Annotated in this window: 58 protein-coding genes, 1 tRNA gene and 1 pseudogene (2 of these 60 only partly in view); 25 read left to right on the top strand and 35 right to left on the bottom strand. The window is 65.1% G+C overall.

Annotated features, from left to right (window positions below):
- From EP379_RS11460 to EP379_RS11475, 4 genes are all read right to left on the bottom strand, one after another.
- Positions 1-140, bottom strand: partial view of a type IV pilus assembly protein FimV gene (locus EP379_RS11460; protein WP_172600458.1) — the start only. The gene continues 1,204 nt to the left of window position 1, outside the view; only the first 140 of its 1,344 coding nucleotides appear in the window; its start codon is at positions 138-140; its stop codon lies off the left edge, out of view.
- Positions 141-144: 4 nt separating this feature from the next.
- Entirely contained in the window at positions 145-1,401 is a 1,257-nt protein-coding gene (locus tag EP379_RS11465) for a glutamate-5-semialdehyde dehydrogenase (RefSeq protein ID WP_127477935.1), read from the bottom strand.
- 120 nt (positions 1,402-1,521) lie between these two features.
- Complete coding sequence (gene holA / locus EP379_RS11470; protein ID WP_127477936.1) at positions 1,522-2,535, bottom strand: DNA polymerase III subunit delta; 1,014 nt, start codon at positions 2,533-2,535, stop codon at positions 1,522-1,524.
- Positions 2,536-2,594: 59 nt separating this feature from the next.
- Positions 2,595-3,185 (bottom strand): TetR/AcrR family transcriptional regulator, encoded by a 591-nt coding sequence (locus EP379_RS11475; RefSeq protein ID WP_127477937.1) that lies wholly within the window; start codon positions 3,183-3,185, stop codon positions 2,595-2,597.
- Positions 3,186-3,281: 96 nt separating this feature from the next.
- Between EP379_RS11475 and EP379_RS11480 the strand changes: the two genes are divergently transcribed.
- The 11 genes from EP379_RS11480 (at position 3,282) to EP379_RS11530 (ending at position 10,714) form a co-directional block, all read left to right on the top strand.
- Positions 3,282-3,854, top strand: a complete 573-nt coding sequence (locus tag EP379_RS11480; protein ID WP_127477938.1) for a carboxymuconolactone decarboxylase family protein — start codon at positions 3,282-3,284, stop codon at positions 3,852-3,854.
- Between the two features lie 158 nt (positions 3,855-4,012).
- Entirely contained in the window at positions 4,013-4,579 is a 567-nt protein-coding gene (locus tag EP379_RS11485; protein ID WP_127477939.1) for a peroxiredoxin family protein, read from the top strand.
- Complete coding sequence (locus EP379_RS11490) at positions 4,572-4,997, top strand: hypothetical protein (protein WP_127477940.1); 426 nt, start codon at positions 4,572-4,574, stop codon at positions 4,995-4,997. The genes EP379_RS11485 and EP379_RS11490 overlap by 8 nt, the downstream gene beginning before the upstream one ends.
- Before the next feature lie 14 nt (positions 4,998-5,011).
- Entirely contained in the window at positions 5,012-5,380 is a 369-nt protein-coding gene (locus EP379_RS11495; RefSeq protein WP_127477941.1) for a hypothetical protein, read from the top strand.
- A gap of 224 nt (positions 5,381-5,604) precedes the next feature.
- Positions 5,605-6,630, top strand: coding sequence for an IS110 family RNA-guided transposase (locus tag EP379_RS11500; RefSeq protein WP_127476133.1), 1,026 nt, complete (start codon positions 5,605-5,607; stop codon positions 6,628-6,630).
- Positions 6,631-6,915: 285 nt separating this feature from the next.
- Positions 6,916-7,500 carry a cytochrome b/b6 domain-containing protein gene (locus EP379_RS11505; RefSeq protein ID WP_127477942.1) on the top strand — a complete coding sequence of 195 codons (585 nt, stop codon included), beginning with the start codon at positions 6,916-6,918 and terminating at the stop codon, positions 7,498-7,500.
- A 3-nt stretch (positions 7,501-7,503) separates the two neighbouring features.
- A complete protein-coding gene (locus EP379_RS11510) occupies positions 7,504-7,881 on the top strand; it encodes a DUF1924 domain-containing protein (RefSeq protein ID WP_127477943.1) in 378 nt (125 codons plus the stop codon).
- 14 nt (positions 7,882-7,895) lie between these two features.
- A complete protein-coding gene (locus EP379_RS11515; RefSeq protein ID WP_127477944.1) occupies positions 7,896-8,429 on the top strand; it encodes a diheme cytochrome c in 534 nt (177 codons plus the stop codon).
- Positions 8,417-8,722 carry a PepSY domain-containing protein gene (locus EP379_RS11520; protein WP_127477945.1) on the top strand — a complete coding sequence of 102 codons (306 nt, stop codon included), beginning with the start codon at positions 8,417-8,419 and terminating at the stop codon, positions 8,720-8,722. The genes EP379_RS11515 and EP379_RS11520 overlap by 13 nt, the downstream gene beginning before the upstream one ends.
- A 1-nt stretch (position 8,723) precedes the next feature.
- Complete coding sequence (locus EP379_RS11525) at positions 8,724-9,389, top strand: response regulator transcription factor (RefSeq protein ID WP_127477946.1); 666 nt, start codon at positions 8,724-8,726, stop codon at positions 9,387-9,389.
- Positions 9,389-10,714 carry a sensor histidine kinase gene (locus EP379_RS11530; RefSeq protein WP_127477947.1) on the top strand — a complete coding sequence of 442 codons (1,326 nt, stop codon included), beginning with the start codon at positions 9,389-9,391 and terminating at the stop codon, positions 10,712-10,714. Before EP379_RS11525 ends, EP379_RS11530 begins: the two co-directional genes overlap by 1 nt.
- 26 nt (positions 10,715-10,740) lie before the next feature.
- Here EP379_RS11530 and EP379_RS11535 read toward each other — a convergent pair whose 3' ends face one another.
- From EP379_RS11535 to gnd, 12 genes and pseudogenes are all read right to left on the bottom strand, one after another.
- On the bottom strand, positions 10,741-11,163 hold the full coding sequence (locus EP379_RS11535) for a ferritin-like domain-containing protein (RefSeq protein WP_127477948.1): 423 nt from the start codon (positions 11,161-11,163) through the stop codon (positions 10,741-10,743).
- Between the two features lie 235 nt (positions 11,164-11,398).
- Positions 11,399-11,482 (bottom strand): annotated as a pseudogene (locus EP379_RS16705) (cold-shock protein); the annotation flags it as partial.
- A gap of 76 nt (positions 11,483-11,558) precedes the next feature.
- Positions 11,559-12,869: a DUF58 domain-containing protein gene (locus EP379_RS11545; protein WP_127477949.1), complete on the bottom strand. Its 1,311-nt coding sequence runs from the start codon at positions 12,867-12,869 to the stop codon at positions 11,559-11,561.
- On the bottom strand, positions 12,866-13,849 hold the full coding sequence (locus tag EP379_RS11550; protein WP_127478910.1) for an AAA family ATPase: 984 nt from the start codon (positions 13,847-13,849) through the stop codon (positions 12,866-12,868). The genes EP379_RS11545 and EP379_RS11550 overlap by 4 nt, the downstream gene beginning before the upstream one ends.
- Positions 13,850-14,002: 153 nt before the next feature.
- The gene (locus EP379_RS11555; protein WP_127477950.1) at positions 14,003-15,163 is read right to left on the bottom strand and encodes a DUF4350 domain-containing protein; all 1,161 of its coding nucleotides are present in this window, start codon (positions 15,161-15,163) and stop codon (positions 14,003-14,005) included.
- Positions 15,156-16,607 (bottom strand): DUF4129 domain-containing protein, encoded by a 1,452-nt coding sequence (locus tag EP379_RS11560; protein ID WP_127477951.1) that lies wholly within the window; start codon positions 16,605-16,607, stop codon positions 15,156-15,158. Before EP379_RS11560 ends, EP379_RS11555 begins: the two co-directional genes overlap by 8 nt.
- Entirely contained in the window at positions 16,597-17,580 is a 984-nt protein-coding gene (locus EP379_RS11565; RefSeq protein WP_127477952.1) for a stage II sporulation protein M, read from the bottom strand. Before EP379_RS11565 ends, EP379_RS11560 begins: the two co-directional genes overlap by 11 nt.
- On the bottom strand, positions 17,577-18,251 hold the full coding sequence (locus tag EP379_RS11570; protein ID WP_127477953.1) for an RDD family protein: 675 nt from the start codon (positions 18,249-18,251) through the stop codon (positions 17,577-17,579). Before EP379_RS11570 ends, EP379_RS11565 begins: the two co-directional genes overlap by 4 nt.
- A 16-nt stretch (positions 18,252-18,267) precedes the next feature.
- On the bottom strand, positions 18,268-18,789 hold the full coding sequence (locus tag EP379_RS11575) for a DUF805 domain-containing protein (protein WP_127477954.1): 522 nt from the start codon (positions 18,787-18,789) through the stop codon (positions 18,268-18,270).
- A 390-nt stretch (positions 18,790-19,179) separates the two neighbouring features.
- A complete protein-coding gene (pgi, locus tag EP379_RS11580) occupies positions 19,180-20,823 on the bottom strand; it encodes a glucose-6-phosphate isomerase (RefSeq protein ID WP_127477955.1) in 1,644 nt (547 codons plus the stop codon).
- 14 nt (positions 20,824-20,837) lie between these two features.
- On the bottom strand, positions 20,838-22,331 hold the full coding sequence (gene zwf / locus EP379_RS11585; RefSeq protein WP_127477956.1) for a glucose-6-phosphate dehydrogenase: 1,494 nt from the start codon (positions 22,329-22,331) through the stop codon (positions 20,838-20,840).
- 62 nt (positions 22,332-22,393) lie between these two features.
- Positions 22,394-23,458 carry a phosphogluconate dehydrogenase (NAD(+)-dependent, decarboxylating) gene (gene gnd, locus EP379_RS11590; protein ID WP_127477957.1) on the bottom strand — a complete coding sequence of 355 codons (1,065 nt, stop codon included), beginning with the start codon at positions 23,456-23,458 and terminating at the stop codon, positions 22,394-22,396.
- Positions 23,459-23,469: 11 nt separating this feature from the next.
- On the opposite strand from gnd, the gene glgA reads away from it, so the two are divergent.
- Both glgA and ppc read left to right on the top strand, forming a co-directional pair.
- Positions 23,470-24,915 (top strand): glycogen synthase GlgA, encoded by a 1,446-nt coding sequence (gene glgA / locus EP379_RS11595; protein WP_127477958.1) that lies wholly within the window; start codon positions 23,470-23,472, stop codon positions 24,913-24,915.
- A 170-nt stretch (positions 24,916-25,085) separates the two neighbouring features.
- Positions 25,086-27,878 carry a phosphoenolpyruvate carboxylase gene (gene ppc, locus EP379_RS11600; protein ID WP_127477959.1) on the top strand — a complete coding sequence of 931 codons (2,793 nt, stop codon included), beginning with the start codon at positions 25,086-25,088 and terminating at the stop codon, positions 27,876-27,878.
- Positions 27,879-27,958: 80 nt separating this feature from the next.
- Here the strand turns inward: ppc and panD are convergent, their stop codons facing one another.
- The 6 genes from panD to pcnB all read right to left on the bottom strand — a co-directional run bounded on the left by panD (position 27,959) and on the right by pcnB (position 32,845).
- Positions 27,959-28,339: an aspartate 1-decarboxylase gene (panD, locus tag EP379_RS11605; protein WP_127477960.1), complete on the bottom strand. Its 381-nt coding sequence runs from the start codon at positions 28,337-28,339 to the stop codon at positions 27,959-27,961.
- A gap of 99 nt (positions 28,340-28,438) precedes the next feature.
- Positions 28,439-29,290, bottom strand: a complete 852-nt coding sequence (gene panC / locus EP379_RS11610) for a pantoate--beta-alanine ligase (protein WP_127477961.1) — start codon at positions 29,288-29,290, stop codon at positions 28,439-28,441.
- Between the two features lie 180 nt (positions 29,291-29,470).
- The gene (gene panB, locus EP379_RS11615; protein ID WP_127477962.1) at positions 29,471-30,268 is read right to left on the bottom strand and encodes a 3-methyl-2-oxobutanoate hydroxymethyltransferase; all 798 of its coding nucleotides are present in this window, start codon (positions 30,266-30,268) and stop codon (positions 29,471-29,473) included.
- A 5-nt stretch (positions 30,269-30,273) separates the two neighbouring features.
- Complete coding sequence (locus EP379_RS11620; protein WP_127477963.1) at positions 30,274-30,957, bottom strand: deoxynucleoside kinase; 684 nt, start codon at positions 30,955-30,957, stop codon at positions 30,274-30,276.
- A 4-nt stretch (positions 30,958-30,961) separates the two neighbouring features.
- Positions 30,962-31,477 (bottom strand): 2-amino-4-hydroxy-6-hydroxymethyldihydropteridine diphosphokinase, encoded by a 516-nt coding sequence (folK, locus tag EP379_RS11625; protein ID WP_127477964.1) that lies wholly within the window; start codon positions 31,475-31,477, stop codon positions 30,962-30,964.
- A 3-nt stretch (positions 31,478-31,480) separates the two neighbouring features.
- Entirely contained in the window at positions 31,481-32,845 is a 1,365-nt protein-coding gene (gene pcnB / locus EP379_RS11630) for a polynucleotide adenylyltransferase PcnB (RefSeq protein WP_232023900.1), read from the bottom strand.
- Positions 32,846-32,916: 71 nt separating this feature from the next.
- Between pcnB and EP379_RS11635 the strand changes: the two genes are divergently transcribed.
- Positions 32,917-32,992, top strand: a tRNA-Glu gene (locus tag EP379_RS11635).
- Positions 32,993-33,051: 59 nt separating this feature from the next.
- On the opposite strand, the gene EP379_RS11640 is transcribed toward EP379_RS11635, so the two are convergent.
- From EP379_RS11640 to EP379_RS11655, 4 genes are read right to left on the bottom strand one after another with little or no spacing between them, the layout of a single operon-like run.
- A complete protein-coding gene (locus EP379_RS11640; protein ID WP_127477966.1) occupies positions 33,052-33,978 on the bottom strand; it encodes a hypothetical protein in 927 nt (308 codons plus the stop codon).
- Between the two features lie 5 nt (positions 33,979-33,983).
- Complete coding sequence (locus tag EP379_RS11645) at positions 33,984-34,787, bottom strand: OmpA/MotB family protein (protein ID WP_127477967.1); 804 nt, start codon at positions 34,785-34,787, stop codon at positions 33,984-33,986.
- Positions 34,788-34,799: 12 nt separating this feature from the next.
- A complete protein-coding gene (locus tag EP379_RS11650; protein ID WP_127477968.1) occupies positions 34,800-35,570 on the bottom strand; it encodes a motility protein A in 771 nt (256 codons plus the stop codon).
- Between the two features lie 38 nt (positions 35,571-35,608).
- Complete coding sequence (locus tag EP379_RS11655) at positions 35,609-36,868, bottom strand: MFS transporter (RefSeq protein WP_232023901.1); 1,260 nt, start codon at positions 36,866-36,868, stop codon at positions 35,609-35,611.
- 116 nt (positions 36,869-36,984) lie between these two features.
- Between EP379_RS11655 and EP379_RS11660 the strand changes: the two genes are divergently transcribed.
- Positions 36,985-38,217, top strand: coding sequence for an adenylate/guanylate cyclase domain-containing protein (locus EP379_RS11660; protein ID WP_127477969.1), 1,233 nt, complete (start codon positions 36,985-36,987; stop codon positions 38,215-38,217).
- A 352-nt stretch (positions 38,218-38,569) separates the two neighbouring features.
- Here the strand turns inward: EP379_RS11660 and EP379_RS11665 are convergent, their stop codons facing one another.
- The 6 genes from EP379_RS11665 to EP379_RS11690 all read right to left on the bottom strand — a co-directional run bounded on the left by EP379_RS11665 (position 38,570) and on the right by EP379_RS11690 (position 45,140).
- Positions 38,570-39,019, bottom strand: a complete 450-nt coding sequence (locus EP379_RS11665) for a hydrogenase maturation protease (RefSeq protein WP_127477970.1) — start codon at positions 39,017-39,019, stop codon at positions 38,570-38,572.
- 93 nt (positions 39,020-39,112) lie between these two features.
- A complete protein-coding gene (locus EP379_RS11670) occupies positions 39,113-40,411 on the bottom strand; it encodes a Ni/Fe hydrogenase subunit alpha (RefSeq protein WP_127477971.1) in 1,299 nt (432 codons plus the stop codon).
- Positions 40,404-41,183, bottom strand: a complete 780-nt coding sequence (locus tag EP379_RS11675; protein WP_127477972.1) for an NADH-quinone oxidoreductase subunit B family protein — start codon at positions 41,181-41,183, stop codon at positions 40,404-40,406. The genes EP379_RS11670 and EP379_RS11675 overlap by 8 nt, the downstream gene beginning before the upstream one ends.
- A gap of 2 nt (positions 41,184-41,185) precedes the next feature.
- Entirely contained in the window at positions 41,186-42,037 is an 852-nt protein-coding gene (locus tag EP379_RS11680) for an FAD/NAD(P)-binding protein (protein WP_232023902.1), read from the bottom strand.
- A gap of 14 nt (positions 42,038-42,051) precedes the next feature.
- On the bottom strand, positions 42,052-44,010 hold the full coding sequence (locus EP379_RS11685; RefSeq protein ID WP_127477973.1) for a methyl-accepting chemotaxis protein: 1,959 nt from the start codon (positions 44,008-44,010) through the stop codon (positions 42,052-42,054).
- Positions 44,011-44,054: 44 nt separating this feature from the next.
- Positions 44,055-45,140 (bottom strand): 4Fe-4S dicluster domain-containing protein, encoded by a 1,086-nt coding sequence (locus tag EP379_RS11690; RefSeq protein ID WP_127477974.1) that lies wholly within the window; start codon positions 45,138-45,140, stop codon positions 44,055-44,057.
- Positions 45,141-45,303: 163 nt separating this feature from the next.
- Here EP379_RS11690 and EP379_RS11695 point away from each other — a divergent pair, with 163 nt between their 5' ends.
- The 9 genes from EP379_RS11695 (at position 45,304) to EP379_RS11735 (ending at position 53,578) form a co-directional block, all read left to right on the top strand.
- Positions 45,304-45,645, top strand: a complete 342-nt coding sequence (locus EP379_RS11695) for a hypothetical protein (RefSeq protein WP_127477975.1) — start codon at positions 45,304-45,306, stop codon at positions 45,643-45,645.
- Complete coding sequence (locus EP379_RS11700) at positions 45,638-46,405, top strand: hypothetical protein (RefSeq protein ID WP_127477976.1); 768 nt, start codon at positions 45,638-45,640, stop codon at positions 46,403-46,405. The genes EP379_RS11695 and EP379_RS11700 overlap by 8 nt, the downstream gene beginning before the upstream one ends.
- A complete protein-coding gene (locus tag EP379_RS11705; RefSeq protein WP_127477977.1) occupies positions 46,402-48,234 on the top strand; it encodes a V-type ATPase 116kDa subunit family protein in 1,833 nt (610 codons plus the stop codon). Before EP379_RS11700 ends, EP379_RS11705 begins: the two co-directional genes overlap by 4 nt.
- Before the next feature lie 156 nt (positions 48,235-48,390).
- On the top strand, positions 48,391-48,744 hold the full coding sequence (locus EP379_RS11710) for an ATP synthase subunit C (protein WP_127477978.1): 354 nt from the start codon (positions 48,391-48,393) through the stop codon (positions 48,742-48,744).
- A gap of 30 nt (positions 48,745-48,774) precedes the next feature.
- On the top strand, positions 48,775-49,068 hold the full coding sequence (locus EP379_RS11715) for a V-type ATP synthase subunit F (RefSeq protein WP_127477979.1): 294 nt from the start codon (positions 48,775-48,777) through the stop codon (positions 49,066-49,068).
- Positions 49,065-49,721, top strand: a complete 657-nt coding sequence (locus EP379_RS11720; protein WP_127477980.1) for a hypothetical protein — start codon at positions 49,065-49,067, stop codon at positions 49,719-49,721. The genes EP379_RS11715 and EP379_RS11720 overlap by 4 nt, the downstream gene beginning before the upstream one ends.
- Entirely contained in the window at positions 49,718-51,466 is a 1,749-nt protein-coding gene (locus EP379_RS11725) for a V-type ATP synthase subunit A (protein ID WP_127477981.1), read from the top strand. The genes EP379_RS11720 and EP379_RS11725 overlap by 4 nt, the downstream gene beginning before the upstream one ends.
- A gap of 122 nt (positions 51,467-51,588) precedes the next feature.
- Entirely contained in the window at positions 51,589-52,977 is a 1,389-nt protein-coding gene (locus EP379_RS11730) for a V-type ATP synthase subunit B (RefSeq protein ID WP_127477982.1), read from the top strand.
- The gene (locus EP379_RS11735; protein ID WP_127477983.1) at positions 52,970-53,578 is read left to right on the top strand and encodes a V-type ATP synthase subunit D; all 609 of its coding nucleotides are present in this window, start codon (positions 52,970-52,972) and stop codon (positions 53,576-53,578) included. The genes EP379_RS11730 and EP379_RS11735 overlap by 8 nt, the downstream gene beginning before the upstream one ends.
- Before the next feature lie 290 nt (positions 53,579-53,868).
- On the opposite strand, the gene EP379_RS11740 is transcribed toward EP379_RS11735, so the two are convergent.
- Together EP379_RS11740 and EP379_RS11745 are read right to left on the bottom strand one after the other, a co-directional pair.
- Positions 53,869-54,114 carry a TIGR02647 family protein gene (locus EP379_RS11740; protein ID WP_127477984.1) on the bottom strand — a complete coding sequence of 82 codons (246 nt, stop codon included), beginning with the start codon at positions 54,112-54,114 and terminating at the stop codon, positions 53,869-53,871.
- A gap of 14 nt (positions 54,115-54,128) precedes the next feature.
- Positions 54,129-54,383, bottom strand: a complete 255-nt coding sequence (locus EP379_RS11745) for a SemiSWEET transporter (protein WP_127477985.1) — start codon at positions 54,381-54,383, stop codon at positions 54,129-54,131.
- A 258-nt stretch (positions 54,384-54,641) separates the two neighbouring features.
- On the opposite strand from EP379_RS11745, the gene EP379_RS11750 reads away from it, so the two are divergent.
- Entirely contained in the window at positions 54,642-55,373 is a 732-nt protein-coding gene (locus tag EP379_RS11750; RefSeq protein ID WP_127477986.1) for a Crp/Fnr family transcriptional regulator, read from the top strand.
- A 15-nt stretch (positions 55,374-55,388) separates the two neighbouring features.
- On the opposite strand, the gene rlmM is transcribed toward EP379_RS11750, so the two are convergent.
- Positions 55,389-55,740 carry the final stretch of a 23S rRNA (cytidine(2498)-2'-O)-methyltransferase RlmM gene (gene rlmM / locus EP379_RS11755; RefSeq protein WP_127477987.1) on the bottom strand. Its footprint extends 701 nt past the window's final position, so the window shows 352 of its 1,053 coding nt (coding positions 702-1,053); the start codon falls outside the window, past its right edge; its stop codon occupies positions 55,389-55,391.

Genomic DNA, 55,740 nt, shown 5'->3' on the forward strand with positions numbered 1-55,740 from the left:
GCCTGCAACGGCTGGTTGAGGGCGGAGCGCACATGCAATTCGCTGCCCAGACCGAGGGCCTGGGCATGGCCGCCCCACAGCAGGCAACAGCACAGCAGGGCACGCGCCAGCCGGCCGGCGAGCCCCCGGCGGGAACGCATGTGTTCAGTGGCGGATATGGCCATCACCCAGGACGATGTACTTCTGCGAGGTCAGTCCCTCCAACCCCACCGGGCCGCGGGCGTGGATCTTGTCGGTGGAGATGCCGATCTCCGCGCCGAGGCCATACTCGAAGCCGTCGGCGAAGCGGGTCGAGGCATTGACCATCACCGAGCTGGAGTCCACCTCGGCGAGGAAGCGGCGTGCGCGGGTGAGGTCCTCGGTGACGATGGCCTCGGTGTGGCCGGAGCCGTGCCGGTAGATATGCTCCATCGCCTCGTCCAGGTCCTTCACCACGCGCACGGCGAGGATCGGCGCCAGGTATTCGGCATCCCAATCCTCCGCCGTGGCCGGAATCGCATAGGACAGCAGGCGGCAGGTGGTGGGACAGCCGCGCAGCTCGACGCCCTTTTCCCGGTACATGGCCCCCAGCTCGGGCAGCACGCGCTCGGCAATGCCCTCGGCCACCAGCAGGGTCTCCATGGCGTTGCACACGCCGTAGCGGTGGGTCTTGGCGTTGAAGGCGATGCGCAGGGCCTTTTCCACGTCGGCCTTGTCGTCGATGTAAACGTGACAGACGCCGTGCAGATGCTTGATCACCGGCACGCGCGCCTCGTTGCTGATGCGTTCCACCAGCGACTTGCCGCCGCGCGGCACGATGACGTCCACGTACTGGCTCATGGTGATCAGCTCCCCCACCGCGGTACGGTCGGTGGTCTCCACCACCTGCACCGCATCGGCGGGCAGACCGGCTCGCTCCAGCCCGGCGCGCACGCAGGCGGCAATGGCCTGGTTGGAGTGCAGCGCCTCGGAACCGCCGCGCAGGATTGCGGCATTGCCCGACTTCAGGCACAGCGCCGCCGCGTCGGCCGTAACATTCGGACGCGACTCGTAGATGATGCCGATGACACCGAGCGGCACGCGCATCTTGCCCACCTGGATGCCGGAAGGGCGGTAATTCATGTCGGCGATCTGGCCCACCGGATCGGGCAGGGCGGCGATCTGGCGCAGGCCCTCGGCCATGGCGGCGATGCGCGCGCTGTCCAGCGCCAGGCGATCCAGCATCGCCGCATCCAATCCCTGCGCCTTGCCGGCATGGAGGTCTTTCTGATTGGCGGCGATGAGCGCGGCCTCGCCGGCGATGAGGGCATCGGCCATGGCGGACAGCGCGGCATTCTTGGCATGGGTGTCGGCACGGGCCATGGCGCGCGCCGCGGCGCGCGCCTTCTGTCCCACCTGCTGCATGTACTGCTTCACGTCCATCAACGTATCTCTATGCTTGCGTGGTTTGCAAAGAAAAAATCTCGGACAAGGTTTACAAGATTATTCAGGATATACAAGATTTTTTACCCTGTTCATCCTGCCCCATCTTGTCGGTGGTTTTCAGACTATTCTCACGCCGGCCATGAGCAGGCTGAATTGTAACAGTTCATCCCACGGGTTACCCGGCTCGGCCCCCTTGCAGATGCGGTCCAGCCGGGCCGCCCGCCGCAACAGGGCGCGCCAGCGGCGCAGGTTGTGACGCTTGAGGGCGGCCTGGTACAGCGGCTTGCGCTTGTCCCATACCCGCTGCTGCTGCAACAGGGTTTCCAGCCCCGTGCCGGCGGCCTGGCCGGCGGCGATGATGGCCAGGGCGCGCACCTCGCGCACCAATGCCCACAGAGTAAGTACGGGTTCCTCGCCCTCGCCACGCAACCCCTCCAGGATGCGGGCGCAGCGCGGCGCATCGCCGCCCAGGGCGGCATCCGCCAGCTCGAACACGTCATAGCGCGCCGAGTCGGCCACCGCGCTGCGCACCTGCTCGGCATCCAGTGGCCCGCTGCCGTACAGCAGCGCCAGTTTCTCCACCTCCTGCGCCGCGGCGAGCAGATTGCCCTCCACCCGCTCGGCCAGCAGCTGTGCCGCCTCGGGCGTCGCCTGCAGACCGCGGGCCTGCAGGCGCTGGCGCACCCAGCCGGGCAGGGCGCGCGGCTCCACCGGCCACACCTGCACCACCGCCCCCGCCTCCTCCAGCGCCTTGAACCATTTGCTGTTCTGCTGCTGCTTTTCCAGCTTGCCGCAGCTGATGAGCAGCAGGTTGTCCGGCGACGGCTCGGCGGCATAGGCGGTGAGCGCCTTGGCGCCGGCGTCGCCCGGCTTGCCCGACGGCATGCGCAGTTCGATGATCTTGCGCTCGGCGAACAGCGACAGATTGCTGCCGGCGGCGGCCAGCGTGCCCCAGTCGAAGCCGGCCTCCACCTGCAACACCTCGCGCTCGCGATAACCCTGGGCGCGGGCGGCGCCGCGCAGCGCATCCACCACCTCGTTGAGTTGCAGCGGTTCGTCGCCGCTCACCAGGTAGATGGGCAGTAGCGGCTTTTCCACATGGGACGGGAGTTGTTCGGGGCGCAGGCGCATGGCGCCATTCTACATGGAGGCACGGTAGGAAAGATGTATGTGGAGGGAAAGCGGTCGCGTCAACGCGGGGCGCGCACCATGGCCAGCAGGGTATCGACGATGTGTCGCAGCTCCACCGAATCGGGCCGCATCCGGCTGTAGACCCGCAGACCAAAAATACCGGTCATCAACAGGCTGGCCAGTATTCGCGGCTGAGCCCCGGTCGGTAATTCACCACGGGCTGCGGCCTCCTCCAGCGCATCGCCCATGGCCTGTTCCACCCTGGCCAGCGCGTCGCCCGCGTGGCGGGCCAGCTCGCTATCATCCGCCCGCACCTCCAGCAGGGTATTCACCAGCAGACAGCCCTTGCGCTCCGGATCACCGGCCATGTCCGCCAACAAGTGGTCGAAAAACCGCGCAATCCGCTCCAGCGGCGGGGCCTCGCCACGCAGCAACTCGTCCACCAGCCGCGCCAGTTCGGCGCCATAGGAATCCAGGGCAGCCGCAAACAATGCGCGCTTGCTGGCAAAGGCGCCGTACAGGCTGCCCGGCTTGAGCCGGGTCGCCTCGGTAAGGTCGCGCACCGAGGTACGGTTGTAGCCACGGCGCCAGAACAGCTGCATGGCTTCGCGCAGCGCCTGGTCGCGATCGAATTCTATGGGTCTGGCCATGGGCAACTCCTGATTGGTTGAATTCTAGACGTAGTTGAACAGACGCTCAAGAACGGCTATCGTTATTGAGCGACCACTCAATAAAAGGAAAACACCATGTCCAACCTCTTTCCCCTGCACACCAGCGCCTCCGCCCCGGCTGCAGCACAACCGCTACTCGAGGCCGCCAGCCAGGCCTTCGGATTCGTCCCCAACCTGATCGCCATCATGGCCAGCTCGCCAGCCCTGACCGAGGCCTACCTCGCCCTCTCCGCCATCTTCGAGCAGAAAACCTCGCTCACTCCCACCGAGCGCCAGGTGGTACTGCTGGCGGTCAGCCGCTACCACGCCTGCCGCTACTGCGTGGCGGCCCATTCGACGATCGCCGACATGCAGGGGATTCCGCCTGCGGTGGTGGAGGCAATCCGCAGCGATCAGCCCATCGCCGATACGCGGCTGGAGGCATTGCGCAGCATGGTCAACGCCCTGCTCGAACGGCGCGCGCTGCTTCCCGATGCGACGCTGGAGTCCTTCTTCAGTGCCGGCTACACCCCGGCCCAACTGCTCGACGTACTGGTGGGCGTGGCGCAGAAAACACTGAGCAACTTCACCAACCATCTCGCCGGAACACCGCTGGACGAGCCGATGCACGCGCGCGCCTGGACACCAGCCGAGCGACTGCCTCATTGATGCAGAGGGCATGGTCCGACAGGCCCACTACGGCAGGGATGCGGGTGATCAGTTGCCGTTCACCGGAATAAAGCGCCTTGTCCGCTGTAAGGATCGCCGTCCGGCCACGACAGAGTGACAACCCGACACCACTCGGCAACGGATTGGAGGACAGGATCATGAACACATTGGCTGCAGGTAACCGGGCTCCGGAATTTTCCCTGCCCGATCTCGATGGTCGGCCGGTGCGGCTGACGGATTTCCGTGGCAGGAAGGTTCTGCTGGTATTTTTCCGCTACGCCACCTGCCCGTTCTGTACCGTGCGCTTCGTACGCCTGGCGCAGGAGGCAAAACGCTACGCCGATGCCGGCGTGCAGATCATCGGCGTGTTCGAATCGAGCGCCGGGTACATCCGCGAATACCTCGGTCGCCGCGGACTGCCCTTTCCCGTCATCCCCGACCCGGACGGCAAACTGTACGCGCTGTACGGTGTGCGGAAGTCAGTGCCGGGCCTGTTGTTCGGCATGTTCCGCCTGCCCACGCTGCTGCGCGCCCTGTTCGATCCCGCATACCGCATGGCGCAGCCCGACGGCTCGCTGACACGCATCCCGGCCAACTTTCTCATCGACGAAAACCAGATCGTTGTCGACGCGTATTACGGCAACGACATCGGCGATCACATCCCCTTCGCCCGCATCGACCACTTCGCCGCCGGGACGGTCACCGGGAACATGCGCCATGTCTGACTACCTGCAACAGTACAACGCGCCGCTCACCGGCCTGCTGCACTGGGAGCAGTGGGACGCATTGCTCGCGGCACTGCGCGGCGCCAATGACGGTGGCTGGTACGCCTACTACGTCGGTGAGGAGGTGCCGACCACGCCGCTGTCGCCGGCACACCTGGACCATCTCATCGGCGAACTGGATCGGCTGCTGCGCCGCGATCATCAGGAGAGTTATCTCGGCATCGTCTATGTGGACGATACGGCGCAACCGACCTTCATCAAGGTCTACGACCCCAACCATCTGGGTTCATCCTGCGGCAGCGGCACCCAGCGCGTGCTGCCCGGCTGGATCCTGAGCCGCTGCCCGCCGGTGGATCTGCATGCCGCCGTCGCCAACCCCGGCGGACGCCGCCGCTGGTGGCATAGCCTGTTTACCTGACCCAGGAGGGAATCATGCACACCACCGTCCATATCGACGACAAACCGGTCAGCGTGGAACTGAGCCATCGGGCGCAGGATGCCCTGGCACGAAGGAAAACACCCCTGCTGGTGGAAATGGAGTTGCTGTTCAGCTGCCTGATCCGGAAAAAGGTGCGCTTCCACGAGGCCGCTGACACCACCGGAGCCACTGCCGTGGTCGACGGCCTGGCGCTGCGCTTCCATCCGGTGATGACCGCCGCCTGCCGTCTCGGTGACATCGGCGACACCGCCCCGCCGCTGGCCGACTTCCCCATAGCCAACCCCGCGGCCTTCGTACCCCGTTGGCTGCGCATCGACTACGACGGCGCACAGTGGCACGGCGAATTTGGTTATCGCCACTGAGCCCGGCAAGGAGAATTGAATGGACGCCTCCCACCCCGTGAGCGCTGAACACGAGTTATCCGGCGCGCTGGCCGTCTTCGGTATGGAGGGACCTGCGGCGCCCGGCGCCGTGGATAGCTTTGCGGTGTGGGTGGGATGAAGGTGGACCCTCACGGGCCGACGGCATCGAAGTGCCCAAGGTGGAAGATACTGAAGGTCTTCACAGGCAAACCGGAGGGTCCGAAATGAATGGTAGCAAAACGGTCGTTGGCGTGGATATCGCCAAGCGGGTATTTCAGTTGCACTGGATCGACATGGAGACCGGAGAGATCGTGAGCCTGCAGCTCAAGCGCGAGAAGTTCCTCGAACACTTCGCTAACCGGCAACCATGCCTCATTGGGATGGAAGCCTGCGGCGGTGCGCAGCACTGGGCGAGGAAACTCACGGCGCTGGGCCACCAGGTCAAGCTCCTGCCAGGCAAGGCGGTGAAGCCGTTCGTCACCGGCAACAAGAACGACCGGCAGGACGCGCGGGCGATCTGGACAGCGGTGCAGCAGCCGCACGTCAAGGCGGTGGCGATCAAGACGGAAGAACAGCAGGCCATCCTGGCGCTGCACCGCATGAGGAGCCAGTTGGTCAAGTTCCGCACCGCGCAGATTAACGGCCTGCGGGGGTTGCTCGCCGAATACGGTGAAGTGATGCCGCAGGGCAAAGCGGGGGTCAGGAAGGGAATTGCTGCGGCTTTGGCCAGACTGGAAGACCGGCTGCCGGCAATGGTGATCGATACGTTGCGCGAGCAATGGGCGCGCATCGAGAAGCTGGATGGGGAAATCGCCGCCATCGAGCAGCGCATCCAGCTGTGGCTCAAGCAAGACGAAGCTTGCAAGCGAATCGCTGAAATTCCTGGTGTCGGGCCGCTGACCGCCACGGCGGCGGTCGCCATCATGGGCGACGCCAAAGCCTTCAAGTCGGGGCGAGAGTTCGCCGCCTTCGCCGGCCTGGTGCCGCGACAGGTGGGCACTGGTGGGCGCATCAAACTGCTCGGCATCAGCAAGCGCGGTGACACCTACCTGCGCACCTTGCTGATTCACGGTGCGCGATCCGTGCTGACCCACGCCAAAGACCCCGGCCCGTGGGTCACGAAATTACGCCAGCGCCGGCCGCTGAATGTCGCGGTCGTGGCCCTGGCCAACAAGATGGCGCGAACGATCTGGGCGATGCTCGCTCATGAACGGACGTACCAAAAGGGATTCGTCAGTCAGCCGGCATAGGTGCCTGACGAGTGTATCAACCACTTTGAAGAAAGGAGTGGCCGCCGTAAAGGTTGCGCAAGGTCGATAAAGTGTGATGGCAAACAGGTCAGACCGTGACCCGCCAAACCTGTATGGCGGTAAGGACTTCGAGTCCTTCAGGAGAATGAGGCGCGGGTCAGCGGATTCCATCAGGGCCAGCAGGTCTATTCCTGCACAACAGGCCGGATATAGAACTGCAGCCTATCTGTCCCAACACACCAAAATCGCCCTTGGCAAACGGGAGGCGTCCATATAGATACCGCCATGCAAACGATATCCGAGGTAAAGGTGTGGGACCCCCTGGTACGGGTATTCCACTGGAGCCTGGTGACCGCCTTCGCCGTCGCCTACATCACCGAAGATCACTTCCTCGGCCTGCATACCCAGGCCGGCTACACCATCATCGGCCTGGTGCTGTTCCGCCTGGTGTGGGGTGTGATCGGCACGCGCCACGCCCGCTTCAGCGACTTCGTGCGCGGCCCCGGTGCGGTGCGCGACTACCTGATGGGTCTGCTGCACAAGCGCCCGGTCCATTATCTCGGCCACAACCCGGCCGGCGGCTGGATGGTGCTTGCACTGCTGGCCGCCCTGCTGCTGACCACCCTGAGCGGCCTGCTCACCTACGGCATCGGCGAGAACGCCGCCGGCCCCTTCGCCGCCCTGGCCGGTAACCCCGAGGGCCTCCTGAGCGAGGCGATGGAAGAGGTGCATGAGTTCCTGGCCCACTTCACCCTGCTGCTGGTATTCGTGCATATCGCCGGCGTTGTCGTCAGCGGCTGGCTGCACCACGAAAACCTGGTGCGCGCCATGCTCACCGGCCGCAAGCCCCTGGTACCGAACGAGGAGTGAACCATGAAGATACTGCCCATCGTGATAGTGTTCCTCGTCGGCCTGTCCTCGGCCCATGCCGGTGCCGTCGACGAGCTGCTGCAGGAATACCGTTCCCAGGGCGCCGGCCCGTTCAGCGCCGAGGCCGGCGCGGCGCTGTGGACCCGCAGCGGCGGTGCCCAGACCTGTGCCGCCTGCCACGACAGCGACCTGCGTACCGGCGGCAGGCATGCCAAGACCGGCAAGCCCATCGCGCCGATGGCGCCCTCGGTCAATGCCAAACGCCTCACCGACCGGGCCTTCATCGAGAAGTGGTTCAAGCGCAATTGCGACAGCGCCTGGGGCCGCGCCTGCACGCCCCAGGAAAAGGGTGACTTTCTCAGCTACCTTCGCAACCAGTAACGGAGGGACGGATCATGCACATCAAACATTTCTGGCCGCTGCTGGCCGGTATCGGCCTGGTGGCCACCAGCCTGTCCGTCGTCGGTGACGACGATCGTCGCGGTTCGGGCGTCGCCCCGGTATCACTGCCGCTGTACCAGCAGGAATGCGGCAGCTGTCACTTCGCCTATCCGCCCGGCCTGCTGCCGGCCCGCTCCTGGGCCCAGGTGATGGCCGGTCTCGGCGATCACTTCGGCGACAGCGCCGCACTGGATGCCCTGGATCAGCAGGCGATACAGGAGTACCTGCTTTACAATGCCGCCGATCGGGTCAAGGAGCGCCGCGCCGTGAAGATCGCCCGCTCGCTGCGTGCCGATGAGGCGCCGCTGCGCATCAGCGAGGTCCCCTACATCGTGCAGAAGCACCGCGCGATCCCGGCGCGCCTGATCAAGGACAACGCCAAGGTGGGCAGCCTGAGCAATTGCACGGCCTGCCATACCCGCGCCGACAGCGGTTCGTTCAGCGAGCGGGAAATCGACATTCCGGGGTACGGCGCATGGGACGACTGACGGCGGTTGCATTCCTCCTGGCGGCGCTGCTGGCCGCGGCCGGCGGCGCCAGTGCCGAGAGCGATCACGACCGTGCCCGCCGCCTGCGCGATGCCGGCGACATCCTGCCGCTGGAAACCATCATCGAGCGGGTCCGCCGCGAGCGTCCCGGGCGCATCCTGGAACTGGAGCTGAAGGAGAAGAAGGAGCGTATCCTCTACGAGGTAGAGATGGTGGATGAACGGGGTATGGTGTGGGAACTGTATTTCGATGCCCGCAGCGGCGAGCTGCTGAAGAGCGAACAGGACGACTGACTTGAGGCTGCTGCTGGTAGAGGACGATGCCGCCCTGAGCGCGCAACTGCGCAGCGATCTGGAGCGCGCCGGTTTCGCCGTCGATGTCGCCGCCAACGGCATCGACGGCGAGGCCCTGGGCGACACCGAACCCTATGACGCGATCGTGCTCGACCTCGGCCTGCCCGGCCGTCCCGGCCTGGAGGTGCTGAGCCACTGGCGTCAGCGCGGCAACGCGGTGCCGGTGGTGATCCTCACCGCACGCGATGCCTGGCACGAAAAGGTCGACGGCTTTCGCGCCGGCGCCGACGACTACCTGGGCAAGCCGTTCCATACCGAGGAGCTCGTCGCCCGCCTGCTGGCGGTGACGCGGCGCGCCAGCACCCGGACCGTCGGCCCCCTGCAGGCCCCCGGCCTGACCCTCGACGAACAGCGCCAGACCGTCACCGATGCCGCCGGCAACGAACACACCCTCACCGGCACCGAGTTCCGTCTGCTGCGCTACTTCATGCTGCACCCGGGCCAGCTGCTGTCCAAGTCGCGCCTCACCGAACACGTGTACGATTACGACTCCGACAAGGACAGCAACGTCATCGAGGTCTATGTGAACCGCCTGCGCCAGAAACTGGGCAAGGACATCATCACCACCCACCGCGGCCAGGGCTACATGTTCGGGGAACGGCACTGATGGCCTCGCTGCAGGGCCGTCTCAGCATCGGCCTGCTCATCACCCTGCTGGCGGTGTTCCTGTTGCAGGGGGCGGTATCCAGTCTGGCCCTGCGCGACATGACCCAGGACTACATCGCCTCACGCCTGTTGCACGACAGCGAGAGCCTCCTCGCCGCCATCCAGCCGCAGCCCGACGGCACACTCGGCATCGACACCACCCGCATCGACGGCATCTATCAGCGCCCCTACTCCGGCCACTACTACCGCATCGAGAGCGGGCAGCAGGTGCTGCGCTCACGCTCGCTATGGGACCAGGACCTGCCGGTGCCGGTTCTCGCCAGCGGCGCAGAGCAGCGCCTGCAGCGGCACGGCCCGCAGCATCAGCCGCTGCTGGTGGTGGTGCATGGCTACAGCAAGGATGGCCGCGACATCACCATCGCGGTGGCCGAGGACCTCGGCCTGATCCGCGCCAGCGTGCACCACTTCCAGTGGCTGTTCGTCCTGGTGTCGCTGGGCGCGCTGGTTTCGCTGTTCCTGCTGCAACGCTGGCTGGTGCGGCGCAGCCTGCGACCGCTGGTGCAGGTACGCGCCGACATCGACCGTCTGGAACGCGGCGACATCGCCAGCCTGCCGGAGCAGGTGCCGGCGGAGTTGCAGCCGCTGATCCGCGAAGTCAACCGCCTGCTCGTCGCCTTCGCCGAGCGCCTGCAGCGCTCGCGCAATGCCCTCGGCAATCTGGCCCATGCCCTGAAGACCCCGCTCAGCCTGCTCGGCCAGGTGAGTGAAGACCCGACGCTCACCGCCAACCCTGCGCTGCACGAACGGCTCACCACGCCGCTCACCACCATGCGCCAGCTCATCGATCGCGAGCTGAAGCGGGCGCGCCTGGCCGGGGGCAACGTGCCGGGACGCCGCTTCGTGCCGGAACAGGAGCTGCCGCCGCTGCTCGACGTGCTGCGTCGCCTCCATACGGAAAAGGACCTGGCATTCGATTGCCGACTCGCCGCTGGGCTGGCGGTGAATGCGGATCGGGAAGACATGCTGGAACTGCTCGGCAACCTGCTGGACAACGCCTGCAAGTGGAGTCGCGGAAAAATCCGCATCACCACCGCGGAGCGTGACGGCTTCTGCCTGTGTGTCGAGGACGACGGCCCCGGCTGCTCGGATGCGCAACTGGCATCGCTCACCGCCCGCGGCGTGCGCATCGACGAATCCACCGCCGGCCATGGCCTCGGCCTGGCCATAGCCAGCGACATCGTCACCGGCTACGGCGGCACCCTCCGCTTCGGCCGCTCGGAATCCCTCGGCGGCTTCCGCGTCGAGGTCACCCTGCCGCCGCTCTGAGCGGACCCACAGGCCGAACGGGAGCGCTATTTGCCCAGCACGGTCAGCAGATCGCGCTTGTGCTCCTCCTCCTGGATCAGGATATCCTCCAGCACGCGGCGCAGGCCGTACTCCTGCAAGGCCTCTGCCTGGGCGATGCGCTCCTTGTAGCGCTTGATGGCGTTCTCCTCGCCCAACAGATCCTGTTTCAACATTTCCTTGCTGCTGTCCGATATCTCGCGTTTCTCCACATCCACCGTCGGCACGCCGCCGAGAAAGCCGATCTGGTCCGACAGCATCACCGCATGGGCCATCTCCTCCTGCGAGTGAATCAGCAATTCCTTCTGGATCGACTCATATTCCGGCCCGGTGATCACCGCCGCGTGCTGCACATACTGGATGGCCGCCGCATACTCCCACTCCAGGTCCTTGTTCAACTCCTCGATCAGTTTCTTTTTGGTGATTTTCATCGCACACCTCGTCCGTTATGCCGGAAGATCATGCCGGGAGGCATGAAGACACTGTCCTGTAATCAATACTAGAAAAAGACCAGACGATTGCCAACCGACAGGAGGGATACGCGGCGGGATGCGGCCGGGCGCACCAAAAGAAACCCCGCCGAAACGGGGTTGCTCTATAGCCGGACACCGCAACGACTCAGCAGGAAACACTATGGTTCGCCTGCGGCCCCTGCGGGCCCTTGCTTACGTCGGCGCTGCCGTCATCAGGAGTAATGAAGCCGGAACCCTTGGACTCGTTGAACCACTTTACAGTACCTGTAGCCCGGATGATTTTGCGACTCCATTCAGTCAGGGCCTGCCCATGAGTTCTGCACAATCAATCACGCCTGTCGCTTACCATAGAGCTACAACGCCCCACCCCGCTTGATGGCGAAATACTGGTTCACCAGCGCCACCGGCAGCTGCGCCGGGCGCAGGTCGAGCAGGCGGGCACCGTGGTAGGACAGGCGTTCGTGGCTGTGGCGGCGGCGCGCCAGGTAGTCTTCGGTGGCGTGAAATTGCAGCGCCTGATCGAGGGTGTTGACCTGGGCGGCGACGAGTTCGTCGAGCAGGGACTCGCGCAGATCGGCGACCAGCACCAGGTGGCGGGTACGCAACAGCTTCACCGCCGCTTCCAGATCGGCCTGGTCTTCATCGCGGGTGTTGGTGATCAACACGACGAGGGCGCGACGGCGCTGGCGCGCAAGCAGTTCGCTGGCGGCAGCGCGGTAGTCGGCGGCGTCGGTGGTGGATTGCAGGTCGTAGGTGGCGTTGAGCAGACCGTTGACCACATGCTGACCCTTGCGCGGCGCGAACCAGCGGCGCACGCCGCCGAAGGTCATGAAACCGACGGCGTCGCCCTGGCGCAGCGCTACGTAGGACAGCAGCAGCACGGCGTTGAGCGCCTCGTCGAGATGGACGCGGCCGGCATCGGCGTGGCGCATGCGGCGGCCGCAATCGACCATGAACAGGATCTGCTGATCGCGCTCGTCCTGGTATTCGCGCGAGATCAGCTTGCGGTAGCGCGAGGTGGCCTTCCAGTCGATCTGGCGCAGGGTGTCGCCGACGCGGTATTCGCGCAGCTGGTGGAAGTCGCTGCCCTCACCGCGGCGCTGGCGGCGGCGCACGCCCATCTGGCTCAGGCGGTTGTCGGTGGCGAGCAGGGTGTAGTGGGCAATCTCGGCAAAGTTGGGATAGACGCGCAACGTCTGCGTGCTGCCGTCACCGCGCCGCTCGCGCCACAGCCCCCAGGGCGAGCGGATGAGAAATTCGGTGCCGGTGGCATGAAACGCGCCGCGGGTGGGCGGGCGCAGCTGGTAGCGCAGCTCGGCCCACTGCCCCGGCACCAGAGCCAGACCGGCCGGCTGGCCGCGCACCTCGAATTCCACCGGATGCAGATCATGCACCTCGCACGCCAGCGGCAGGGTGTCGCCGTTGCGCACCTCCAGCGTCACCGTTGACCAGGCGCCTACCGGCAGGTTGCGATTGAGCCGTCGTGTTACCTGAGGTGTCGGCCGGCGCCGCTGACGCAGCGCATCGGCCAGCGCGGCCGCGCCGAGCATGACGCCGCCTCCCTGCCAGACCACGACCAGCTCGGGCAGGAACGCGGCGCCGGCACCGAGCGCAGTCCACAGGACCGCCAGTGCGACCAGCCGCGATGCGGGCGTGAATCTCACTGCCGCGGCGCCTCGACGTTGGCAAGGAGGTCTTTCAGCACATCATCGGGACGATAACCCTCGATCTCCAGATCGGCGGACAGCTTGACGCGGTGACGCAACACCGCCGGGGCGATGGATTTGACATCATCCGGAGTGACGAAGAAATTGCCGTTGACCAGCGCCTGGGCGCGGGCGCAGCGCAGCAGGGCGATGCCGGCGCGCGGACCGGCGCCGGTTTCGATGCCCTGCCAGTCGCGCGTGGCGCGCACGATGCGCACGATATAGCCGAGGATCGCCTCGTCCACCTGCACCTGCGCTGCCGCCTTCTGCACTTCGATGACCTGTGCCGGCGTCAGCACCGGCTCGATGGTGGAGACGTCGAGCTGATTGCCCACGGCATTGGCGGTGACCTGACGGATCATCGCGCTTTCTTCCTGTTCGTTCGGGTAATCGATGTAGACGTTGAGCAGGAAGCGGTCGAGCTGCGCCTGCGGCAGCGGGTAGGTGCCCTCCTGCTCCACCGGGTTCTGCGTCGCCATCACCAGAAAGGGCTGCTCCAGCGCAAAGGGCTTGCCTTCGATGGTGACCTGCTCTTCCTGCATCGCTTCCAGCAGCGCCGATTGCGTCTTGGCCGGGGCACGATTGATTTCATCGCCGAGCAGAAAGTTGCAGAAGATGGGACCGCGGCGGATGCGAAACTCTTCCGACTTCATGTCGAACATGACATGGCCGCTGATGTCGCTCGGCATCAGATCGGGGGTGAACTGCACGCGGGAGAATCTGCCGCCCACCGCCTTGCTCAACGAGCGCACCAGCAGGGTCTTGCCCAGTCCCGGCAGGCCTTCCACCAGCACATGGCCGCCGGCCACCAGGGCGACGATCACCTCGCGGATCACCTGACGCTGGCCGATCACCGCGCGGCCGACCATGGCCTCCAGATCGCGCACATGATTGCTGGCCTGAGCCAACAACGGATTTTGCATGTTCGTCTCGCTCATCATTTCTCCCTCGTCGAAGAATACAGATACCAGGGACCAGGGATGAGATACACGGCAAGTGTGCGCTGCACGCACAATGTCCTGGTTCAAAACCACACAAGCGCAGCGAGCTCTACCCCTCGTATCTTGTCCCTCGTATCCCGTACCTCTGTGTTACAGTGCGGTGCGCAACACCTGCAGATAACTGCTCAATTCGATGAAATCGCTTTCGCCGCCATACTCTGCATACAGCGCACGCTCCACCGCGCGCGGCGTCAGGCCGCTGCGTGCCGCGATCCACTGGCAGCGTTCGTCCGGCGTCATGGCGCGCAGCACGTAATGCTTGGCCAGCCAGGCCTGCTCGATGCGCTGGCGGTTGTGGCGGAACAGTGCCTGACCACGATCCAGGCGCCACAGATAATTGGCACTGGCGGCGAGATGCTCGCCGATATCGCGGCGCGGGGCATGCAGCGGCGGCAGCAGCGGACCGAGACGCGCACCCAGCTTCCACAGCCACAGCAGCACTGCGGCCAGCAGGGCCACCAGTGCATAGGCGGCCTGTTGCCAGGCCAGCTGCAGCAGCGAGGGCATCACCACGTCGTGTACCAGCCACACCTTGCCCTCCGGCTCGATACCTACCAGCAGGGCCAGCGCCAGGGCATGGTCCTCATCGCCGATCGCGCGGTTGGTAAGGAAGGTGTTATCGGCCAGTACCGTCACCAGCCCTTCTCCCACCTCGTATTGCAGCAGGCCATAGCCTTCCTCCAGCGGCACCCCGGCGCGCGCCAGTTCCTCGCTGTCCTCCAGATAGCGCCGGGTGGACATGTTCACGCCCACCGGCGTTTCCAGGTCGGCAAACTCGATCTCGATGCGTGTCTGCCAGGGGCGATCTGCCAACCAGTCATCCTCATATTCGTGCACACGCACACCCAGCTCCGCCAGCAGCCCGGGAATCCTGCGGTCTTCTTTCTTGCCGATGCGCAGCGTGCTGTCGGCACCGACGATCAGGTGACCACCGGCTTCAACCCATTCGCGCAACAGCCTCTGCCGCTCCTCGCCGGCGGGTGGCACGTAGCGGTACACCACCAGCACATCATCGCTGGCCGGCAGGTTGCGCCACAGATCGGAGCTGGAGACACTGGCGGCGTCACGGCCGATGCGCTGCAGATAGCGCTCGGCGGCGAGAAACGGATTGCGCCGCGCCTCCGGCGAATAGCCGTCCGTCACCTCCCGCTCGGCCAGCTCGAAATTGTTGAAAAACCAGATCACCGCCAGCAGCGCACCGATGCTGAGCACACCGCCGACGATCAGCCGCACCAGGCGCTGCTCATTCATGCTCTGGTACTCCGTACAGCTGCTGCCAGGTTGCGGCCAGTGCGGCGATATCCTGCGCCGCCGGTACCACGTGGCCGTAGGCACACCACACCCACACGCGGGTCAGGCGGGCAAAGAAGTCCCCCTCCGCCTGCGGCCGCTGGCTGCCGACGATACGCTGGCACTCGCCCTCGGTGGCGCTGTCGGGAATGCGCACATGGTGTTCGTGGATCAGGCGCACCAGGGTGGCACGATAGAGCAGGCTCAGCGCCGGGCGGATGCGCCCCTCTGCGAGCAGGGCGGTCACGGCGGCAACGACATCCTGCGGCAGGGATTCCGGCGTCACCGGCAGACCGAACAGTACCGGCGACGGCGCCGCATTGCGCGCGGTGCGGCGCTGCGGCAGCCAGTCGGTCAGGCGCAACAGGTAAAGGAGCAGCCAGCCGAGCAGCACGACGGCAGCCACCCACAGCAGGTATTCAAACAGTTCGGCGACGATGGGCACCCAGGAGGTATTCCACTCCGGCCGCTCCTTCTTTTCCGCGTCGCGCTCGCCGATATAACGCCAGTACTTTTCCATACGCTTGCTGCCGAAGTCCTCGTGCGCCAGCACCTCTTCGATGATCTGCTTCGATTCGGCATGCTCCAGCGCCCAGCTGTCGCTGGCCGGCCAGACCATACCGAACAGCAGGGCACAGCCGAGCAGCAGCGCCGCCGTGGCGCGCGCCGGCTTGAAGCGCGGTGCCATGCGGCGGAAGGCCAGTTCCAGATCCCAGGCCTCCAGCACCGAGCGGCGCGTCAGATACAGCGCAAATCCGCCCGCCACGTAGAACGGCGCCATGATGGACATCGCCAGCAGGCCGAAAGCGTTGCTCAGCCAGGCGAATACCGGCTCCTCGCCTTGCAGCATCTCCAGCCAGTCGTCGGGGCGCAATTCATCGGGGATCAGGTACAGCAGCAACAGCAGGAAGGAAAACTGCAGCACACCCTCGAAGTGGATGCCGCCGACGGTCAGCCAGGTACCGACGGACTGATTGGCGGACAGCACTTGCAGGCGCTTGCTGCGCGCCTCGCCCGTCAGTCCTTCCAGATGCGACACCGGCATGAAGAAGGAGCGATTGGAACTCAGGCGCCGCAGGGTGAGATTGGCCAACAGGCGCGGCCGCAGCACTGCGCGCCATTGCCCCAGCGTCTCGCGCAGCGTCAGCTCCTCGCCGAACAGGCGGCGGCTGAGCCAGAACAGCAGCAGCGGTTCATACAGCGGCTTGAACCACCACATCACCAGGGCCACTGCCCATGGCCATTGCTGCAGCAGCACCACGGCCAGCAGCGTCACCGGCAACGCCGTCGCAAACCACAGGCGCCACAGCGGCCAGAACCACTGCCGCGCCATCACGAAACCGAGGTCGAGCCCCTCCCACGGCGTGCGGTAGCGAATGTTGGCGCTGATCCGGTCAAGCTGCATCGCGACCCCGCCCGGCAAACCCCAGATACAGGATCAACACCGTCCACATCACGGCCGACACGGCATACTTCACCGCCGGCGCCACCGCGCCGTTGGATGACCAGAAGGCCTCGATGAAGGCGGCGCCGAGCAGCAACAGCGCCGCCCCCAGCACCAGCGTCACCGCCTCCAGCGCCGCCCACTTGAGCGCCTCGCCACGCGTGCGGCGGCCCGGTGCAATGATGGCCTTGCCCAGCAGCAGGCCGGCGGCGCCGCTGATGCAGATGGCGGTCAGCTCGAAGGCGCTGTGGCCGGCGACGAAGGTCCAGAAGGTGGCGGAGAAGCCGAGCTGGGTGAGGTGTCCGGCAACGCCGCCGATCACTACGCCGTTGAACAGCAGCAGCAGCACCGTGCCGACGCCGGCCAGCATGCCGCTGGCAAAGGTGCGGAAACCGATGCCGATGTTGTTCCAGATGTAATAGCCGAACATGGCGAAGTCGGTGGCGGAGGCGCGATCCTCGCTGCGTCCGGGCATGGGATTGGCCGGGTCGTACATGAATTCCATCGACGCCACCTCGAAGGGGTCGAGGATGGTGTAGATGAAATCGGGGTCGAGATAACAGGCGAGCCCCATGGCCAGCGCCGGGCCATAAAACAGGAATGTCGCCAGCCAGAAGGCGCGGGCGTGGCGGCGCAGGGTATTGGGAAAACCACTCCACAGGAAGGCCACCATGCGCCACAGCCACAGGCTCTTGCGCTGATACAACAGGCGATGACCACGCTGCACCAGATCGTGCAGTTCATCCACCAGGCCGGTGCTGTAGTGGCGGTGACGCGCCAGCGCATAGTCGGCGCACAGGCGCCGGTACAGCTCCGGCAGGCGCTCCAGCGCCACTGCGGCACGGCGGCGCGGCGGCTTCTCCAGCTCGTCGGCGAGCTGGCGGAAACTGTCCCACAGCGGGCGCTGCTGCTCGATGAACTGTTGCTGCTTCATCGGCCGCGCTCCAGCCAGCGGGCATAGCCCAGCACGGTCTGCACCGCCGCCGGGCCGTGTTCATCGGTGATGATCTCGGCCAGTTCCTCCACGCGTCCCGGTGCCAGCGTGGTGCTGCGTTCGGCAAAATCGAGCAGCGCGCACTGCTCCTCCACCGCCAGCGGCACCGGCAGGGCGCGCGCCTCGGCCTCGATGGTCACGTCCATGCGCCGCGCCGCCTCGGTGTACACCACCAGGGTGCCGGCAGCGAGATCGCCGAGACGCTGGAAGCGGCGGTTGATCAGCATCGACAGCAGGCCGATGCCGTAGAACAGAGGAAGGAAATCGACGACACGCAGCAGGTTGCGGATCAAGGAGGCGGCCCAGCCGACCGGTGTGCCGTTGTCGTGCACCACCGTGAGTCCCATGGCCTTCTTGCCCGGCGTGGCGCCGCGCGTCACCTCGAAGAAGACCGGGTAGAACCACTCCAGCAGGAACAGCATGATGAGAAAGGCGCCGACCCCCAGCTCGGCCAGGGGCAGCAGGATCATGGACAGCACGAACAACACCGTATAGCGAATCAGCGTGTCCAGCACGAAGGCCAGGGCACGCGGCACGGGACCGGCCACCCGCAGACCGAGGTCCACACCTTCGGGCGTCTCGAAGGTGTAGACCGTGTCCAGTTGCACCATGGAGTGTACGGTCGGATTAACGCGCCATCAGCGGGATGAGAACGGCGGCGAACACGCCGATCACGCCGAGGACCATGAAGCCGATGCCGATATAGCCGAGCACCTTCTCCCAGCCGCGTGTCACCCGCGGCGGGGCGTAGCGGTTGGCGCCTTCAGTGCCGCCCTTGAGCATCAGCACCAGCCCGAAAATCATGTTGGCGATGGGGACGATGAACAGCAGACTCCACCAGCCGGAGGCATTGAAATCATGCAACCGGCGGATGGCGAACAGGATCATTACCACCAGCATGGCGATCTGGAAGATCATCGCCAATGGCCCCATGGCCATCATCGCGCCGGGGTCCATGGCAGCCATGCCACCACCCAGCAAGGCCGCCAGGATCGAACCACCACCGCCGATCAACATGCCCCAGGCGATATAGCTCAAACGGCCGAAACGGCCCCTGGGAGAGAATGGTCCGGTTTCGTCAAAGCCCCCCTGACCGGGAACAGCGGAAACGTCGGCGGCAGGCGCCTGATAGGGATTGCTGAACTCCATGACTACAGCTCCATTGTTCGTTGTTGTCGGCGGCACCGTGCCTACGGTGCCATCCCCCTGGAGTGACGACCAAGACCGAAGCGGATGGTCGCCGGCTACTATAACAAGCCATTTGCAGAAATGAATACCGGCTGCACCATTGCACGCAGAAACTGGGCAACCTGTGCTGTAGGCGGGCGACTTATGGAAGGTCTGAATAAGTCCATCCTGGACTTCTCAGGTCGCTCCCGCCCCTCCCTGGGCTGCGCGACATAAGTCCATCCGTGGACAAAACCACGCCAAGCGAAAAGTGTGATTTTCGCTCGGCTTCATTTTTCAACGACTTATCGTCGTTGAAAAATGGCGGCACATCCCTGTGCCGCGGAAGCTCTGAACTTATTCAGAGCTTCCTTATGTCTTGCGAGCGCGGTAATAGTTGATCAAACCGTTGGTGGAACTGTCGTGGGAGACCACTGCGCTCGGCGCCGTCATCTCCGGCAGTATCGCCTTGGCCAGCTGCTTGCCCAGCTCGACGCCCCATTGGTCGAAGGAATTGACGTTCCAGATCACGCCCTGCACGAACACCTTGTGCTCGTAGAGCGCAATGAGGCGACCCAGGGTGCGCGGCGTCAGCCGGTCGAACAGCAAAGTATTGCTGGGGCGGTTACCGGGGAAGATCTTGTGATTGAGCAGCGCATCGATCTCTGCCTCGTCCTTGCCCTCCGCCTGCAACTCGGCGCGCACCTCGGCCTCGTTCTTGCCCTTCATCAGCGCCTCGCCCTGGGCGAAGACATTGGACAGCAGGATGGCGTGGTGATCGCCGATGGGATTCTGGCTGTGCAGCGGAGCGAGGAAATCCACCGGCACCAGTTTGGTACCCTGATGGATGAGCTGATAAAAAGCATGCTGGCCGTTGGTGCCCGGTTCGCCCCAGATGATCGGTGCGGTGGACCAGGTGAGGTTTTCCCCGTCGCGCGTGACGCGCTTGCCGTTGCTCTCCATGTCCAGCTGTTGCAGATAGGCGGGGAAACGGTGCAGGTACTGATCGTAGGGCAGGATGGCGTGGCTCTGCGCGCCGAAGAAGTTGTTGTACCAGATGCCGAGCAAGGCCAGGATCACCGGCATGTTCTTTTCCAGCGGCGCACTGTGAAAATGCCGGTCCATGTCGTGACCGCCGGCCAGCATCTCCTCGAAGTTGTCCATGCCGATGTACACGGCGATGGACAGGCCGATGGCCGACCACAGCGAATAGCGCCCGCCTACCCAGTCCCAGAACTCGAACATGTTGCGCGTGTCGATGCCGAAGGCGGACACCGCAGCGGCGTTGGTGGACAGCGCGACGAAATGCTTCGCCACCGCCGCCTCGTCGCCGGCGGCCTGCACCAGCCACTGCCGTGCCGTGCGCGCGTTGGTCAGCGTCTCCTGGGTGGTGAAGGTCTTGGAGGCGACGATGAACAGCGTGGTCTCCGGCTGGAGCTGCTTCAGCGTCTCGGCGATATGCGTGCCATCGACATTGGAAACGAAATGCACCCTGAGGCCAGGCTGTGCGTAGGGCTTGAGCGCCTCGCAGGCCATCAGCGGACCGAGGTCGGAACCGCCGATGCCGATGTTGACCACGTCGGTGATCGCCTGGCCGCTGTGGCCGGTCCACTGCCCGCTGCGGACGGCAGTGGAGAATTCGCGCATCTTCGCCAACACCGCCGCCACCCGGGGCATCACGTTCTCGCCATCGACCAGGATCGGCTGCGCGCCACGATTGCGCAGGGCCACATGCAGCGCCGCGCGTTGTTCGGTGTTGTTGATGCGCTCACCGCGGAACATGCGGTCGCACCAGCCGGTGACATCTCGCTGCCGCGCCAGCTCCAGCAGCAGTTGCATGGTCTGCGCCGTGATGCGGTTCTTGGAGTAGTCCAGCAACAGGTCATCGAATTGCAGCGAAAACGTGGCAAAGCGCTGCGGGTCGCGGGCGAACAGGTCGCGCATGTGGATATGGGCCACATCCTGATAATGGGCAGCCAGTGCCTTCCATGCGGCAGACTGGGTCAAGTCGGTCATTCCTGTTTCCTTTCCTAGATGTTGTCTTCGTCCGAGGCGTCCAGCGAATCGCGCCAGTGTTGATCATCCCGGTCGAACAGCCGGTTGGCCTCCAGCGGCCCCATGGTGCCGGCCGGGTAGGTGTGGATGAAATCGCGTTCCATGGCCCAGACCTTGAGGATCGGGTCCACCACCTGCCAGGCCCAGCGCACCTCGTCGTAGCGCAGGAACAGCGAATGGTCGCCCTCGATGACATCCAGCAGCAGCGCCTCGTAGGCATCGAGCTGACGCTGCGCCAGACCGCAGTAGGCGGCATCGAGGCGGGTGGTGCCGGTGCGCATCTCCAGGCCCGGCACCTTCACCTGGATTTCCACACGCAGGCACTCCTGCGGCTGGATCGACAGCAGCAGCCAGTTGGGCTTGAGCTGATCGACCTGGGTGCGGCGGAACAACTGCTGCGGCGGGTGCTTGAAACGGATGGCGATCAGCGAGGTGTCTTCGGCCATACGCTTGCCGGTACGGATATAGAACGGCACGTTGCGCCAGCGCCAGTTGTCGATGTAGAACTTGAGCGCGGCATAGGTTTCGGTGGTACTGTGCGGACCGACACCCTTTTCATCCAGATAGGCAGGCACCTTCTCCCCCTTCACCACACCGCGCGCATACTGGGCGCGGAAGGCATGGGCATGCACCGCACTGGGCGGGATTGGCCGGATTGACTTCAACACCTTTACCTTCTCGTCGCGCAGCGACTCGGCATCCAGCGCTGCCGGCGGCTCCATCGCCACCAGAGTCAGCATCTGCAGCAGGTGGCTTTGCAACATGTCGCGCAGGGCGCCGGCGCCGTCATAGTAATCGGCACGGCTTTCGATACCCTTCGACTCGGCATGGGTAATCTGCACATGGTCGATGTAGTTGCGATTCCACAACGGCTCCAGCATCAGATTGGCGAAGCGGAACACCAGCACGTTCTGCACCGTGCTCTTACCCAGATAGTGGTCGATGCGGTAGAGCTGCGACTCGTTGAAGCTGCGGTGCAGCTTCTCTTCCAGTATCTGCGCGCTCTCCAGGTCGTAGCCGAAAGGCTTTTCGATCACCACCCGGCGCCAGCCGGAATCCTCGGTGTTAAGCCCGCTCTGCGCCAGCCGCTCGCCCACCATGCCGAACTCGGCCGGACGGATCGCCATGTAGAACACCACGTTGTCCGGAAAGTGCGTGCCCTCGCTGAGGACGCGGCGCAGACGGTGATAGGATTCCACCTCGCCGAGGTCGCCCTGAAAGTAATGTATGCGCTGGGCGAACCGCTGCATCACCTCCGGCTTCAGACCGTGCCGTGCCCGCGGTATCAGCGTCGACTCCACCTCCGCGCGCCAGGTGTCGTCATCATATTCGCGGCGTCCGAAGCACAGGATGCGCATCGCCTCCGGCAGACGCTGGGCTTCTTCCAGGTGATACAGCGCCGGCAACAGCTTGTTGGCCGCCAGATTGCCGGTGGCGCCGAAGATCACGAAGGTGCATGGGTCAATCATCTGTTCACCGCTCCGCTGGCATTCAATATATTAGGGAAGCTCTGAACTTATTCAGAGCTTCCTTAACCCTTCTCCACCTTATGCCCGCCAAAGGCATTGCGCATCATCGCCAGCAGTTTGGCGGGATAGCCCTCCGCATCCTGGCTGGTGAAACGCATCTGCAGGGCCAGCGAGATCACCGGCAGGGCGACGCCCTGATCGATGGCCTCGATGGCGGTCCAGCGACCTTCGCCGGAATCCGCCACTACCGGGGCGATGTCCTGCAGTTCCTGGTCGGCGGCGAGGGCAGCGGCGGTGAGGTCGAGCAGCCAGCTGCGCACCACCGAACCATGACGCCACAGTTCGGCTATCTGCGCCAGGTCGAGGCTGAATTCCTGCTTGCCGCGCAACAGCGCAAAGCCCTCCGCATAGGCCTGCATCATGCCGTATTCGATGCCGTTGTGAATCATCTTGGTGAAGTGGCCGGCGCCGATGGGGCCGACGTGGGCCCAGCCGTTTTCCGGTGCCAGGGCGTCGAACAGGGGTTGCAGCGCCTTGACCGCCGCCGGCTCACCGCCGGCCATCAGACAGTAGCCCTTTTCCAGGCCCCACACGCCACCGGAGGTGCCGACGTCGACGAAATGAATGTCGTGCTCGGCCAGCAGCACGCCACGGCGCTGGGAGTCGTGGTAATTGGAGTTGCCGCCGTCCACCAGGATATCACCCGCCTCCAGCAGCGGAATCAACTGGTGGATCATCTGCTCGGTGGGTGAGCCGCTGGGCAGCATCAGCCACACCACGCGCGGTGTGGGCAGCATCCTTACCGCCTCGGCGGCCGACGCGGCGGCAATCATCCCCTCTTCCGCCGCCAGCTGGCGCACGCTCTCCGGGGAGCGGTTGTAGCCCACCACCTCGATGCCGTGGCGGCGCAGGCGGCGCACCATGTTGCCGCCCATCCTGCCCAGACCGATCATCGCCATCTTCATCGCCTGCCCCTCCCTCGTTGCAACAACATACGCGCCCCGGCGCACACTGCCCCTCGCCCGGCCCGGCGCGGGGGCGGGCAATGGCGGCTGCCATTGGTGGTGGCGCGAATTGCCGGCCCCGTTTGGTTTACCATAGGCGCCCTTGTCCGATTTTCTCACCATAGCATTTAACTATGTCACGAATCCTGTTTGCCAGCAGCGAGGCCCATCCGCTGATCAAGACCGGCGGTCTGGCCGACGTCAGCGGCTCGTTGCCGCCGGTGCTGCGTGCCCTGGGTGATGAGGTGCGCCTGGTGCTGCCGGCCTACCGCACGGTATTGCAGCGCCTGCCGGTGTTGCCCATCGTGGCGGAGCTGGTGCTGCCGGGCAGCGCGACGCCGGTGCGCATCCTGGAGGGCACCCTGCCGCATACCGGGGTTCCGATCTGGCTGGTCGATGCGCCGGCCTTCTTCGACCGCGACGGCGGCCCCTATCTGGGCCCCGATGGCCATGACTGGCCCGACAACGCCGCCCGCTTCGCACTGTTCTGCCGCGCCGTGGTGGAGCTGGCGCAGGATCGCGCCGGGCTGCATTGGCGTCCCGACGTGGTGCACTGCAACGACTGGCAGACCGGCCTGATACCGGCCCTGCTGGCCCAGGAACCCGCCCGCCCGGGCACCGTGTTCACCATTCACAACATGGCCTACCAGGGCCTGTTTCCCTACAGCACCTTCACCGCCCTGGGCCTGCCCGCCGGGCTGTGGCACTGGCAGGCCTTGGAGTTCCACGGCCAGTTCAACTTCCTCAAGGGCGGGCTGGTCTTCGCCGACTGGATTACTACCGTCAGTCCCACCTATGCCCAGGAGATCCGCCGCGCCGAGTTTGCCTACGGCCTGGAGGGCGTGCTCAACCACCGTGCCGACCGTCTGCGCGGCATCCTCAACGGTATCGACTACAGTGCCTGGGATCCGGCTCACGACCCGCTGATCCCCTACCACTACAGTGCAGTCAAACCGGGGGGCAAAAAGAAGAACAAGGCGGCACTGCAACACCAATTCGCCCTGCCGGCAGACCCCCACGCACCGCTGCTCGGCCTGGTCGGACGCATGGTGGAACAAAAGGGCATCGATCTGGTACTGGCGGTACTGCCGGAACTGATGCAACAGGGTGTTCAGGTGGCCGTGGTGGGTACCGGCGCATCCCACTACGAACAGGCCTTCAGGGCCCTCGCCGACCGTCATCCAGACCAGGCAGGCGTCTTCATCGGCTATGACGAAGGCTATGCCCACCTGGTGGAGGCCGGCGCCGACATCTTCCTCATGCCCTCGCGCTTCGAGCCCTGCGGCCTGAACCAGCTCTACAGCCTGCGCTACGGCACCGTCCCGGTGGTGCGCCGCACCGGCGGCCTGGCCGATACCGTGGTGCACACCGATGCCGTCACCCTGGCCGACGGCACCGCCACCGGCTTCGTCTTCGACCATGCCACCCCCGATGCCCTGCGCCAGGCCATAGCGCAGGCCCTGGCGCTGTACCGCCAGCCACAGGCCTGGCGCCAGGTGATGCAGAGCGGCATGCGGCGCGACTTCAGCTGGGAGCAGAGCGCACGCCAGTACCAGGAGCTGTACCGCCAGACCTGTTGAGCAAGGCGCGATGCCGGATACCCACAAGCTTCGCTCAAGCATTGCGGCAGCAACACGCTGTCCGAGGCAATATCCGCCCTTTCGGGTATACTAGCGCCCCCTGTGCGGACGGCGAACGCCGTCACAGATATCCATCATCCCGTGATCGGCGGGACTACAGGCCTACAACAATGATCAGCTTGAACGACAAGCAACTGCGCAGCCGGGTGAAACTGTTCGGCGCGCTGCTCGGGGAGACACTGAAGTCACAGGCCGGCGAGAAGGTGTACGCCGCCGTGGAAACCCTGCGCAAGGGCTACATCAGCCTGCGCCAGGAGGATTCGCCACGCCTGCGCCAGCGTCTCAACCGCTTCATTGCCAATCTCGACGCCGAGACGCTCACCCATGTGGTGCGCGCCTTCAGCACCTATTTCAGCCTGGCCAACATCGCCGAGGAGGCGCAGCAGTACCGCAGCCGCCGCCGCGCCATGCGCACCGGCGGCCCGCTGTGGACCGGCTCCTTCGACGAGGCCCTGCGCGACTTCAAGGCACGCGACGTCAGCGCGGAGCAGCTGCAAAGCCTGCTCAACCGCCTGGCCTACATGCCGGTGTTCACCGCCCATCCCACGGAGGCCAAGCGCCGCACCGTAATGGAGGGATTGCGCCGCATCTTCCTGCTGTCCGAGCGCCTCGACGACCCGCGCATCGGCAAGGAAGAGCAGCGCGACATCCGCGAGCAGCTGCGCACCGAAATCCTCATCCTCTGGAAAACCGATGAGGTGCGCGCCCAACGCCCGCAGGTGCGCGACGAGATCAAGAACGGGCTGTTCTATTTCCGCGAGAGCCTGTTCCAGGCCGTCCCCGCCACCTACCGCAACATGGACAAGGGCGTGCGCCGCATCTACGGCGCCGACAGCGGCGTGACCGTGCCCAGCTTCCTGCGCTTCGGTTCCTGGATCGGCGGCGACCGCGACGGCAATCCCTTCGTCACGCCGGAGACCACGGTAATGGCGGTGCGCCTGCACCAGCGCGAGATACTGCGTGAGTACGTCGAGCGCATCACCCATCTGAGTCATGTGCTGACCCACTCGCACCTGCTGTGCACGCCGAGCGAGGCCTTCCGTGCCAGCCTGGAGCGCGACGAGGTGTCCTTCACCGACGAGGCCTTCGCCGACAAGCCGCACCGCTTCATCAGCGAGCCCTATCGCCGCAAGCTGTACATCATGCGCCACCGCCTGATGCAAAACCTGCGTACCGTGGATGCCCGCCTCAACGGCAGCGAAGTGGAAGGCGCCACCGCCGGCTATCATTCGGAAAGCGGCTTCCTGCACGACCTGTACCTGATCCGCGATTCCCTCATCGCCCACGGCGACGCCATCATCGCCGACGGCGATCTGAAGGACCTCATCCGCCTGGTAGAGACCTTCGGCTTCTTCCTGGTACATTTGGACGTGCGCCAGGAATCCACCCGTCACACCGAGGCGGTGAGCGAACTGCTGGCACAGCAGCCCGAGCCGGTGGACTACAAGTCCCTCGACGAGGCCCAGCGCATCGCCCTGCTGTCCGAACTCATCGGCCACAACCCGCTGCCGGTGGACCGCAGCACGCTGAGCGAAAGCGCACGCGAGACGCTGGAGGTCTTCAAGGTGATGGCGCGCATGCGCAAGGAGGTCAGCCCCAAGGCCTTCGGCAACTACGTCATCTCCATGACCCATGCCGCCAGCCATGTGCTGGAAGTGATGCTGCTGGCGCAGCAGGCCGGACTGGTGGGCCGCCGCGGTGACGAATGGTTCTGCGACATCCGCGTCTCGCCGCTGTTCGAAACCATCATCGACCTGGAACACATCGAGCCGGTGATGACCACCCTGCTCGACAGCTCCACCTACACCGCCCTGCTCCGGGCCTCGGGCAACCAGCAGGAAGTGATGCTGGGCTACTCCGACTCCTGCAAGGACGGCGGCATCCTCGCCTCCTCCTGGAATCTGTATCAGGCGCAAAAGAAGATCGCCGCCCTGGCGGCAAGCCGCGGCATCGGCCTGCGCCTGTTCCACGGCCGCGGCGGCACCATCGGCCGCGGCGGCGGTCCGACCCACGAGGCCATCCTGGCCCAGCCCGCCGGCACCGTGCACGGCGAGATCAAGTTCACCGAGCAGGGCGAGGTGCTGTCCTACAAGTACAGCAACGCCGAAACCGCCGTGTTCGAGCTGACCATGGGCGTGTCCGGCCTGCTCAAGGCAAGCCGCGGCCTGATTGCACCACCGGCGCAGGACAATCCCGAGCACATCGCCATCATGCAGCAGCTCGCCGATTCCGGCGAAGAGGCCTACCGTGAACTGACCGATCGCACCCCCGGCTTTCTCAACTATTTCTACGAGGCCACGCCGGTCAACGAGATCGGCATGCTCAACATCGGCTCACGGCCCTCGCACCGCAAGAAGGGCGATCTGTCCAAGGGCTCGGTGCGCGCCATCGCCTGGGTATTCGGCTGGGCACAGTCGCGCCACACCATCCCGGCCTGGTACGGCATCGGCAGCGCGTTGGCCAAGTGGTGCGGCGACGATGCGCGGCGCATGGAGCAGTTGCAGACCATGTACCGCGAATGGCCGTTCTTCCGCGCCCTGCTCTCCAATACGCAGATGTCGCTGTTCAAGGCCGACATGGGCATTGCGGCCCAGTACGCCGGGCTTTATGCCAACCGCGAGGTGGCCGACAAGGTCTACAACATGATCGCTGCCGAGCATGGCCGTACCGTCACCAACGTGCTGCAGGTGGCGCAATTGAAGGAACTGCTGGAAGAGACGCCGGGCCTGCTGCTGTCGCTGTCCCGCCGCAACCCCTATCTGGACCCGCTCAACCACATCCAGATCATGCTGCTGCGGCGCTACCGCGACACCAGCCAGGGCGAAGAGGCACGTAACATCTGGCTGGAGCCGTTGCTGCGTTCGATCAATGCGATTGCGGCGGGGATGAGAAATACGGGATGAGTTGCAAGTGACAAGTTTCAAGTTGCAAGCGCACTCCAACCGCTGGCAACTTGTTACTTGAAACTTGCAACTGCAGACGGCTACGCCGCCTGGACAGGGATGGTATTGGCCGTGCGAATGACGTTGTTGTTCTCGTCGAGATACACCAGCGTCGGCTTGTAGGTGGCCAGCTCCTGCTGGCTCAGGCCGACGAAGGCGCAGATGATGATCACATCCCTGGGCGAGGCCTTGTGGGCGGCGGCGCCGTTGATGGAAATGATGCGCGACCCGTCCTCGGCGCGGATGGCGTAGGTGGTGAAACGCTCACCGTTGGTCACGTTGTAAATCTGGATCTGTTCATACTCGCGGATCCCTGCCAGATCCAGCAGCTTGCCGTCGATGGCGCACGAGCCCTCGTACTCCAGCTCCGAGTGGGTCACCCGGGCGCGGTGCAGTTTGGCTTTGAGCATGGTCAGGTGCATGGGTCAAGCTCGTTTCGTCACAAAACAGGGGCGCCAATTATGGGGCTTCGTTCGCCCCGGTTCAATGCAAAATCGCAGACTCCGCGTCTTTCTGCGAAATTAATCTAGATCAATCAACAGGTTATCTATGAGTCGTGTCTTACCCAGGCGCGCCGCCACCAGCGCTACCAGGCGGCGCTCGCCCGCCTGCGGCAAGCCCAGATCCTCCGCCCGCCGCACACTGACATAATCGGGGCGAAACCCCGCCCGCTCAAGGCGCGCCACGGCCATCGCCTCCAACGTCGCGTAGTCCCGCGCCCCCGCCCGCACCTCGGCCGCCAGCGCCTGCAGTGTGGCATAGACCTCGCTGGCCAGTCGGCGTTCGGCGGCGGCGAGATAGCCGTTGCGCGAACTCATCGCCAGGCCATCGGCCTCGCGCACCGTGGGCACGCCAATGATCTCCACCGGCATATCGAGATCGCGCACCATCCGGCGGATCACCAGCAACTGCTGATAATCCTTCTCGCCGAACAGCGCCACAGCGGGCTGCACGATATGGAACAGCTTGCTCACCACCGTGGCCACGCCGCGGAAATGGCCGGGGCGGAATGCGCCGCACAGGATGTCGGACAGGCCCGGCACCTCGACGAAGGTCAGGCCCTCACGCCCCAGCGGATACATCTCCTGCTCGCCGGGGGCGAACAACAGGTCGCAGCCCGCCGCCGCCAGCTTTGCCTGATCCGCCGCCAGGGTGCGCGGATAGGCGGCGAAGTCCTCATTGGGACCGAACTGCAACGGATTGACGAAGATACTCGCCACCACTTTGTCGGCATGGCGATGGGCCTCGTCGACGAGATGGATATGCCCGGCATGCAGATTGCCCATGGTGGGCACGAAGGCGACGCGCGCACCTGCGGCATGCCAGGCGGCGACGACGGCACGGACTTCAGCGATGGTGGTTGCGGTTTGCATGGCTCGGTTTAGGAAAGTCAAAAGATTTCAACGCAACGACGCAAAGAACGCGCAGGGCCGCAAAGATGTTTCATTGCCTGGTGTAGAAGTCCTTGTGGGAGCCCGACAAGCCGGGCTCCCACGACGCGCAAAAGAAACTTTGCGTTCTTTGCGCCTTTGCGTTGAAGACTCTTATACACGTCAGTCGACGCAGTGCTCGGGGCCGGGGAAGCGTTTTTCCTTCACTGCCTGCACGTAGGCGCCGACGGCGCCGGCGATGGAGCCGGCCGGCGGCAGGAAGTCCATGGAGAATTTCGGCCGCTTGCCCGGCGTGATGCCGAGCATGTCGTACAGCACCAGCACCTGGCCGTCGGTGTCGGGGCCGGCGCCGATGCCGATCACCGGCACATCCACCGCCGCGGTGATCTCGGCGGCGAGGCGGCTCGGCACGCACTCCAGCAACAGCAGGTCGGCACCGGCGTGGGCCATGGCCTGGGCACAGGCAATCATTTCATTGGCGCTGTCGCTGTCGCGGCCCTGCACCTTGTAGCCGCCCAGCTTGTGCACCGTCTGCGGCAGCAGGCCGAGGTGGGCGCATACCGGCACGCCGTAATCGGCCAGATGCTTTACCGTATCCACCATGCCGCCGTGCACCTCCAGCTTGACGCAGTGGGCGCCGCCCTCCTTCATCAGGCGCGCCGCGTTGGCCAGCGCCTGCGGCGGCGTGGCATAGCTGAGGAAGGGCATGTCGGTCATCACCAGGGCGCGCCGGCTGCCGCGGGCCACCATCTGCGTGTGATACACCATCTCGTCCATGGTCACCGGCAGGGTGGTGTCCTTGCCCTGCACCACCATGCCGAGGGAGTCGCCCACCAGCAACACCTCCACCCCGGCCTCATCGAGGACATGGGCAAAAGCCGCGTCGTAGGCGGTAAGCGAGGTGAATTTCTCGCCCGCCTGCTTCATGCGGCGCAGGGTGCTCAGGGTCACGTTGCTCATGGCAGTCACAGCTTCAGCGGCAAGGGATTGAAGTAGTGGCGCCCGCTGCGCATGGAGCGCACCTGCTCCAGCAGCTGGGCGTAGTCGGCGTCGCCCTGCGCCAGATTGATTTCGGCGGCATTGACGATGAGCAGCGGCGTCTGGTCGTACTGGTAGAAAAACTGGGTGTAGGCCTCCGCCACCCGGCGCAGGTAGTCCGCCGACAGCTGGCGCTCGTAGCTGCGGCTGCGCCGGGCGATGCGCTCCAGCAGCACCTCCACCGGCGCCTGCAGATAGATCACCAGATCGGGCAGCGGCGCATCCAGGGTCAGGTGTTCATAGGCCTGCTCGTACAAACGCAGCTCGTCGTCATCCAGGGTGAGCTGGGCGAACAGGCGGTCCTTCTGCATCAGGAAATCGGCCACCCGCACCGGCGCGAACATGTCGCCCTGACGCCAGGATTGCAGCTGACGTGCGCGCTGGAACAGGAAGAACAGCTGGGTCGGCAGGGCCGCACTGCGCGGGTCCTGGTAGAAGCGCTCCAGGAATGGATTTTCGTCCGCCCCCTCCAGCATCAGCTCGCTGCCGAAGGTCTCCGCCAGACGCCGCGCCAGGGTGGTCTTGCCGACACCGATGGGCCCCTCCACCACGATGAAGCGGGGGGCGGACTGTTGGTCGGCAGTGGCATCCAGACGCAGGGGTCGAGTCATGGTTTCAGGATATCACGCCGGCGTCGCCGCCGCCGTCGGCCAGCGGCTCCAGACCGGCGGAATCACATTGCCGCAACAGATCCGCCAGACGACGGCCATCGGGCAGCAGCAGATCCGGGACCAGTTCGGCCAGGGGATAGAGCACGAAGCTGCGTTCGGCCAGCCCCGGATGGGGCACGCTGAGCCGCGGCGTGGCCAGCACCGTGTCGCCATACAGCAGGATGTCCAGGTCCAGGGTGCGCGGCCCCCAGCGGCGCAGGCGCACCCGGCCCTGCGCCGTCTCGATGGCCTGCAGGGCATCGAGCAGGGCCTCCGGCGCCAGCCCGGTGTCGAGGGCAGCCACGGCGTTGACGTAATCGGGCTGGTCCTGGGGGCCGAGGGGGGCGCTGCGGTAGAAACGGGAACAGGCGGCGAGCCGGGTATCAGGTATCCCGGCCAGGGCAGTCAGGGCACGGCGCAACTGCTCCGCCGGATTATCGAGATTGCTGCCCAGGCCGATGTAAGCGCGTACTGCGGCCACGTATCAGCTTTCGGCAGAGGCCGGCTGGCGCGGCTTGCGGCGGCGACCGCCGCGGGGGCGGCGCTTTTTACCGCCGCTGCCACTGCGCTGGCCGTCGGACAGTTCCAGCCGTCCGGCCTCGTCGGCGGCGATGAACTGGGTCCACCACTCCGCCAGTTCGCCCACCTCCTCGCCGCTCTCGGCGCGCAACAGCAGGAAGTCGTAGGCGGCGCGGAAACGGGGATGCTCGAGCAGACGGAACGGGCGCCGCCCGCCGGTGGCGGTCAGGCGCTCCTGCATCTCCCAGATCTCACGCGACTGCAGGGTGAAGCGCTTGGGGAAGGCTACGCGCTGGATCTGTCGCGCCACCACCCGGTCGCCCGCCTGCTGCATGGCCGGCAGCCCGCCCTCGCCCTGCTCGCGCAGGCGCTCGGCCTCCTTGCGCGCCGGCTCCCACAACAAGGCGGCGAACAGGAAGGCCGGCGTCACCGCCTTGCCCTCCTGCAGGCGCCGGTCGGTGTTCTCCAGGGCGCGCGCCACGAAGGTGCGCGGGTAGTGGTGGTCCTCGTAGCGCAGCCAGTGCTCGGTCTCCGGGAACAGGTGGCCGAACAGGCGGTAGTGGCGCAGCAGCTCATAGGTTTCCACCGCGTAGCCGCTCATGAACAGTTTGAGGGATTCGTCGAACAGGCGTGCCGCCGGCACCTCCTCCAGCAGGCCGCCCAGTTCCAGGATGGCCTGTTCGCTGGCCGCATCGATGCGGAAGCCCAGCTTGCCGGCGAAGCGCACCGCGCGCAGCATACGCACCGGGTCTTCGCGGTAGCGTGCCTGCGGGTCGCCGATCATGCGCAGGCGGCCGGCCTTGAGGTCGTCCATGCCGCCGGTGTGATCGACCACCGAGAAGTCGGCGATGTTGTAGTACAGGGCGTTGACGGTGAAGTCGCGCCGCCAGGCATCGTCTTCCAGGGTGCCATAGACGTTGTCGCGCAGGATCATACCGTTTTCCATCACCCCCTCGCCCTCCTCACCCGCCTCGTGATGGGCGCGGAAGGTGGCCACCTCGATGACCTCCTGGCCGTAGCGCACATGGGCCAGGCGGAAGCGGCGGCCGATGAGGATGCAGTTGCGGAACAGCGCCTTCACCTCCTCGGGCCTGGCATTGGTGCTGATGTCAAAATCTTTCGGTTCACGCCCGAGCAGCATGTCGCGCACGCCGCCGCCCACCAGATAGGCCTCGTAGCCGGCCTTGTGCAGGCGGTACAGCACCTTGAGGGCGGCCTCGCTGATGTTGGAACGGGACAGGCCGTGTTCACCGCGGGGGATGATGCGGGGAGCGGGACGGGCGGCGGGGGTATCTTCCTTGCGCTTACCCAGTCGGAATTTTTTCGCCAAAGATTGCTTGAGCCGTGAGAGCATCCGGGTATAATACCACGCGCTTTTCGCTGCCCGACAGCGGCAATTACGCTCCCATCGTCTAGCGGTCTAGGACACCGGCCTCTCACGTCGGTAACAGGGGTTCGATTCCCCTTGGGAGCGCCAATCGCAAAGGCCGGTCATGGTGACATGACCGGCCTTTTTCATTGTCGCCTTGCGCTGGTTCAGAACTCCAGGTTGGGGCGCAAGATGATGGTGAAATTGTCGTTACGGCCCTCGGCCAGCGTGCCGGTGTATTTCTTGTCCGTATACCAGATAAAACCCAAGTCCAGGACAAACGCGGCGCTGTAACGCTGCAGCGGCCATTTCTTGCCCACGGTCAGCTCCTGCTCCACCAGGGAAAAGCTCTGCCGATCGACGCTGATGCGGTAGGCGATGTTGCTGTTTTCCAGCAGCGGCAACAGGCGGGTGGGCGTATTGTAGTCGAGATGGTTGCGCCGCAGACCGAGATATATCGTATCGGTGATGTCGGGGTTGTCGTGCCACTTGGCTCCGACGCGGTAGCTCATGGCGAGACGATGATTGCGGTAGTGGCGATCGCTCTTCAGCTTGTATTCCAGTTCCAACCAGTTGTCGTTGATGAGTTCGTTGGCCTTGATGTGATAGTTGCCGGTACTGACCAAGTAGCCCACATGACCCTTGTTGATTTCGCCGTGGATGGCCTCCGGCGCGGCATAGTCCACCACGTTGCCGAAGAAGGCGGAAAACGCGTAGGGCTCCTCGAAGCCGGCAGTAACCGACTCGACGAGATTGAAGCCGCCGCTGAAATCGGCATCCTCATACAGGCCAGGGTGATTTTTCTTGAGATATACACCGGCCAGCGGCATCGGGTAGACGCTGGCCTCCAGCAGCATGAAGCGTGGCAGGAAGGCATCCAGCAGCAGGGTGCGGTAGATCTCCGCTTCGCTCACCGCGCCCAGGCGCTGAATCGGCTTTTCGGTCAGCGGCACATAGACGCCGAGACTGCTGTAATACGGCGCCAGCTCATGCACCACCTCGACACCGTTGTCGCCCGCATTCTCCGCGAACGCAGGCGCACAGGCCACCAGACCACCTGCGGCAAGCGCCGCCAGCCACCTGCGCAATCCCATCGCCGTTACCGCCCCTCGGGATCGGTTGTGGCACGCAGCGAGAGCACCAGGGAGACACGACGATTCACCGCCCGGCCGGCAGCGGTGGCGTTGTCCGCCAGCGGGCGGGTATCGGCATAGCCGATGGCGCGCAGGCGTTGTGCCGCCACCCCCTGGCCGATCAAGTGGCGCACCACGTTGCTGGCGCGCGCCGCCGACAGTTCCCAGTTGGAGGGAAAGATTTCGGTGGCAATGGGCACGTTGTCGGTGTGGCCCTCCACCGCAATGGCATGACCATCCTGACGCAGCAACGGCACCAGAGAGTCCAGCAAGGCGCGTCCCTCGGGGCGCAGTTCGGCCCTTCCGGTGGCAAACAGGATACTTTCCTTCAGCCGCAGCTCGATGCTGCCGGTATGGGTCAGAACCTCTACATTGTCGCTCAACCCCTGTTGCCGGATGGTCTGGCCGATCTGTTCCGCCAGCGCCTGCTCCTCGCTCACCGGCGCCGCCTCCGGCCGCACCACGCGCCCCATCTCCTGCGACACCGCCTCGGACAGTTCGCGGTAGGCCTCGCTGTCGGTCTTGGCGTAGGCCAGCATCAGCACGAACAGGGTCAGGATCAGGGTCAGCATATCGATATAGGTGAAGACCCAGGCGTTGTCGTCTTCATAGGTGGAATCGTGCCGCACCTCATGGGTCTGCGCCCAGGGCAACGGCGTGCGCCGCGCCTCCTCCAGCTCGGCACGCAGGCGGTCGGCATCGAGACGGTACTCATCCTCCGGCGTCGGCGCGCCGTTGCCATTGGAATTGTTGTTGTCGGCCGGAGTCATGACCCTTTTCCGCTACTGGCGGATCTCGTCTTCGTAGCGCGCCATGAACGACTTGAGGGTTTCGCGGATGTAGGCCGGCGAGCGCCCCTTGCTCATCAGGGTGATGCCCTCCAACACCATGTTCATCAGCATCACGCGCTGCTCGGTGCGCCGCTCCATCTTGATGGCGATGGGCTTGAACACCAGGTTGGCGAGAATGATGCCGTAGAAGGTGGTGATCAGGGCGATGCCGAGATTGACGCCGATGCTCTCGAAATCGGCCCCCTGCATGCCGAACAGCATGTTGATGAGCCCGACCAGGGTGCCGAGCATACCGAAGGCCGGCGCGTACATGGCCATGGTGCGGAACACCTGCGCCTCGGCGGTTTCCTTGGCGCGCAGCCGCGTCATGCGCCATTGCAGCAGGGTGAGAATGTCATCCAGCGGCGTGTCATCGATGACCAGTTGGATACCCATGCGCAGATAGGGATTGCGGATGTCGCCGAGGCGGGTTTCGATGGCGGCCAGATTGCCCTTGAACCACTGCCGCGACACCTCGACGATCTCCTCCATGTCCTCCTTGGCGTAGTAGCGCTCGTGGCGCAGCACGATGATGAACACGCGGAACACGCGCAGCACCTCGTGCAGCGGATAGCTGACCAGGGTGGCGGCAATGGTGCCGCCCAGCACGATGCCGAGTCCGGGCAGATTCCAGAATGCGCTGTAATCCCTCGCGGTCAGCGCAATGGTGACGGCCAGCAGGAAGATGCCGCCGATCATGCCGAGTACGGTTGCCGGATTCATGTAGGCTTCACCCTGAATGAACTGCCGTCATGGTACGTTTATTCCAGTTCCCGCGCCATGCGCGTGCCCTGTTCGATATTCACCCGGCTGAGGAACCACGCGCCGAGGGCGAACAGCACCAGCAGCGACAGCAGCGACAACCGCGGCTCGCCGCTGGCGAGACTGACCCAACCCACCAGGATCGGGCCGATCACCGCGGCGAATTTGCCCAGCATGTTATAGAAGCCGAAGAACTCGGCACTCTTGTCGGCCGGGATGAGGCGGGCATAAAGCGAGCGGCTCAGCGACTGGATGCCGCCCTGCACCAGGCCGATCACCACCGCCAGCAGATAGAACTCGGCAGCCGTCTCCATGCGCGCCGCCCACAGCACCACCAGGCAGTACACCACGATGGCGATATAGATGCCGGTGCGCGGCCCCAGGCGTTCGCCCAGGCGGCCGAACAGCACCGCCGCGGGAAAACCGACGAACTGGGTGATCAGCAGCGCGACGATCAGGCTTTCGGCCGGCAAGCCGATGGCCAGACCATAGTCCACTGCCATGCGGATGATGGTATCCACCGCGTCGATGTAGCACCAGTAACCCAGCAGGAACAGGCCGATGTGACGCAGGCGGCGCACCTCGTGGAAGGTGGCGCGCAACTGGCGGAAACCGTCGGCCACGGCGGCGAGACCGCGGCGCCCGCCGCCCGGCGGCTCCGGCACCCAGAAGGCCAGCGGCAGGGTGAACAGCCCCCACCACAGCGCCACCGTCAGGAAGGACACGCGCACCGCAGCAGCCGCGTCGGCCAGGCCGAACCAGTGCGGCTGGAGCGTCATCGCCACATTGAGTGCAAACAGCAGGCCGCCACCCAGATAACCGAGCGCAAAGCCCAGGGCCGAGACGCGGTCATAGCGTTCCGGCGTGGCCACCGCCACCAGCAGCGCATCGTAGAAGATCAGGCTGGCAAAAAAACCGCTGGAACCGCCCACATACAACAGCGCCGCCAGCAGCCACTCGCCCTGGGCCACGCAATACAACCCGCCGGTCATGCCGGCACCGAGCAGGGTGCAGGCGTAGAGAAAGCCCTTGCGCGCGCCGCCCTGATCGGCGATGGCGCCGAGGGCCGGTGCGATGAAGATGATCAGCAGACTGGCGAGGGAGTTGGCCAGGCCGAGCTGGAAGGTGCTCGCAGTGACGTCGCTGCCGGCGCTCCAGTACTGCTTGAAGAACAGCGGGAAGAAGCCGGCCATCACCGTGGTGGCAAAGGCCGAATTGCCCCAGTCATACAGCGCCCAGGAAATAACGGATTTGTTCACACCAAGCCACCTGCCCGTAGCAACCGCAGGGTGCTGGCGGGGTGCACCAGTGGCCCGCTTTGAAATTGTGCGACGTCTTTCCGCATAATGCCGCCATTGCAGCCAAGAGCCCAATCATGCCTAGCATACTGGATCGACGCATCAAGGGTACGCCCGGCGGAGCCGTACTGCACGAGCTGTACAGCAACAGCGCCCATTTCCCGCTGGCCAACATCTTCCTCGAACTGCTGTTGCGCGGGCCGGGGGAATACCTGTTCGCGCTGGATCTGTATTTCCTGGTGGCCGCCGCCCTGATCCAGGCCATGCTGGTCGGTCGCTGGGAAATGGGGGGCACCACACGCCCCCTGCTGGGCAATCTCATCGGACCGGCGGTTTACAGCTGTGCCGAATTCATCGCCGAGGGGCCGGAGTTCCTGCTGCACGCCAACCACCTCGCCTACTGGGGATTTGCGCTCAGTATCGGCCTGCTGCAATGGCTGCAGGCGCGCAGCATCCGGCTGCGCCCGCCGCTGCTCCTGCTGGAGCACGTCATCCGTACCTGCATCGTCCTGGTGATGTACGTGATCCTCGAGTTCTCCATCGATGACTACAGCGGACTGGCGGCATTCCTCAACGATGCGCCCCATGCCTTCGTCGCCATGGTATTGCCGCTGCTCGGTCTGATCGTCGGCCTGGCCCATCTCAACTCCGCCCGCTATCTGCAGACCCTGCGCCAGACCACGGAGCAATTGCGGCAATATTCGGAATGGCTGTTCGGCAAGGAGCTGCTGCAGATGGCCGTCAGCGACCCGCAGGCCTTGTCGCTGGCGCGACACGAACGTGCCATGGTGTTCATGGATATCCGCGGCTTCACCGCCTGGAGCGAGATGCGCGCGCCGGAAGAGGTGGTGGAACTGATCAACGCCTACTACGCCGCGTGTGAACCGGTATGGCGCGACTTCCAGGCCATCAAGGTGAAACTGACGGCCGACGAGGTCATGCTGGTATTCGGCAGCGCGCAACAGGCCGTGGACGCCGCCCTTGCCCTGCGCAGCGCCACCCTGCCGCTGCTTGGCCGCGCCGGGCTCACCGCCGGCTGCGGCGTGCATTATGGCCCGGTGGTCGAGGGCCTGATGGGAACGGAAGAACGCCGCAGCTACGACCTGCTGGGCGACAGCGTCAACACCGCCAAGCGGCTGTGTGATGCCGCCGGCGGTAGCGAGATACTGATTTCACAGGCGGTGTACCAGCAGATCGGTGGCCGGCCTTCCGGATTGCAACAGCGCAGCCTGCAGGTCAAAGGCAAACAGCAGCCGCTCACGGCCTACACGCTCCCCTTCTCCCCGAGAGAGCAGCAACCCTTCGCTTGAGCACAGCGACGACGTATGGCCCGGACAGTGTAGTTTAGGGAACTTCTGCATAAGTCCATCCGTGGACCAAACCACGCCCATCGAAATGTGTGATTTTCGATGGGTTTCAGAACTTAGGGAAGCTCTGAATAAGTTCAGAGCTTCCGCGGCACAGGGATGTGCCGCCATTTTTCAACGACGATAAGTCGTTGAAAAATGAAGCCAAGCGAAAATCACACTTTGCGCTTGGCGTGGTTTTGTCCACGGATGGACTTATGTCGCGCAGCCCAGGGAGGGGCGGGAGCGACCTGAGAAGTCCAGGATGGACTTATTCAGACCTTCCTTAGCCGGCACGCCTCATAGTAACACGATCCTACATTTGTGCCAACTCGTCCAGCACCCGCTCGAGCAGCGCCGCCAGTGCTCCCTCCGCCGACTCGCTATCCCCCATCTCGATCCCGATCACAACGATCTTGCCCGGCAGTCCGCCCAAAGCCCGCCCCAGTGCCAGTGCATCGACAACACCGAAGCCGTGCGTCGACACCAGACCCGACCCGGCATTCAACTCATCAAGGGAAAAACGCCGCACGCTGCCGGCGGGCAGGCCCGAGTGCATGGCGTCGATGATGATGGCGGCATCGGCCTGGCCCAGCAGCGTGAGCAGGCGGCTGCCAGGGCGATCGGTTTGTTCAAACTTGATATCGAGACGGGGAAACTGCGCACTCAGCGACTGCCGTTCCAAGGCGGCGACGGCCTGCCAGCCGAGGCGGTCGGCGCCGAAGGGAGAGCCGACGCCGAGGATGAGGATGTTCCTGTGCTGCATCCGTTGCCTGATTCAACAGCAGGAGCCGACCCCTCGTGGCGAACAGGCGGCTGCGATACGCGCCCATTCGCCCACGGAGCGGGCTCCCAGTGCTCAGTCCCGTTTGATGTTCACCTTGAGGAAGTGCGTGGCGCAGGAGATGCACGGGTCGTAGTTGCGGATCACCGTCTCGCCGCGCAGGCGGATTTCGTCGTCCGGCTTGTCCAGCCCCATGGCTTCCAGCGAGCGGCGCAGGTCTTCCTCGATACGCGCCTGATTCTGGCTGGTGGGCGGCACGATGGTCGCCTGCACCACGCGGCCCTGCCCGTCCAGCTCGTAGCGGTGCCAGAGGATGCCGCGCGGCGCCTCGGTGCAGCCGTAGCCGACGCCGGCGCGCGGCGTGACCTCGACATAGGGCGAGTCGGGTACGCTGTAATTTTCCAGGATGCGGATCGCCTCCAGCAGTGCGAAGTGCAGTTCCACGGCACGGGCCAGGGCGCTGTGGAACATGTTGTTGCTGGGGAAGCGCACCTTGGTCTGTTCCAGATTGACGCGCACCGCCTCGGGCAACTGGGCGTAGTTCAGATTGACACGGGCCAGCGGGCCGACCAGGTAGGGCTTGCCGTGCAGGTGGCAGTGCAACGCATTGGCGTGCGGGATGTGGATCTCCTGGAAGTGCTGGTGGAACTCGCTGATATCGATGTCGAGGCCGTCGTCGGAAACGATACGGCCTTCGTTGAAGGCGTATTCCTCCGGATGACGCAGGGCGACGGAGGTGAAGCTCTGCGGGTCATCGGGCAGATCGAGGGCGGCCACCCAGCGCACCAACGCCTCCACTTCAGGGAGAGCGGCACGGCACTCTTCCAGCTTGGCGGCCATCGCGGCGGCACGCGGCGCGTGGAAGAAACCGCCGGCACGGACGCCGACCGGATGCACGGAACGGGCGCCGAGCAGGCGCACCAGGCTGTTGCCCAGTTCCTGCAGGCGCAGGCCGCGCTTCACCTCTTCCGGATGATCCGCCGCCATGGCGATGGCGGATTCATAGCCGAGGAAATCGGGCAGGGCCAGCAGATGGATGTGCAGGGCATGGCTTTCGATCCATTCGCCGCAGTAGAACAGACGGCGCATCTCGCGCACCCACGGCGTGGTTTTGGCACCGAAAATCATTTCAATGGCATGCGCCGCGCTCATCTGATAGGCCACCGGGCAGATACCGCAGATGCGCGCCACGATGTCCGGCACCTCGGTGTAGCTGCGCCCTTCGAGGAATTTTTCGAACAGGCGCGGCGGCTCGAAGATGCGCAGCTTGAGGTCGGTGATGCGGCCGTCGCGCACCTCCAGCTCCATGGCGCCCTCCCCCTCGACGCGGGCCAGGACCGGCACGTTGATGCTGATGTCGCGCCGTTCAGTCATGACTCTTCTCCTGCCAGCGCACGCCTTCGGCATGGAAGGCCGGCGCACCGTTGTTGATGAACAGGAAGCGATGGGCGATGGCCTCGGGCAGCAGGCCGAAGCCCTCGAAGCGTCGCGCCAGCGCCGCCGTTTCCGGGTTCTCCGCCGGGCCGAAACAGGCATAGCAGTCGCGGCCGAAGCTGGGACACAGCGCGCCGCAGCCGGTGCGCGTCACCGGCCCCATGCACGGCACACCTCTGGTGACCATGACGCAGACGGTGCCCTTGCGCTTGCATTCCAGACAGACCTTTTCCATCTCCTCGCGCGGCGCGACCCCGAACAGCAGGTCGCGCACCGCCAGCACCACCTGGCGGCTGTTCACCGGACAGCCCCACAACTCCAGATCGACACGCACGTGCTGGGACACCGCAGTGGACGTGGGCAGGAACGGGATATGCTCGGGACCGGCATATACCCCGGCCAGCCAGGCATTGCCGTCGGCCATGTTGCGCAAGGCCTGCAGGCCGCCGGCGGTGGCGCAGGCACCCAGCGTCACCAGATAGTTGCTGTTTTCGCGCACGCGCTTGATGCGCTCCAGCTCGTGCGGCGTGGAGATGCTGCCTTCGACGAAGGCCAGGTCGACTTTGGCGTCCTCGTCCAGATAGCCGGCTTCGGCGAAGTGGACGATGTCCACCAACTCGTTCAGTTGCAGCAGTCCCTCGCCGAGATTCAAAAAGGCGAGCTGGCAACCGTCGCAGGAGGAGAACTTGTGTACGGCGACTCTTGGTTTCATGATCAGAACCCCTTTACGCCGAGCAGTTCCTTCACTTCCGGATAGCAGAATACCGGGCCGTCCTTGCACACGAAGTTGCCGCCGTGCTGGCAGTGGCCGCAGCGACCGGCGCCGCACTGCATGTTGCGCTCCATGGATAGCCAGAGCGATTCCTCGGCAATACCGCGCTTGAGCATGTCGGCGATCACCGCGCGCATCATGCCTTCCGGGCCGCACATCATGACGATGCTCTTGTGTGGGTCGATGTGCGCCTCGTCAAACAGGATGGGAATGTGGCCAACGCGGAACGGCCACCCCTGGCCAGCCTGATCGGCGGTGAGCAGCACCTGGGTATCGGGCAGACGGGCCCACTCCTCGTAGCGTTTCTTCCAGATTAGATCGGCGGCGTGCTTGACGCCCTGCATGATCACCAGCCGGCCATAGCGGGCACGGCGGCGCAGCACGTAGTTGATTACCGACACCACCGGGGCGCAGCCGAGGCCGCCGGTGGCGATGATCACATCGCGCCCCTCCGCCTCCTTCACCGGCCAGCCGCGACCGAAGGCACCGCGTACCCCGAGACGATCGCCCACCTGGAGAGCGGCGAGGCCGCGGGTGACGCGGCCGACGATACGGATGGTGTGGTCGTACATATGCTCGTCTTCCGGATCGGAGACGATGGAGATCGGCACCTCGCCGACACCGTGCAGGTACAGCATGTTGAACTGGCCGGGCATGAAGCCATAGGCCTTGTGCACATCCGGATCGGTAAAGCGCAGCCGCAGGGTGAAGATGGTCGGCGACTCCTGTATGCGCTCGACGATCTCCGCTTCATGCGGCAACATGCTCAACGACGTGGGCTGCGGTGCGGTCATGGCGATTCCTTGCGTCAGGTGGAAGACTCTGCGCTTTTCTGTTCGATGACGTCCAGCATCTGCACGACCTTGCGTGACAGCGGCTCGATCTTGAGGTACTCCTGCTCCGCTTCCGCCATCTTGCCTGCTTCGCGCAGGTCGATAATGGTACGTATCAGTTTGTGCAGTTCCTCATGGGGCGGCTCAAGCTGGCGCATCTCCGCCATGTTGCCGTACTTCTGCATTCCCTCACCGTAATACCACTTGCCCAGCACGCAGTCCTTGTGCGAGACGGCCTGATCGCGCGTCAGACTGCCCTTGCCGTCGAGATAGGCGCGCAGCTTGCCCTTCCAGGCCAGGTGCGCGGTCTTGGCGGCGGACAGATCGGCACCGTGCACATTGGTGCGGAAGCGGGCCACCAGAGCGCGCAGATTGTCCATGTGCTCGTGGATCTCTTCGGTCGAGGCCACGGTGTCCGCCGCGGTGCGCGAGGTCTGCTCGGCGACACTGGCGATATTGGTAATGGAACGATCCATTTCCTCGGCCACGTGGCTCTGTTCCTCGGCCGCAGTGGCGATCTGATTGCTCATGTCGGTAATGGTGGCCACCGACTGTACGATGCGATCCAGCACGGCACCGGCCTCGGAAGTGGCGGACACCGTCGCCTGCGCCTGGGTACGGCTCTGCTCCATCATCTCCGCCGCCTTGCGCGACTGGGTTTGCAGACGCTCGATGATGGCGCGGATTTCCTCGGTGGACTTCTGGGTGCGTTGCGCCAAGGTACGCACCTCATCAGCCACCACGGCAAAACCGCGGCCCTGTTCGCCGGCGCGCGCCGCTTCGATGGCCGCATTGAGTGCCAGCAGATTGGTCTGCTCGGCGATACCGTTGATCACTTCCAGCACCCGCCCTACCTCGCGGCTGTCTTCCTGCAACTGCGCCATCACGCCGGCGCCCTGCTCCACCTGCTGGGCCAGACTGTCGATGCTGTCGATGGTCTGCGTCACCACACGACGGCCGTTCTCCGCCTCCTCCTTGGCCTGAGCGGCAGCCTCGGCGGTATGCGAGGTATTGCGCGCCACCTCCTGCACGGTGGCGGCCATTTCATTCATGGCGGTGGCAATCTGATCGATCTCGGAGTGCTGCCGCTGTACACCGCGCATGGTCTCTTCCAGACGGGTCGCCACACTATCCATGGTGCTGCTCACCTGTGCCGTGCCATGAGTTACACCACCCACGATCTGCCCCATATGCGACACCATGTCATTGTAGGCGGCGAACATCTGGCCGATTTCGTTTTCCGTGTTATCCACGGTCAGTGTATGGGAAAAGTCACCGCCCCCCACCGCCTTGAGATGCTCGCGCAGACGGTCGATCTGTTGCATCAACACCGTCATGCCGAACATGCGGCCAAAGGTTACCAGCAACAGGATGACGAAGGTCGAGCCGAGTGCCACATACAACTGCTGCCGGGCTTCCGCCTTTGCCAGGGCCTCCATCATCAGAACCGCGGCATTCATTTCCTTCAGCACCAAGGGCGAACGCTGCTGGATGGCGCGCATCTGCTCGGGATTGCGGCTATCGACGTAACTGAGGATATCGCCCTTGTAGTCCTGCCACAGCTGCTCCACCTTCTGCAGCTGTTCCCGCACCCCCTTGTTGCTTACCGCAGTGATGCCGCGTTCGGCATTGCCCTCGAGCAGGGCGCGATGCGCATCCTCGAACTGCTTGATGGTGGCCAGCACCGTATCCTTGCTCTCCATACCCTGTCCCGCGAGCAAGGCCTCCTTGGCGAGTTTCTGGCTCAGCATGCGCTGGGCGCCGGCGACATTGATGCCGGCGGCATCGTTACCGAAGTTGAAATAGAGATCCGCCGCCACCACCGCCGCAAACACGAAAATCAGCGTGTAGGAAAACAGAAACTGCTTGTCCAGGCTGCGGATGCCCAAGGCTCTCAGCATCTGCTGGATGATGTTGGCAATCAGCTGTCTCATGCTAATGACTCCTTATTGTGTTTGTATGTGTCAGACCTGATGCATCAGGCCTTGCACAGGGCAGTGGCTTCGGCGGTGATGTCGATGGCCGCCGGACACCAGCTGATGCAGCGGCCGCAGCCGACACAGCCGGAGCGGCCGTACTGGTCATGCCAGCTGCCGAGCTTATGGGTCAGCCATTGACGATAACGGAATTTGGTTTCCGCCCGGATCACCACGCCGTGGATGTAGCTGTGGCCTTCGGTAAAACACGAGTCCCACTGCCGGTAGTGCACGCTGCTGCGACCATCCAGCGCCGGTTCATCGCGTTCGCTGTGGCAGAAACAGGTAGGGCACACTGCAGTGCAGTTACCGCAGGACAGACAGCGCGCCGCCACGTCATCCCAGCGCGCATGCTCCAGGCGGGCGAACAGCATGTCACGCAGGTTGCGCCCTGGCAGGGTGCGGGTCTGCTGCGCGGCGGCAGCCGCATTCTGCTGCTGGGCCAACGCACGTTGCACGTCACTGGCCGGCTCCAGATACAGCTCGCGCAGAATATTGCCGCCGGCTGGCGTACCACTGCGGATGACGTAGCCCTCATCCAGCTCATCCAGCACCAGGTCGAAACCGGCCCGCGCCTCGGGGCCATCGCCGGTGGAGGCGCAGAAACAGGTTTCAGCCGGATGGGTACAGTTCACCGCCACCAGGAACAGGCGTTCACGGCGCGCGGCGTAGTAGGGATCGTCGTGGAGGAAATGCAGATCGTGAATGTGTAGCGCAGCCAGGTCGCAGGCGCGCACCCCGATCACGGCGGTGGGCGCATTGTGCAACGGTACCGGCGCAAAACCGGCCCCCTGCGTGGCCTGCCAGAGACTTTCGCGCGGCGCGAAGGTCAGCGGCTTCAGCGCCTGCGGGCCGGTGGCCCAGGCAAAGCTGCGTTCACCGCCGGCGGCCTCCAGTCGATAGCTGCCCGGAGCCTGATGGTCACGCATACCCTGCGGCAGGCGGGCGATGTCATCCAGCGCTTCATACACGATGGCACCATCGCGTACCTGTGGACCGATACAGTGAAACCCGACGGCACGCAACTTATCTAGCAGGCGCTGCAACTCCTGGCGGGGAAGAAACAGGTATTCGGCCATCGACTCCATCCCTTGCATTATTATCGAGAATGTTGCCGGTGTGTGTCTTTGGGCAAGCATCCGGGTTAAGCTTAACCCGGATATTTGCTGAATGACAGGTGCCGCACGGCAATCAATCACGCTGAGCGGCATTACCGGACACAACGGTCATCCAGCGGTCACGGAGCCGCGCATGAAAGAACAGCAGAACTCCACCGAAGAGGCGATGAATCGCGTGCTGGAGGCCGAACGTGCCGCCCTCGCCGCCATTGCGGAATGCACAACCCGGGCAGCAAACCTGATCGAAGCGGCCCAACAGCAGGCGCGCCGCATACACCGCCGCACGGATAGCCGCATCAGCCAGGTCCATGCCCACTGCGCCCTGGCCCTCGGCCGTCAGGTGGAGCTGTTGCTGCAACAGGAAGCGGAAAACGCTTCCGCAACGGTTCCCGATGCGGTAATACAGGAAGTACTGGCCGCAGCCGTCGAACGGCTGGCGCAATCCCTCACCGACGACGCGGCCGGCGATGACTGAACTCAGCCACTTGGCCTATGCCCAGGTTCGCCTGCAGGCCCGTTACGGCCAGTTGCCCGACACCGTGGGCTGGCGCCGCCTGGAGGCGATCACCGCGCTGGGACACTTCCTGCAGACCGCGCGCACTACGGGGCTGCGCCCCTGGCTTCTCAATATCGCCGCCCACGGCGACAGCCACGCCATGGAAAACTCGCTGCGCCGACAGTTGCGCCAGCACATCGCCGAGGTGACTCGCTGGATGCCGCCGTCCTGGCGTCCGGCCACGGCCTGGTGCAGCCTGCTGCCCGACCTGCCGGCACTGCGGCACCTGCGCGACGCTGGCGAGATCCCGGCCTGGTTGCACGGCGACGCGCACCTCAAGCCCTACGCCCACGAGCTGCAAGCCCTGCGCCTGCAGGCCCTGCGCGACTCGCCCTATGCACCGCTGCTCGATGACGGTAACGGCGCCGGCCCGGCAGCGGCCTGGGCTGCCCACTGGCGCCGGCTGTGGCCGGCCGAAGCGACAGCGGCCGAGCGCGCGGCCCTGGAGGAGCTGGCGACACTGTTTGCGGATCACTACGCTATCCTGCGCAGCGACCCCGGCCAGGACAGCCGGCGTGCCCACGACGAACTGGAGCGGCACCTGCGCCTCGGCTTCCGCCGCCACCCGCGTCAGCCCGCCACTGCCTTCTACTACCTGGCCCTGTGCGGCCTCACCCTGCAGCGGCTGCGCGGTCTGCTCACCCGCCTGATCCTGTTTCCCCTGGAGCGCGCCTCATGAGCTTCAGCCTGCGCCCCCAGCCGGCACGCTGGTTCGAATTGCTCACCGCACGCGAGGATCTGACCCTGGCCGTGGAAACCCTGGCCCGCACCGGCGCGGTGGAACTGGAGACCCACAGCGAAACCGCCACCCCGCTGGTGCTGCCCGATCTGCGCGGCCGGCTGGAGGAATACAACCGCCTCGCCCAGCATTACCAACATTACTGGCCCCAGGACGAACTGCGTCCCTCCAACCTGCCGGGCCGGCCGGTGGATACCTTCAACCACGCCTTGCAGCGCCTCTACGCCTGGCGCGACGCCGCCGACGCGGTAGTGCGCCGCAGCGAGGCGCTGCGCGGCGAACTCTATGAGCTGGAGATGCTGCGCGAGATGCTGCTGGCCCAGGGCGACACACCACTCGACCTCGGCCTGCTGGCCGGCGCCGGTCCCGCTCTGGCCGCGCGGCTGTTCGTGCTGCCGCCGCGTACACACATCGCCCAGATTCCCGCCGCCATCCTGCATACCAGCGTGCATGGCAAGGTGCATGACTTCCTGCTGGCGGTGGGACCGCCAGCGGAGGTGGACCTGCTGGAGCAGGAGCTGACGCTGCACAAGGGCCGACCGATGCATCTGCCCCCGTGGCTGCAGCGCGGCACCGACGCTTCTCTCGCCGCCCTCGACCAGCGCACCGCCGCCATTCAGGCCGAGCAACGGGTGCTGGAGCAGCAACTGACGGCGCTGCAGGAGGAGCACCGGCTGGTCGAGGCGCTGGGCGATATCGCCCGCCTGGAGTGGTTCCTCACCCACGTCGAGGCCCTGCCGGTGAGCGAAACCTTCGCCTGGGTCACCGGCTGGACCTCGGACCTGGACGGCAAGGTGCTGCAACAGGCCCTCGACCGCGCCCAGGTCCGCAGCCTGCTGCGCTTTCCCGACCCGCCGCGCGACAAGGTGCCACCCATGGTGTTCCACAATCCATGGTGGGCACAGCCCTTCGAGCTGTTCGCGCGCCTGCTCGGCACCCCGGCGCGGGATGAGGCCGATCCGAGCCGGCTGCTGGTGTTCATCGTCCCGCTGATGTTCGGCTACATGTTCGGCGACCTTGGTCAGGGCTTCGTGCTGCTCCTCGCCGGCCTGCTGCTGGGCCGTCGCGTCCCCACCCTGCGCCTGCTGGTACCCGGCGGCCTGGCATCGATGCTGTTCGGCCTGCTGTTCGGCAGCGTGTTCAGCCGCGAAGACATCATCCCTCCTCTCTGGCTGCATCCCCTCGACCAGCCGCTGCTGGTGCTCGCCATCCCCTTGCTCGGCGGCGTGCTGCTGCTCCTGCTCGGCCTGCTGCTCAACGGCATCGAGGCGTACTGGCGCGGCGCGTTGCGCGACTGGCTCGCCATGGACGCCGCCCTGCTGCTCATCTACCTCGGGGGACTCGGCCTGCTGCTCACCCCCTACGCCGCGCTGGCGGCCCTGACCGGCCTGTTCTGGTATCTCGGTGCACGGCTGCAGCGGGCAGGAGGCGATCTGCGCGTCCTCGGCGGCGCCCTCGGCCGCCTGCTGGAATACACCATGCAGCTCATCGTCAACACCCTGTCCTTCACCCGTGTCGGCGCCTTCTGCCTGGCCCATGCCGGACTGTCGGTGGCGGTGGTCGGTCTGGCCGAGGCCGGCGGCCATCCCCTGCTGTCGGCCATCATTCTGTTGTTGGGCAACGGGGTGATCATTATTCTGGAAGGACTGGTGGTGTCGATACAGGTCACCCGCCTGGTGCTGTTCGAATTTTTCATTCGTTTCCTGCGTGGCGAGGGGCGCCGCTTCCAACCGCTGCCGGCGCCGCCACACAAGACGGAACGGACGTAGCAGGTTTTTGCTCGCCGGCATGACAAGCGCAGGTATGGGATACGAGGGACAAGGTACGAGCCCGCCACGCGCGGGAGGTGTGTTCGAATGGCCATGCGCCTCCCCCGTATCTCGTATCGTGTACCTCGTACCTTTCAACAAGGAGAACTGAATGCCATGACACCACGCACCAAGATCGCCGCCTTCATGGTCGCCCTGGCCGCCGTCATCGCCCTCGGCGCCACCGCACTGCTCGGCATCGAACCGGCGCGCGCAGCGGAGGCCGCGGCCGCCGCCAGCGACCTGCCGCCGGGCGTACTGCAATGGGGCTTTCTCGCCGCCGCCCTGGCCACCGGCATGTCGTCGCTGGCCGCCGGCTACGCGGTGGCCATGGTCGGCAGTGCCGCCATCGGCGCCCTGGCCGAGAAGCCGGAACTGCTCGGCCGCGTGCTGATCCTGGTAGGCCTGGCGGAAGGCATCGCCATCTACGGCCTGATCATCTCGATCCTGATCCTCAACCGGCTGGTATGACGCCGGTCTTCGGCGCGGACAGCGGCGGCCATGACCCCCATCTTCATCGGTGATGAAACCAGCGCGGCGGGCTATCGCCTCGCCGGGTTGCGCACGCGCAGCCCGCGCGCCGACGAGGTGCTGGAAGTCTTCCGCTGGGCCTGCGCGGAAACCGACCTGCTGCTGCTCGGCGTGGCACAGGCACGGCAGCTGCCTGCGGAAGAGCTGGCGGACGCGCTGCACCGATTGCAGCCGCAGATCCTCATCGTGCCGGACATCCAGCAGCAGATCCCCATGCGTGATCTGCCGGTGCGCATCCGCACCCAACTGGGGATGAAGGTATGAGCGAAGCGCACAGCGTGCTGGAGGCACAGGTGGAGACGCTGCTGGCGCTGGTGGAGCAGCACCGCGCCGAACGCTGCGGCGAGCTGCTGGCGCAGGCCGCCGAACGGCGCCAGGCCCTGCTGAGTGCGGCCTATGGCGAGGCACGTGCGCGCGTGCGCGAAGCCATCCTCACCGAGCGGCGCCGCGGCCAGGACAAGCTCGACGCCACCCGCGCGCAACTGGAGACCCGCGCCCGCCAGCAGCAGCACCGCACGGCCCTGCTGCTGCTGCAGCACGGCTGGGAGCTGCTGGGCCAGGCGGTGCTGCAGCGCTGGAAATCGGCGCCGCAACGCCGGCAGTGGGTATGCGGCCTGCTGCACCAGGCGCTGCAACGGCTGCCGCGTTGCAGCTGGGTGATCGAACATCCGCCGGGCTGGGATCTGGCCGAGTGCGCTGAAATGCAGGAACAACTCCATGCACACTGCGGCGCCGCACCCGAACTGCGCGCCAACGAGCAGATCGATGCCGGTCTGCGCATCTGCGCCGCGGGCGCCTGCCTCGACGGCACGCTGGAGGGGCTGCTGGCCGATCGCAGCGCCATCGAGGCGCAACTGCTGGCGCAGCTGCACCGCCTGCTCAACGTGCATCAGTCACGTACGGAGAGCGGCGCATGAGCCGCGCCGTGCTGAGCTGGATCGGCGGACCGGTGCTGCGCGCGCGCAGTGAGGGTCCGTTCCACATCAACGAGGCGGTCGCCGTCGGCGAGCGCCGCCTGCTCGGCGAGGTGATCCGCATCGAACGGGACGAGATCGTGGTGCAGGTGTACGAGGACACCAGCGGCCTGCGCCCCGGCGATCACGTCACCGGCAGCGGTCTGCCGCTGGCGGTGCCGCTCGGCCCCGCCCTGCTCGGCAACATCTTCGACGGCCTGTTGCGGCCGCTGGCGCGGCAGGGCGACTCGGTCTACGTACAACCCGGCATGTACGAACCGCCGGCGACCGTGTTTCCCTTCGCGCCGCTGGTGCAGGCGGGGCAGCGCCTGGCGCCCGGCACCCCCTTCGGCCGCGTCACGCCGCCGCACGGCCGCGCCCAGCTCTGCCTGATCCCGCCCGACGTGCAGGGCAAGGTACTGTCCATCGCGGCCGCCGGCACATACGCCGACAACACGCCGCTGTGCGTGCTGGAGACACCGGATGGCTATCGGCGCGACATTGCCATGAGCCACCGCTGGGCGGTGCGGCACAGCCGCCCGGTGGCGCAGCGCCTGCCGGCGAGCGGGCCGATGCTCACCGGCCAGCGCGTGCTGGACACACTGTTTCCGGTGGCGCGCGGCGGCAAGGCGGCCCTGCCCGGCGGCTTCGGCACCGGCAAGACGGTGTTGCAGGAGGCGCTGGCCAAGGGCTGCGACGCCGACATCATCGTCTACGTCGGCTGCGGCGAGCGCGGCAACGAAATGGCCGGCGTGCTGCACGAGTTCCCGCAGTTGGACGACCCGCAGAGCGGCCGCCCGCTGATGGAGCGCACGGTGATCATCGCCAACACCTCCAACATGCCGGTGGCGGCGCGCGAGGCGAGCATCTACACCGGCATCACGGTGGCCGAATATTTCCGCGATCAGGGTCTGCACGTGGCGCTGATGGCCGACTCCACCAGCCGCTGGGCCGAGGCCTTGCGCGAGGTGTCGGGCCGCCTGGGCGAACTGCCCGGCGAAGGCGGCTACCCCTCTTATCTGTCCAGCCGCCTGGCCGGTTTCTACGAACGCGCCGCGCGGGTGAAGACCCTGGCCGGCAGCGAAGGCTCGCTCACCATCATCGGCGCGGTGAGCCCGCCGTCGGGCGACTTCTCCGAACCGGTGACCACCCACACCAAGCGCTACGTGCGCTGCCTGTGGGCCCTGGATTATGCCCGCGCCCATGCCCGCTTCTATCCGGCGGTCCATCCGCTGCAATCCTATTCGGAAGACGCGGCCGAGCTGGAGGCCTGGTGGCAGGCGGCAGGCAACCCGGAGTGGGCCGAGACACGCCGCCATTTCCTCCACCTGCTGGAGCAGCAGAATCAATTGGAACGCATGGCGCGCATCGTCGGCAAGGACGCCCTGCCGCCGGCGCAGCAGCTCACCCTGCTGTGCGCCGAACTCATCAACGAAGGCTTCCTGCGCCAGTCGTCGCTGTCACCGGTGGACCGTTTCTGCTCACCGAAGCGGCAGAGCACGATGATGCACCTGATCCATCGCTTCATCGAACTGGCGCAACAGGCGCTTGCCGCCGGCATCGAAGTGGAAGATATCCAGGCCCTGCCCATCCTGCGCCGCCTGCACCGCATGGGCGAGGAGCTGGGCGAAGATAATCTCGCCGGCTATGAATCCCTCGGCACCGAGCTGGAGTCCGCCTTCACGCGGCTGGCGAAACACGATGGATGAACCACCCATGTCGCTTACCGTAACCACAGAATGGCGCCAGAGGAACAGGGTTCTTCCTGTTCATCCTGCAACAGCCCGTTCATCCTGTCCGCTGTAGCATTGCCAACGCAGCCGCCAAACCCATGCGCCCGAATCTCTACACCACAGGCAACATCACCGGCATCCAGGGTCCGCTGCTGTTCCTGCGCCGCACCGTCAACGTCGGCCTCAACGAGGCGGTGGAGGTCTACGGGCAGGACGGCAAGGCGCGTCAGGGACGCATCGCCGCGCTGGACGACGACACACTGACGGTGGAGGTACTGGAGACGACCGACGGTCTGGCGCTGGCCAGCACACGCGTGCGCTTTCTCGGCGAACCGCTGCACTTCGCCGTGGGTCCCGACATCCTCGGTCGCATCTTCAACGGCGTCGGCCAGGTGATCGACGGCGGCCCGCCCATCGCCGCCCAGCACAGCCTGCGCATCGACGGCCTGGCCATCAATCCGGCGCAGCGCGCCCAGCCGCAGGACTTCATCGAGACCGGCCTCTCCAGCATCGACCTGATGAACAGCCTGGTACGCGGCCAGAAGCTGCCCATCTTCTCCGGCGGCGGCATGCCGCACGAGCGCATCGCCATCGAGATTGCGCGCCGCGCCCGCCTGCGCGGGGGTGCCAGCGGCGATTTCGCCATCGTCTTCGTCGGCATCGGCGCGCCGCACCACACGGCGGAAAATTTCCGCCGCGCCATGGAAAACAGCGGTGCGCTGGCGCACACGGTGATGTTCCTCAACCTGGCCTCCGACTCCAGCACCCAGCGTCTGCTCACCCCGCGCTATGCTCTCACCGCCGCCGAATATCTGGCCTTCGTCGAGGGCCGTCACGTGCTGGTGATCCTCACCGACATGACCAATTACTGCGAGGCCTTGCGCGAGGTGTCCGCCAGCCACGGCGAGGTCCCCAGCCGCAAGGGCTACCCCGGCTACATGTATTCGGATCTTGCAACGCTGTACGAACGTGCCGGCTGCATCAAGGACCGCCCCGGCTCGCTCACCCAGCTGCCGATCCTCACCATGCCGTCGGACGACATCAGCCATCCGATCCCCGATCTCACCGGCTACATCACCGAGGGCCAGATCGTGCTCGACCGCGACCTTGACCGGCGCGGCATCTATCCGCCGGTCAAGGTGCTGCCCTCGTTGTCGCGCCTGATGAAGGACGGCATCGGTGCCGGCTATACCGATGCGGATCACCCGGCGCTGTCCAACCAGCTGTACGCGGCCTATGCCCGCGCCGTGCAGGTGCGTGTGCTGGCCAGTGTGGTCGGCGTCGATGGCCTGCCGGAGCTGGATCGCCGTTACCTCGACTTCGGTGACGCCTTCGAACAGCAGCTGGTGCAACAGCAGGAGGACCGCACGCTGGAGCAGAGCATGCAGCTGGGTTGGGAGTTGCTGCGCCGCCTGCCGCGCAGCGAGCTGCACCGCCTGTCCGATACGCAGATCGCGGCACACATCGCGGAGCCGGGCAATGGCTGAACGGCGCATCGCCACCCCATCGGTGCTGATGGAACTGCGCGAGGAGCGCCAGGTAGTAAAGGACGGCTACCGCTTCCTCGACGAAAAGCGCCTGCTGCTCGCCGCCGAGATCCTGCGCCAGCTGGACGAGTACGAACGGCTGCAGCGCAATTACCTGCAACTGCATCGCGCCGCGGCGGCCGCCCTGTCTGCCGCCGTGACGCGCCATGGCCTGCAGGGCTTGCAGGTCCACCCGGCGATGCGCATCGACGAGGCCACCCTGCAACAGCAACGGCGCCGCTTTCTCGGTGTGCATCTGGTGGAATGCAGCCTGGCCTTGCCCGAGGAGGCGGCAGCCGCCGCCGTCGATCCCTCACCCGAGGCACGCCACTGCGCACGCCTGTTTCGTCAACTGGTGCAGCACAGCGCCCCGCTGGCCGCCATCAGCGGCAACCTGGAAAGATTGTTGCAGGAATACCGCCGCACCGAACGGCGCGCCCGCGCCCTGGAAGACGTCCTGCTACCGGAACTGGAACAGGCGCTGGCGGAGATCGTGGTCCGCCTGGAAGAGCTGGATCAGGAAGAGGCCGTGCGCGTCCGGCTCGACTATGGCAAACGATGACGCCGTGTGATACACGCCCTCTGACAAGAGGAACACGATGCGGCAGGATTAACGAGCCGCCATTCACCCGGCCTCAGCCTCTCATCTTGGGAAGGTCTGAATAAGTCCATCCTGGACTTTTCAGGCCACGCCAAGCGAAAAGTGTGATTTTCGCTTGGCTTCATTTTTCAACGACTTATCGTCGTTGAAAAATGGCGGCACATCCCTGTGCCGCGGAAGCTCTGAACTTATTCAGAGCTTCCCTTGTTCATCTCGTCCCGGGTTACGTATTTTCGTGATCCCCGGAGATATCAGCCCTCCAGGATGGTCAGCGCCGCCCGCAGGTGTTCCGCCGCCTCGACGCCGAGATCGGTGAGGTAGCCGCCGTCGGCCTGCGTCACCAGGCCCTTGGCATGGAGGCGCTGCGCTGCCGCCACCATCTGTTCCCCGGCGGAATGGTGCACCTTCAACCCCTCCTGCATCGAGGCCAGGTTGTACAACGCCAGCAACTTGATCTCGGCGATGCGTTCTTCGTTCACTGCGTTGTGCTGCGGCATGATGGTCCCCGTGCTCACTTGTAGCGAATCTTGAAAATCAGAATGGTCAGCGACAGCAGCAGGGTAATCACGTTGGCCACGATCACCGGCACTGCGCCGACGGTGAAACCATAAACGATCCACAGCAGGACGCCCAGACTGAACAGGGCGAACATCACCAGCGAGATGTCACCGGCCGATCGGCTGCGCCAGGTCTTGATCACCTGGGGCAGGAACGCGGCCGTGGTCAGGGTACCGGCCAGCAGACCGAGCAGATTGATCGCATCCATCCTCTCTCTCCGGATTCCCGTCGCAGGACGGGCAGGCGTCGTGTCGGACAGTTGTCGCACCGCCACCACGCCTATTTTGCTATATATCAATAAATGATTGTTTTGTAATAATTTTTAACAATTAAACAGGTGCATTTGCGGCAGTTCGCGCTTATTATTGGTTCGCAAGCCAAGGGCGGATACCTCCAAGGAGGTAGTTTCGAACGGAGTCGCCAACCCGCTGCGCAACGACGACACCGAGCCCACAGTAAACGAGCCATGAGCGCCTGTCCCTGCCGTCACGATGAATGCCTGCTGTGCGAGTCCCTGCTGTTCTCCGGGCTGACCGGGACCCAGGTCTGCCGCATGCACGGCGTCATCCACAAGAAAGCCTATGACCCCAAGGCCGTGCTGTTCCGCGAGGGCACGCCGGCCAATCATCTGTACCTGCTCAAGTCCGGCTACGTCAAACTCACCACCGCCCTGCCCGACGGCCGCAACCAGGGGCTGCGCCTCGGCGCCGCCTGGCAGTTCATCGGCCTGGAGGCCATGAGCGATCAGCGCTACCCCTATACCGCGGAGGCCATCACCCCCATCGAGGTGTGCATGGTGCGCTACAAGGACATGCTCAAGCTGCTGGAATACAACCCGCAACTCTCCCTGCGCGTGATCAACGCCCTCAACCGCGAGTTGCAGCACTCCAACGCCATGATTCGCAATCTGGGCATGATGAGCTCCACCGAACGCGTGGCCTCCTTCCTGCTCTCCATCCTGCGAGCCGAGGCGGAAGAGGTGCATGAAATTCCCCTGCCGTTGTCGCGCACCGACATGGCGGAGATGCTGGGCCTGACCCTGGAAACCGTCAGCCGCGTGCTGTCGCGCATGACCCGCGACAAGATCATCTGGATGCAGCCGGGCGGACGCCTGCTGCGCATCATCGACGCGGCGCGGCTGGAACGGCTGGGCGGCGATGCGATGCAGGAGATCTGGCCGCGCGCAGTGCGCGCCTGACGCATGTCATGGCGCTTACGACAGGGCGCGCAGATATCCGGTGACCTCCTCGCGGTCGTGGTACAGCTGGCGAAAACGCAGGCTGTAGCGCAGCCCCGCCGCAGACAGGCGCGCCTCGATGAGGGCAGCGCAGTGCTGCACCTCCTGATAGCGTTTCTTCATCGGCAGCTTGAGATTGAAGATGCATTCGCGGCACCAGCCCTGCGCCAGCCAGTCCGCCACCAGACGGGCAATGCGCGCCGGCTGCTCCACCATGTCGCATACCATCCAGTCCACCGCCCTGGCCGGCCGGTAACGGAAACCATCCTCGCGGCGGTGTTCCACCAGGCCGCTGTCCATGAGCCGAGCATCCAGCGGACCGTTGTCC

The organism is Sulfurivermis fontis, assembly GCF_004001245.1.
In the GTDB taxonomy this organism is placed as follows: Bacteria; Pseudomonadota; Gammaproteobacteria; order Thiohalomonadales; family Thiohalomonadaceae; genus Sulfurivermis; species Sulfurivermis fontis.

Excerpts from the sequence above, each read along its gene's own strand:
- EP379_RS11705 (WP_127477977.1), top strand. The coding sequence starts at position 46,402 with ATGAGCTTCAGCCTGCGCCCCCAGCCGGCACGCTGGTTCGAATTGCTC.
- EP379_RS11710 (WP_127477978.1), top strand. The coding sequence starts at position 48,391 with ATGACACCACGCACCAAGATCGCCGCCTTCATGGTCGCCCTGGCCGCC.
- EP379_RS11510 (WP_127477943.1), top strand. The coding sequence starts at position 7,504 with ATGAAGATACTGCCCATCGTGATAGTGTTCCTCGTCGGCCTGTCCTCG.
- EP379_RS11515 (WP_127477944.1), top strand. The coding sequence starts at position 7,896 with ATGCACATCAAACATTTCTGGCCGCTGCTGGCCGGTATCGGCCTGGTG.
- panD (WP_127477960.1), bottom strand. The coding sequence starts at position 28,339 with ATGCACCTGACCATGCTCAAAGCCAAACTGCACCGCGCCCGGGTGACC.
- EP379_RS11520 (WP_127477945.1), top strand. The coding sequence starts at position 8,417 with ATGGGACGACTGACGGCGGTTGCATTCCTCCTGGCGGCGCTGCTGGCC.
- EP379_RS11685 (WP_127477973.1), bottom strand. The coding sequence starts at position 44,010 with ATGAGACAGCTGATTGCCAACATCATCCAGCAGATGCTGAGAGCCTTG.
- EP379_RS11555 (WP_127477950.1), bottom strand. The coding sequence starts at position 15,163 with ATGAATGAGCAGCGCCTGGTGCGGCTGATCGTCGGCGGTGTGCTCAGC.
- EP379_RS11560 (WP_127477951.1), bottom strand. The coding sequence starts at position 16,607 with ATGCAGCTTGACCGGATCAGCGCCAACATTCGCTACCGCACGCCGTGG.
- EP379_RS11670 (WP_127477971.1), bottom strand. The coding sequence starts at position 40,411 with ATGACTGAACGGCGCGACATCAGCATCAACGTGCCGGTCCTGGCCCGC.
- EP379_RS11495 (WP_127477941.1), top strand. The coding sequence starts at position 5,012 with ATGCACACCACCGTCCATATCGACGACAAACCGGTCAGCGTGGAACTG.
- EP379_RS11530 (WP_127477947.1), top strand. The coding sequence starts at position 9,389 with ATGGCCTCGCTGCAGGGCCGTCTCAGCATCGGCCTGCTCATCACCCTG.
- zwf (WP_127477956.1), bottom strand. The coding sequence starts at position 22,331 with ATGATTGACCCATGCACCTTCGTGATCTTCGGCGCCACCGGCAATCTG.
- holA (WP_127477936.1), bottom strand. The coding sequence starts at position 2,535 with ATGCGCCTGCGCCCCGAACAACTCCCGTCCCATGTGGAAAAGCCGCTA.
- EP379_RS11480 (WP_127477938.1), top strand. The coding sequence starts at position 3,282 with ATGTCCAACCTCTTTCCCCTGCACACCAGCGCCTCCGCCCCGGCTGCA.
- EP379_RS11475 (WP_127477937.1), bottom strand. The coding sequence starts at position 3,185 with ATGGCCAGACCCATAGAATTCGATCGCGACCAGGCGCTGCGCGAAGCC.
- glgA (WP_127477958.1), top strand. The coding sequence starts at position 23,470 with ATGTCACGAATCCTGTTTGCCAGCAGCGAGGCCCATCCGCTGATCAAG.
- EP379_RS11695 (WP_127477975.1), top strand. The coding sequence starts at position 45,304 with ATGAAAGAACAGCAGAACTCCACCGAAGAGGCGATGAATCGCGTGCTG.
- EP379_RS11535 (WP_127477948.1), bottom strand. The coding sequence starts at position 11,163 with ATGAAAATCACCAAAAAGAAACTGATCGAGGAGTTGAACAAGGACCTG.
- EP379_RS11550 (WP_127478910.1), bottom strand. The coding sequence starts at position 13,849 with ATGAGCGAGACGAACATGCAAAATCCGTTGTTGGCTCAGGCCAGCAAT.
- EP379_RS11620 (WP_127477963.1), bottom strand. The coding sequence starts at position 30,957 with ATGACTCGACCCCTGCGTCTGGATGCCACTGCCGACCAACAGTCCGCC.
- EP379_RS11725 (WP_127477981.1), top strand. The coding sequence starts at position 49,718 with ATGAGCCGCGCCGTGCTGAGCTGGATCGGCGGACCGGTGCTGCGCGCG.
- EP379_RS11505 (WP_127477942.1), top strand. The coding sequence starts at position 6,916 with ATGCAAACGATATCCGAGGTAAAGGTGTGGGACCCCCTGGTACGGGTA.
- EP379_RS11650 (WP_127477968.1), bottom strand. The coding sequence starts at position 35,570 with ATGAATCCGGCAACCGTACTCGGCATGATCGGCGGCATCTTCCTGCTG.
- pgi (WP_127477955.1), bottom strand. The coding sequence starts at position 20,823 with ATGACCGACTTGACCCAGTCTGCCGCATGGAAGGCACTGGCTGCCCAT.
- EP379_RS11675 (WP_127477972.1), bottom strand. The coding sequence starts at position 41,183 with ATGAAACCAAGAGTCGCCGTACACAAGTTCTCCTCCTGCGACGGTTGC.
- EP379_RS11565 (WP_127477952.1), bottom strand. The coding sequence starts at position 17,580 with ATGAAGCAGCAACAGTTCATCGAGCAGCAGCGCCCGCTGTGGGACAGT.
- EP379_RS11740 (WP_127477984.1), bottom strand. The coding sequence starts at position 54,114 with ATGCCGCAGCACAACGCAGTGAACGAAGAACGCATCGCCGAGATCAAG.
- EP379_RS11735 (WP_127477983.1), top strand. The coding sequence starts at position 52,970 with ATGGCTGAACGGCGCATCGCCACCCCATCGGTGCTGATGGAACTGCGC.
- EP379_RS11730 (WP_127477982.1), top strand. The coding sequence starts at position 51,589 with ATGCGCCCGAATCTCTACACCACAGGCAACATCACCGGCATCCAGGGT.
- EP379_RS11465 (WP_127477935.1), bottom strand. The coding sequence starts at position 1,401 with ATGGACGTGAAGCAGTACATGCAGCAGGTGGGACAGAAGGCGCGCGCC.
- gnd (WP_127477957.1), bottom strand. The coding sequence starts at position 23,458 with ATGGTGAGAAAATCGGACAAGGGCGCCTATGGTAAACCAAACGGGGCC.
- EP379_RS11570 (WP_127477953.1), bottom strand. The coding sequence starts at position 18,251 with ATGGTGCAACTGGACACGGTCTACACCTTCGAGACGCCCGAAGGTGTG.
- EP379_RS11660 (WP_127477969.1), top strand. The coding sequence starts at position 36,985 with ATGCCTAGCATACTGGATCGACGCATCAAGGGTACGCCCGGCGGAGCC.
- ppc (WP_127477959.1), top strand. The coding sequence starts at position 25,086 with ATGATCAGCTTGAACGACAAGCAACTGCGCAGCCGGGTGAAACTGTTC.
- EP379_RS11745 (WP_127477985.1), bottom strand. The coding sequence starts at position 54,383 with ATGGATGCGATCAATCTGCTCGGTCTGCTGGCCGGTACCCTGACCACG.
- EP379_RS11750 (WP_127477986.1), top strand. The coding sequence starts at position 54,642 with ATGAGCGCCTGTCCCTGCCGTCACGATGAATGCCTGCTGTGCGAGTCC.
- EP379_RS11575 (WP_127477954.1), bottom strand. The coding sequence starts at position 18,789 with ATGGAGTTCAGCAATCCCTATCAGGCGCCTGCCGCCGACGTTTCCGCT.
- EP379_RS11645 (WP_127477967.1), bottom strand. The coding sequence starts at position 34,787 with ATGACTCCGGCCGACAACAACAATTCCAATGGCAACGGCGCGCCGACG.
- EP379_RS11715 (WP_127477979.1), top strand. The coding sequence starts at position 48,775 with ATGACCCCCATCTTCATCGGTGATGAAACCAGCGCGGCGGGCTATCGC.
- EP379_RS11500 (WP_127476133.1), top strand. The coding sequence starts at position 5,605 with ATGAATGGTAGCAAAACGGTCGTTGGCGTGGATATCGCCAAGCGGGTA.
- EP379_RS11720 (WP_127477980.1), top strand. The coding sequence starts at position 49,065 with ATGAGCGAAGCGCACAGCGTGCTGGAGGCACAGGTGGAGACGCTGCTG.
- EP379_RS11690 (WP_127477974.1), bottom strand. The coding sequence starts at position 45,140 with ATGGAGTCGATGGCCGAATACCTGTTTCTTCCCCGCCAGGAGTTGCAG.
- EP379_RS11640 (WP_127477966.1), bottom strand. The coding sequence starts at position 33,978 with ATGGGATTGCGCAGGTGGCTGGCGGCGCTTGCCGCAGGTGGTCTGGTG.
- EP379_RS11485 (WP_127477939.1), top strand. The coding sequence starts at position 4,013 with ATGAACACATTGGCTGCAGGTAACCGGGCTCCGGAATTTTCCCTGCCC.
- EP379_RS11700 (WP_127477976.1), top strand. The coding sequence starts at position 45,638 with ATGACTGAACTCAGCCACTTGGCCTATGCCCAGGTTCGCCTGCAGGCC.
- panC (WP_127477961.1), bottom strand. The coding sequence starts at position 29,290 with ATGCAAACCGCAACCACCATCGCTGAAGTCCGTGCCGTCGTCGCCGCC.
- EP379_RS11490 (WP_127477940.1), top strand. The coding sequence starts at position 4,572 with ATGTCTGACTACCTGCAACAGTACAACGCGCCGCTCACCGGCCTGCTG.
- panB (WP_127477962.1), bottom strand. The coding sequence starts at position 30,268 with ATGAGCAACGTGACCCTGAGCACCCTGCGCCGCATGAAGCAGGCGGGC.
- EP379_RS11680 (WP_232023902.1), bottom strand. The coding sequence starts at position 42,037 with ATGACCGCACCGCAGCCCACGTCGTTGAGCATGTTGCCGCATGAAGCG.
- EP379_RS11665 (WP_127477970.1), bottom strand. The coding sequence starts at position 39,019 with ATGCAGCACAGGAACATCCTCATCCTCGGCGTCGGCTCTCCCTTCGGC.